The following is a 50,306-nucleotide window of genomic DNA, read 5'->3' as shown; positions in this document are numbered from 1 at the left end:
GAGCACGCTGCCTACGGACAACCCACTGGGTTGTCCGCTTTACGGCAGCGTCCAATTGACGGGCTCGGCGCCCATGGAGGTGAGGGCTTGGTTGGCGCGGGAGAACGGCTTGGAGCCGAAGAAGCCGCGAGATGCCGAGAGCGGGCTTGGGTGCGGGGATTTGATGATGAATGCATTGGTAAGCAAAGGCTCGAGACTCTGCGCGTTACGCCCCCAGAGAATCGCCACAAGCGGCCTGGGCCTTCCTTCGGCATCCGTGCGGGCGTTGAGCGCCCTGATCGCCGCCTCGGTGACCTCCTCCCATCCCTTGCCCTGATGGGAGTTCGGACGTCCGACACCCACGGTCAGGCATCTGTTGAGCAGCATGACCCCGCGTTCCGTCCACGGCGTCAGGTCGCCGTTGGACGGCATCGGCACACCCAGATCGTCGACCAGTTCCTTATAGATGTTGATCAGGCTTTTCGGCAATGGGTGGACGTCCGGCGCCACGCAGAAGCTCAGTCCCACCGGGTGTCCGGGCGTGGGGTACGGGTCCTGTCCCACGATAAGCACCTTGATCGAGTCGAAAGGGATGGTGAAGGCGCGCAGGACGTTATGACTCGCTGGCAGCCATGGACGTCCTGCGGCGTTCTCCGCCCTGAGGAAATCGCCCATGTGATGGATGGTCGGCTCCACGTCGGTCAGCGCCTCGGCCCAACCCGGCTCGACCAGTTCTCGTAACGGTTTGATCATGGCTCACCACTGTAGCCAGACGTGCATATCCATCCGCCCATCGCGGCACGCCCTGTCGCTTCTCCCGATTGGCGGTTAGACTCGTGGGTAGTTTGTCTCATACAGGAGGGCGGCCATGGCACGCGACAAGATGACCTACGACTCGTATGAACGGGATATCTTCGACAATCCGCCGAAGGGGCCGGTGGGCGTCCACCGCGGTCCGCGCCCGGTGATGGCCCGCATTGCCCCGTTCCTCATCGTCATTCTGGTGGCGGCCCTGTGCGGTGTGGGTGCCTGGCTGGTCGTCTCCGGCGAATACAAGGTCATTCTGGGCCAGGAGAACACGTCCCAGGTCGCTTCCGGCGACTCCTCGTCCAAGTCCGATGCGGCCGATGCGTCGTCGGACGGCACAGACGGCTCGACCGCGAACAAGGACTCCTCGTCCTCGGGTACCTCCACGGACGGCACGGGTTCGTCGGATGCGAACCAATTGGACCAGTCCGACTCCACCGACTCGACCAATGCCGATGCGAATGCGGACCAGAACACACAGCAGAGCCAGCCGGCCTCCACGGTGAATAAGGCCACGCAGGTGCTGGTGATCAACGCCACCGGCATCCAGGGATATGCCGGCCAGAAGAGCGACGTGCTGCAGACCTCCGGCTACACGAGCGTCTCGGCGTCCAACCCCAGCGGCGGCACGCTGCCCGGATACACCGTGGTGTGGTACCAGAACGAGACCGACAAGGCGACCGCCGAGGATGTGGCGTCCACGCTCGGCATCAGCGCCGTGGAGCAGGTTCAGGGGTTGTCCACGCCGATTACGGTGGTATTGTTGAACTAGTGGCCAAAGGGGCGAAAACACAGGGAAAACAACGCTTCCTACGTGTGAACGTTCTCATATTTATGGACGTTTTCCTATCGTCCCGGTTGGTAATGTTCCCTCGTCACTGTACAATCAATCTCTAGTCGCGAGGTAGGGGGAGCGCGATGCGGTTCTTTCTACGTTCCCTATAAGTGTTTGTCGCGACACCTCAGGGAACAAAGGAAAGATCAGATATGGCACAAGGTACCGTGAAGTTCTTCCTTGCCAAGAAAGGGTTCGGGTTCATCCAGCCGGACGGCGGCGGCGAGGACGTTTTCGTGCATTACGCGGAAATCAAGGACGACGGCAGCACCAACAAGTTCAAAATGCTGTACGAGGGCGATCGCGTGGAATATACGCCCGTCCCATCGGGCAAGGGCACGCAGGCGAAGGACGTAGTGAAGCTGTCCTCCGGTGAAGACCGCGCCTGATAGCAGCGCACGCAAGGATGCGCAGAAGCCTCGACCGCACAAGCGGCCGGGGTTTCTTTGTTTGTAAGCGGCGCTTGTTTGTAAGCACTGTGTTGTGGCACCCGCTCTCGTATCGGTGCTCTCGTACCAGTTGCCCGTGCGTCCCCGTCCATCCGGTTGATTTCATGCCCACAGCACAATCGCCGAGGCCGATGTTGGCACTCGGCAGCCTCGAGTGCTAATGTCTGGGTTAGCACTCGGAGGTCGAGAGTGATAACCGGCAGCTGACGGTCGGGATTCACGGCTCGGCTCCCTACGAGTGGACACTGTCCATATGCAGCCATTTGGAGGAACACACAACCATGGCAAAGATCATTGCTTATGATGAGGAAGCCCGTCAGGGTATGCTGGAGGGCCTTGACAAGCTCGCCAACACCGTCAAGGTCACGCTGGGCCCGAAGGGTCGCAACGTCGTGCTCGACAAGACCTACGGCGCTCCGACCATCACCAACGATGGTGTGTCCATCGCCAAGGAAATCGATCTTGAGGATCCGTACGAGCGCATCGGCGCCGAGCTGGTCAAGGAAGTCGCCAAGAAGACCGACGACGTCGCCGGCGATGGCACCACCACCGCAACCGTGCTGGCCCAGTCCCTGGTCCACGAGGGTCTGAAGAACGTGGTCGCCGGCTCCAACCCGATCGCGCTGCGTCGCGGCATCGAGAAGGCCACCGACGTCATCGTCAAGGAGCTCGTCGCCGCAGCCAAGGACGTCGAGACCAAGGACCAGATCGCCGCGACCGCCACCATCTCCGCCGCCGATCCCGAGGTCGGCGAGAAGATCGCCGAGGCTCTGGACAAGGTCGGCCAGGACGGCGTCGTGACCGTCGAGGACAACAACCGCTTCGGCCTGGACCTCGAGTTCACCGAGGGCATGCGCTTCGACAAGGGCTACATCGCCCCGTACTTCGTGACCAACCAGGACGACCAGACCGCCGTCCTCGAGGACCCGTACATTCTGCTCACCTCCGGCAAGGTCTCCTCCCAGCAGGACATCGTGCACGTGGCCGAGCTGGTCATGAAGACCGGCAAGCCGCTGCTGATCATCGCCGAGGACGTTGACGGCGAGGCTCTGCCGACCCTGATCCTGAACAACATCCGTGGCACCTTCAAGTCCTGCGCCGTCAAGGCTCCGGGCTTCGGCGACCGCCGCAAGGCCATGCTGCAGGATATGGCCATCCTGACCGGTGCTCAGGTCGTCTCCGACGAGCTGGGCCTCAAGCTCGACTCCGTGGACGTGTCCGTGCTCGGCCACGCCAAGAAGGTCATCGTCTCCAAGGACGAAACCACCATCGTTCAGGGTGCCGGCGCCAAGGAGGACATCGACGCTCGCGTGGCCCAGATCCGCGCCGAGATTGAGAACACCGACTCCGATTACGATCGTGAGAAGCTGCAGGAGCGCCTGGCCAAGCTGGCTGGTGGCGTGGCTGTCATCAAGGTCGGCGCCGCCACCGAGGTCGAGGCCAAGGAGCGCAAGCACCGCATCGAGGATGCCGTGCGCAACGCCAAGGCCGCCATCGAGGAAGGCCTGCTGCCCGGCGGTGGCGTGGCCCTCGTTCAGGCCGCTGCCAAGGCCGAGAAGGATGAGGCCGTGACCTCCCTGACCGGCGAAGAGGCCACCGGTGCCGCCATCGTGTTCCGCGCCATTGAGGCCCCGATCAAGCAGATTGCTGAGAACTCTGGTGTGTCCGGCGACGTGGTGATCAACAAGGTTCGTTCCCTGCCGGAGGGTGAGGGCTTCAACGCCGCCACCGACACCTACGAGGACCTGCTGGCCGCCGGTGTGACCGACCCGGTCAAGGTGACTCGCTCCGCCCTGCAGAACGCCGCCTCCATCGCCGGCCTGTTCCTGACCACCGAGGCCGTCGTGGCCAACAAGCCGGAACCGAAGGCCGCCGCCCCGGCCGCCGGCGCCGACATGGGCTACTGATCCGTCTCCAAGGATCAACGACTGACTGATTCAGGCTGAACGGCACTGAATGAAGAGGGGACTCCTTCGGGAGTCCCCTCTTGCTGTATGCTGCGGGCTTCTTCCGTTTGCCGTCGGCGTCACCATCGGTTCCGCCGTTGCGCTGACCCCGTTGCCGCATGATTGGTCAGGAAAGGCGATGAAGGGGAGTTGGATAGGATAAACCCTCCCTGAGTCTCTTGCGGCGATGATGCCATAAGAAGAAGCCTGCAGCGGTCGGCGTTACGGAGTCGCAACGCCGGGGTGCGGCGATGCCGCAGAGTCGCCTTCTCCTAGCCTGCGAACAGGCGAGAGGCCTGGGATTCGGCGTCGGCGTAAACGGTGGAGGCCTGCGTCAGCGAACGTTGGATGGATTCAAGCGAAGCCTCCATCTGCTGCTGTGCCGAACGCCACTGGGCGGCCACCGAAGTGAACTGGGTGGCCGCCGAGCCGCGCCATGCCTCCTGCAGGCTGTTGAGATTGGTGTACATGCCGGCAACGGCCTGCCTGATCTGTGCGACCGAATTGGCCACCGCGGCCGAAGATGACTGAATCCGTTCGGAATCCACTTGGTATTGGGGCATCGTCGCTCCTTTCACGGCATTGGATGAATCATGATGATGCGACCGCCAATGCCAATACCGGCCGCTATGGTGGAGCCTATGGCAGAAACGAATTGGGCACAGGGAACATCGACCGATGTGGTTCCAGCTTCGGCTCCTACCGTGATTGCGGTGGCGGTGAACGCTCGAAAATGGTTTGTTCGCTGCGTTTGTGTGGTCGTGGCGGTGCTGATGACGATGATGTGGATAACCGCTCCGGCGTATGGGGATAACTCGGATGGCGGGTCCACCGATACGAACAGCAGTTCGAATGACGGTTCGTCCAGTGATTCGTCGGGCAATTCGGACAGCGGCGTGACCATCACCGAGAACATCACGGACACGCAGAACCTGCTGGGCTCGCACGTTTCCGAAGTCTCGGATGCTGTCGCCAACACGGAGCGGGAGACGGGCGTTCACGTCCATCTGCTCTACCTGCCCACCTTCGGCACCAAGCTCGCCCCGCAGAAGTGGGCCAAGAACGTACTCGAATCGATGGAACCGAAGCCCAACACCGTACTGCTGGCGGTCGCCTCGAACGACGGCAATCTGGTGGTGGCGGTCTCCTCGAACTCCGACGAATGGCTCAAGAGCCAGGACACCGTGGATAAGCTTTCGGAGGCGGCTCAGCAGCCATTGATGGAGAGCACACCGAACTGGGCCGGGTCGGCCACCGCCATGATGGATCAGATCGTCAAGTCACAGAAGACCTCGACGTCGTCATCCTCGGTGAGGATCGGCATCATCGTCATGGCGGCGGTTCTCGTGGTGCTGGTGATCGTGGTGGTGCTGATGGTCGTGATCCGGGTGCGCAGCGGTGGCAAGAAACCGCGCCGTGCCAGCAAGGAGCCGTTGAGTCGGCGGGAGCGGAAAGCCCGCAAGCAGGCCCGTGAACAAGCCAGGAAGGAACTTCAAGGCGACATTCAGGAAACACCCAGACGAACGCGACACTCTAGGAAGCATGAGTAAGCCTATTGAAGCATCGATCGTAGTTGTAGATGACGAGCCGTCCATCCGCGAACTGCTCGTCGCATCCCTTCATTTCGCCGGATTCGAGGTGAACACCGCCGCATCCGGTTCCGAAGCCATCGAAGTCATCGAGAAGGTGCAGCCGGATCTCATCGTTCTGGACGTCATGCTCCCTGACATCGATGGCTTCACCGTGACCCGCCGTATCCGTCAGGAGGGCATCGACGCCCCGGTGCTGTTCCTGACCGCGCGCGATGACACCCAGGACAAGATCATGGGCCTGACCGTGGGCGGTGACGATTACGTGACCAAGCCGTTCAGCCTGGAAGAGGTCGTGGCCCGCATCCGCGCCATCCTGCGCCGCACCCGCGAGCAGGTGGAGGACGACCCGATCATTCGCGTGGCCGATCTGGAGATCAACGAGGACTCCCACGACGTGACCCGCGCCGGTCAACCGGTGGACCTGAGCCCCACCGAATACAAGCTGCTGCGCTATCTCATGGACAACGAGGGGCGAGTGCTGTCCAAGGCCCAGATTCTGGACCATGTTTGGCAGTACGACTGGGGCGGGGACGCCGCCATCGTCGAATCGTACATTTCCTACCTGCGCAAGAAGGTGGATGGCGTGACCTACACCGACGACAATGGCGAAACCCATAAGGTGACCCCGCTCATTGAAACGAAGCGCGGCATCGGCTACATGATTCGCGAACCCAAGAACTGAGCGGCGGTCGCCCATGACCAGTCCCCGTCAGTCCCCGAATCCGAATCCGTCCGCCCCCGGCCCCGATTCGCGCCCGACGCCGGCGGCTCCCATACCCGCCCCGGCCACCGCTCCCGGTGTGGCTCCCGGCCCGGATGCGGTACGGTATGCCAAAGAACGTCATGAGCGCAAGCGTAACCTGTTCCTGCGCCACCTGGATCGAGTCTCCCTGAGCAGCAAGTTGGTGGTCTGCACCATCGTCGTGCTGCTCGTGGGCGTGACCGTGATTTCCTTCTCCATCCGCACGCTGGTGGGCAACTACATGCTGGAGAAGACCGATACCCAGTTGCGCGTCCAGAGCCAGCTCGTGTTCAACAACATCGACCTGCTTACCAAGAACGACAACTCCAGCGGTCTGAACAGCCCCAATTCATACTTCCTCCAGCTGCAGTACACCGACGGCACTAAGGATGCGGATGGCAATCCGCTCACGGTGACGCCGCTTCTGCCGCAGCTGCGCGACAATATCGTCTCCATGCCGGTGCTGCCCACCGACGGAGACACGTCCGGCATCGCGCTCGGACAGGTCTTCACCGCGCCCGCCGTGGCCAAGCAGATCATCCAGGTGCAGAGCGAAACCACCCAGTCGCCGGCTCCGGATGGCGCGACGCCGGGTGATTCGGGGACGGGCGACAACGGCTCATCATCCGGACAGAGCGGCTCGAACGGCACAGACGGTGGGGAATCGTCGCAGTCGTCGAGCAGCGTGACCAAAGTGCTGGCGAACCCGCGCGGCAACGTGAGCCACGCCACGTTGGCGTCGGCCAGCGCGCCGTGGCGCATCCTGCCTTTGCAATGGACGGCGAAGGATGCGAACGGCAATGAGAAGGTGCGCGGCGTGCTGTACATCGGACTGTCTTTGTCCGACCAGATGGACACGCTCAACACGCTGACCCGATACTGCGTGGTGGTGGGCATCGCCGTGCTGCTGCTCGGCGGGTCGCTCTCCACGCTCATCATCCAGCAGACGCTGGCCCCCCTGAAGCGCATGGAGAAGACCGCGGCCAAGATCGCCGCCGGCGACCTGAGCCAGCGCATCCCCTCCGCACCGGAGAACACCGAAGTGGGGTCCCTCGCCGCATCGCTGAACACCATGCTTTCTCGAATCGAATCCAGCTTCCATGAGCAGGAGGAGACGACCAATAAGATGAAGCGGTTCGTCTCCGACGCGAGCCACGAGCTGCGCACCCCTCTGGCTGCCATCCACGGCTATGCCGAGCTGTATAAGATGCAACGGGACATGCCCGGCGCGTTGGAGCGTGCGGACGAATCCATCGAGCATATCGAAAAGTCCAGCCAGCGCATGACTGTGCTCGTCGAGGATCTCTTGTCGCTGGCCCGCCTCGATGAGGGACGTGGCATCGATGTGACCGGCACGGTCCATCTCTCCTCGCTGGTCACCGATGCCGTGGACGATTTGCATGCGCTCGACCCGGAGCGCGTCATCACACGCAAGATTATCCAGCTGGAACCGGCCCGAGACCTGAATCACCCGGCATCGCTCAAAGCCGTGGACGGCGACTGGACCAAGGTCGTTCTTCCGGGCGACGCCTCGCGCCTGCGCCAGGTGGTGACGAACATCGTGGGCAACATCCATCGGTACACGCCGACCGATTCCCCGGCCGAATCGGCGATAGGCGTGATTCCGGCGGCCATCGATCCGCGTCAGCTGGGCAGGATGCCCTCCACTGACGCCTCGTTGCGGCGGTTCATCGACGCGGCCGAGGTGGGCGCATCCATGCAGACCGGCTACCGGTATGCGGTGTTGCAGTTCATCGACCATGGCCCTGGCGTGCCGGATGCCTCACGATCGCAGATCTTCGAGCGCTTCTACACGGCCGACCCCTCCCGCGCCCGTCAGAAGGGCGGCACCGGACTCGGCATGGCCATCGCCCAGTCCGTGGTGCGGGCGCATCATGGGTTCATCTGCGCCACCGCCACTGATGGGGGCGGTCTGACCCTCACCGTGGTGCTGCCTGTCGAGCCGGTGCAGCCGGCCGCAGTTCAGCAGGGCACGGCGGGCGGCTCCAAGGAGTCCAAGGGCGGCAAGACCGGTCGGACTGGGAAGGGCGCGAAGCAGAAGGGATCGTGGTTCTCCGGCCCCAGTGAGGCGAAACCGCATGAGGAGGCCCCGGCCCAGTCCGTACAACCGGTTGATACCGCAGGACGGGACGGGCTTGCGACGCAGCCGACTCCGCCGAAAGCGTGAGGTCAAGACCTGTGGGGTAAACTGTTCCTTTGGTTTATTACTGTAAGTATTTAAGGAAGGTTTGCAATGCCCACCGGTCGAGTTCGTTGGTTTGACGCAGCCAAGGGATATGGCTTCATCACCAGTGATGAAGGCAAGGACGTGTTCCTGCCTGCTCAGGCCCTGCCCGCAGGTGTGAACACGCTGCGCAAGGGCGCCAAGGTGGAGTATTCCGTGGTGGACGGGCGTCGCGGGCCGCAGGCCATGGACGTCCACACCATCGCCTCCGCGCCCAGCCTGGTCAAGGCCACTCGCCCGAAGGCGGACGACATGGCCGCCATCTGCGAGGATCTGATTAAGATGCTCGACGCCGCCGGCAACACGCTGCGCCGCCACCGCTACCCCTCCGCCGCCGAGAGCAAGAAGCTGGCCACGCTGCTACGTGCCGTGGCGGATCAATTCGACGTACAGGACTGAGATCGCTTTATGACCGACAACACTGAAACCGCCGTCTCCCCGGACCCGCGCGCCATCGCACAGGCCGTGCTGCTCGAGGTGGCCGACGAGCCCGAGCAGGTGGGTCAGTTCGTCGAGGCGATTGAACTCGAGGACCATGTCACCGACTTCCGTTTCCAGTCCGATGTACGAGGATACGAGGGCTGGCAATGGTCGGTGACCCTGTTCCACGACATCGAGTTGGATTCCTGGACCGTCAATGAATCGTCGCTGGTTCCGACGGACAGCGCGCTCATGCCTCCCAAATGGGTTCCGTGGAAGGATCGTCTGGAGCCGACCGATTTGTCGCCCACCGATTCGATCGGCACTGATCCCGACGACGAGCGCATCGAGCCGGGGGAGGCGGAGCCGTCGTCGCTTGAGGATGTGAACGACGCCGTCCAGACCTTTCGACTCACGCGCAGACATGTGCTGAGCCCGCTGGGGCGCGCCCAGGCGGCCAAGCGGTGGTATGAGGGTCCGCGCGGCCCCAAGGCGTTGAGCACCAAGACCGCAGAGGGCAACCTGTGCTCCACCTGCGGCTTCTTCGTGCCGCTGACCGGTGAGCTCGACCGCATGTTCGGCGTATGCGCCAACAAGTGGAGCCCGGATGACGGCCGTGTGGTTTCGTTGGATCACGGCTGCGGCGAGCATTCCGAAATCGAGCCTCCAGAGCCGAGCCACCTGTGGATTCAGTCCAAGCCCGCGTTCGACGACTTGCATGTGGATATCGTGGCCGCGCCGAAGAAGCCCAGAACCGATTCGGACCAGGAGCAGTCCGACGATCGGGAGGAGACCCGTGAGGAGGCCCTCGCCGGCGTCGTGGCCGATGCGGTCGATCTTGACGATTCGACCTCGACCGTCGTTGAAGACTCCGAGGAAGATGCGGCTGATGTTACGGGAGTCGGGACCGCCGTGGACTCGAATGGTTCTAGTCGTACCGATGACGCGGATGACACGGATGATTTCATCACCGGTGACGAGGACGAATCCGATGACGACGAGTCCGACGAGGCCACCGAGCAGGACATTCTCGAGAACACCGAACCGGATGACGGCGACGACCTTGACGAGGATGAATCCGATGAGGATGCCGATGGCGTGGTGTCCGTGGACGACACGGTGGCTCCGGGCCTTGAGGCCGTGGTCGATCTCATCGAGCAGCTGCGTCAGGCCCGGGCCGACGCCGAGGCGAAGCGCGCCATCGAAGAGGACGCCGACGATGATTCCTATGATTCCGATGATTCGGACGAGTCAGGTGATGGGCTTGATGAGTCTGATGATTCGGACGAGGATTTGGATGATTCCGGCAGTTCCGATGATTTCGATGATGGGGATGAGTCGGACGGTGAGTCTGGTGAGTCCGACGAGTCGAATGACGGTTCTGATGAGTCGGACGGTGACGCAGCGAACAACGGGGATGCCTCTGACGAAGATGAGACCGAGGGAATCTCCGATGAGTCGTACGACGAGCTGAATGGCAAGTCGGACGGGACATCGGATGACGAGTCCGACGAGTCGGCCGATGGTTCCGGTGATTTGGACGAGTTGGGTGATGGGCTCGATGAGTCTGATGATTCGGACGAGGATTTGGTTTATTCCGACGGTTCCGGTGATTCCGGTGATGGGGATGAGTCGGACGGTGAGCCGGTAGTCGATGCCGATATCGACGATGATGCTGATGATGCGGACACGGATTCCGATGCCATTGACGCAGTCGACGAGGGCAATGACGGTGACGTTTCTGAATCCGGTGACGATGTCGAAGACTCCGACCCCGACGGGGCAACGTCGACTAATCGTTGACGGTAGTCAAGAAGCACTGGATGTACGCGGCAATCACTTGCCTATCTCATACATCCACTTGTCTATCTGATACGGGACGAAACGTAAGTCAGGAACGAGGTCATGTTACGTTTCGTCCCATTTCTGGGTATCAAAACGGGACGAAACGTAAGTCGATGCCGTCTGAAACTTGCGTTTCGTCCCGTTTATGCTGCTGAGTCTGTCTGAAGTGGCCTGGTTTTGTTCCGTCTCACAGTAGAGACGGAACAAAACCAGGCCACTTCAGACCGTGGGACTTGGGCCTTGAATCTTGGACCGTGAGTTACGGATTTCTTGGATCATGGAACCGTGGGAATTGAGTTCCACGGTTCCAAAAACCAGGGGAGACCGTAATGGACTCCCCTGGATCGGTTCAGTGCACCACGGTGACGGTGCACTCGGCGAAGTTGACGATTTGGCGGGACACTGAACCGAGGAAGTGCGCGTCAAGACCGGACAGGCCGCGTGAACCGACGATGAGATGGCTTGCATACCGGGATGCGGCAATCAGACCCTTGGACGCGGGGATATGGAAGGCATGGGTATCCACGGTGACGCCCTCGGGAATGGTCACCCGATTCATCAGATCCGACAGTATCTCCTCGGCGCGGCGCTGACCGATCTCCACGGGTGCCACGGCGTTCTCGTATCCGGGCACCGTGCCCAGATCCTTGAGTTGCCAGCAGAACAGCACGCTGAGCGGCCGGTCGTGTAACCGGGCCTCGTGCAGGGCGAAGTCGAATGCGCGGCGTGAGGCTTCGGACCCATCGACACCCACCACGACCGGTCTTCCGGACTCCTCCAACGCCGGGCGCGGCTGCACATAGTGAACCGTCTTGTTGCCCGGCGTCAATGCGTTGGCAATGGCATCGGTCACGGATTCGTCTTCGCTGCCGGCGATACGCACCACCGTCACCGGCACCTGAGCCTCCTCGGCCAGCGAGGCGGAGAGCGATCCCATGAACCAGCGGGCCACGCGGCCGAGCGAGCGACGGCCCACGACGATCTGCTGTGAATCCTTGCCGATCTGCAGCAACGCGGCCGTTCCGGAAGCCTTCACCGAGGTGAGCTTGAGCTTGCCCGGATCGAAATCGATGCCCTGGGAGGCGTGATCCGCCCAGTCGCGCAGTTCGTTGGCGATGTCGTGACGGACCTTGGCCCACGCCTCATCGCTGTCCGGCTCGGACCCCATGTCCCATGAATTCGTCCACCCGAATACGGCATTGACGCTCTGCCCGGTCAGCGACGCCTCTGTGAGCGCCCATTTCAGTGCGGCAAAGGACTCATCGGAGCCATCCACGCCGACGACGATGTCAGCATCAACGTCAAACTCGTTCATCACATCCTCCTTGGAATCAACGATGGAGATGCATCCAGAACCAGCATATCGTTTTCTTTCCCTCTTACAGCGCAATTCATGGAATCAGGCGAATAAACGTCACCGCGAATCGGTAGAGTAAAACGGAATGTCTATTGAGGAAGGACAAGCATGTTCGAACGGTTTACCGACCGTGCACGGCGCGTGATCGTGTTGGCGCAGGAAGAGGCAAGGTCCCTGCAGCACAACTACATCGGCACCGAACACCTGCTGCTGGGCCTGATCCGCGAGGGTGAGGGCGTGGCCGCCAAGGCGCTCGCCTCGAAGGGCGTGACGCTGGACGCCACCCGCAAGCAGGTTGAGGAAATGATCGGCAAGGGCAACGCGGCTCCGAACGGGCACATCCCCTTCACTCCGCACGCCAAGCAGGTGCTGGAGTTCTCGTTGCGCGAGGCGTTGCAGCTCGGTCACAGCTACATCGGCACCGAGCACATCCTGCTGGGCCTGATCCGCGAGGGTGAGGGCGTGGGCACGCAGGTGCTCATCAAGATGGACGTGGATCTGGGCGAGCTCAGGAGCGCCACCATCGATATGATCCGTGGCAACTCCGGCACCGGTTCGGCCGACGGCAAGGGCGATCTGGCCAACGCCGGCGGCGTGGCGGACAAGCAGAACAAGTCCGGTTCCGCCATCCTCGACCAGTTCGGCCGCAATCTGACCGCCGAGGCCGCCGAGGGCAAACTCGACCCGGTCATCGGCCGCACGAACGAGATCGAACGTGTGATGGTCGTGCTCTCCCGCCGTACCAAGAACAACCCGGTGCTGATCGGCGAGCCGGGCGTGGGCAAGACCGCAGTCGTGGAGGGTCTGGCCCAGAAGATCAACGCGGGCGACGTGCCGGAGACGCTGAAGGGCAAGCAGGTCTACTCGCTGGATCTTGGCTCCATGGTGGCCGGCTCCCGTTACCGTGGCGATTTCGAGGAGCGCCTGAAGAAGGTGCTCAAGGAAATCAAGACCCGCGGTGACATCGTGCTGTTCATCGACGAGATCCACACCATCGTCGGCGCAGGTTCGGCTGATGGCGCGCTGGGTGCCTCCGACATGTTGAAGCCGATGCTGGCCCGCGGTGAACTGCAGACCATCGGCGCAACCACCACGGACGAGTACCGCAAGTACATCGAGAAGGATGCAGCACTTGAGCGTCGTTTCCAGCCGATTCAGGTGCACGAGCCGACGATCGCCGAGACCATCGAGATTCTGAAGGGTCTGCGTTCCCGTTACGAGAACCACCATCATGTGACCATCACGGACGGTGCTCTGCAGTCCGCCGCCGAGCTTTCGGCCCGCTACATTCAGGACCGTCATCTGCCGGACAAGGCCATCGACCTGATCGACGAGGCCGGCGCGCGTCTGCGCATCAAGCGCCTGACCGCCCCGCCCGAGCTCAAGGAGCTGGACGCGAAGATCGCCAAGGTGGCCGCCGACAAGGACGAGGCCATCAAGGGGCAGGACTTCGAGAAGGCCGCCGAACTGCGCGACAAGCAGGAGAAGCTGGAGGCCGACCGCAAGGCCAAGGAGGATTCCTGGCGCGAGGGCGAGTCCGATGTCAAGATGGTCGTGGATGAGGACGTGATCGCCGAGGTGATCAGCTCGACCACCGGCATCCCGGTATTCAAGCTCACGCAGGCTGAATCCAAGAAGCTGCTGAACATGGAGGCCGAGCTGCACAAGCGCATCATCGGTCAGGATGAGGCGGTGTCCGCGCTGTCCCGTTCCATCCGCCGCACGCGCGTGGGCCTCAAGGACCCGAAGCGCCCGGCTGGTTCGTTCATCTTCGCCGGCCCGACCGGCGTGGGCAAGACCGAGTTGGCCAAGGCCCTCGCCGAGTTCCTGTTCGACGACGAGGATGCGCTGATTCGCGTGGACATGTCCGAGTTCTCCGAGAAGTACGCGGCCTCGCGTCTGTTCGGTGCGCCTCCGGGATACGTTGGGTACGAGGAGGGCGGCGAGCTCACCGAGAAGGTGCGCCGCAAGCCGTTCTCCGTGGTGCTGTTCGACGAGATTGAGAAGGCCCATCCGGACATCTTCAACACGTTGTTGCAGGTGCTGGATGACGGCCATCTGACCGATGGGCAGGGTCGTAAGGTGGACTTCAAGAACACCATCATCATCCTGACCACGAACCTCGGCACGCGCGACATCGCGAAGATGGCGAACACCGGCTTCAACCTCGGGTCCAACACCGAGTCGAGCTACCAGCGCATGAAGGAGCAGGTGAGCGCCGAACTCAAGCAGCAGTTCCGCCCCGAGTTCCTCAACCGTCTGGACGACATCATCGTCTTCAAGCAGCTCACCGAGCCGCAGGTGCGTCAGATCGTGGATCTCGATGTCAAGCAGCTCAACGACCGCCTGTTCGATCGTCATATGTCGCTCGAGCTCACCGACGCAGCCAAGGACCTGCTCGCGCAGAAGGGCTTCGACCCGCTGCTCGGCGCCCGTCCGCTGCGTCGTGTGATTCAGCGCGACATCGAGGATGCCATCTCCGAGAAGATCCTCATGGGCGATCTGCAGGACGGCCAGCGTGTGGTGGTCGACGCCGAAGGCGAAGGCATCTTGGGCGAGTTCACCTTCAAGGGCGAGAAGTTCGAGGAGCCCGCCGTCGCTACGGATGCCGCGGATGGTACTGACTCTGCCGCCTCGTCTGACGAGGGTACCGGCGATTCCGGCGACAAGCCCGCACTGGTGGATGCCGCCGGTTCCGGCGACGACTCCGGACAGCAGTCCGCTGAGTAATAGTCAGGAACAGTCTGACAGCGCATAAGTCAACGAAGAGCCCCGATTCCGATATGGAACCGGGGCTCTTCGTTGACTTTGGAGATTGGCGTCGTATCTGTCTACAACTGTGTGTTTGCACAAGGCCGCAGTATCCGTCTGGTAAACGCAACTCGTAGGTGGTTGGTTGGGGGTGCCATGCCCCGACCGTAAGCTTGGCCGAACGGCCTTGAGTGTGTCGGGGCATGGCACCCCCAACCAACCAGCGTCCGCCCCATCGACAGGGTCAGACTTGTAATAGTGTTGGCCGAACGGCCGCGCTGGACGCCCGCCGGACGCCCGCCGGACGTCATACCCAACTGTCGATAGTCATGGGACGCCCGCCGGACCGCCCATCCGATGTTGTCGTCAGCCGCCGAAATCCACCTCGCCGAGCTTGTCGATGAGCTTCATGTTCTCGGAGTAATCGACCGGACATGCGATGATGTCGATGCCCGAGCCCGAGCGCAAGGCCGCACGCAGCGTGGGGTAGAGTTCGTCGGCCGATTCGATGAGATGGCCTTTGGCGCCGAAGCTCATGCCGAGCGCCACCACGTCCGGATTGTTGAAGTCCACGTACTCGTGCGCGCCGTCGTGCAGGTCCATTTTCCATTTGATCAGGCCGTATGCCTCGTCCACCCATACCAGAATCACGATGCGGGCGCCCACGCGCACGGCGGTTTCGATTTCCTGCACGTTCATCATGAACGAGCCGTCACCCATGATGGCGAGCACCGGACGCCCCGGATGCTCGAGCGAGGCCGCCACCGCGCCAGGCAGCGTCCAGGCCATCGTGGACAGGGAGTTGTCGATAACGCAGGTGTTCGAGTAGTAGGTGGGGTAGAGGCGGGCCATCCACATCTTCAGGGCGCCAGTATCCACCAACGCAATGTCCGTGTCCGTCTCCATGGCGCGGCGCGTGTCCGCGACGATGCGCTGCGGCTTCAGCGGGAATGAGTCGTCGTGCGTGTACGCCTCGTATTCATGGGTCAGTAGTTCGTGGATCTTCGGATGGGAGACACCGAAGGTGATCCGCTCAGCCTTGAGCCGCGCGATGAGCGATTGTAGCGTGGCGCTGATGTCACCCATGATGTTGAGCGCGGTCGAGTAATGCGCGTCCGTATCCTCGCTGAACGTGTTGATGTGGATGATGGTCTTGTCATCGTTCGGATTGATCTTCTTCGGATCGAACTGCTGGATCGAGAAGCCCACCGCGATGATGAGATCCGACTCGTCGAACGCGAAGTTCTCGTAGTCATGCCGCATGAAGCCCACCACGCCGAGCGCCAGCGGGATGCGGTCGGAGATCACGCCCTTGCCTTCGAACGTGGTGGCCACCGGCACGTTGAGCTGTTCGGCCAGCGCCAGCAGTTCGTTCTCCGCGTCGCCGCGTGCCACGCCGTTACCGGCCAGAATGATGGGATGCCGCGCATTGCGGATGATGTTCACCGCGCGTTCGATGGTATCCGCGGTCGGCGCGAACCGCATGCGCTCCGGCAACGGCAACGGATGGGCGTCGGCCGGCGCCGGCATCTCCGCCACATCCTCCGGCAGAATCAGGCAGGTGGCGCCCGGACGGTTGCGCTGGGTGATGGAGAACGCCTTACGCACCATCTCCGGCACCGAGGCGGGCTCGACGATCATCGACGTCCATTGAGTCAGCGGGCGGAACACGGAGACCAGATCGATGATCTGATGCGATTCCTTGTATAGGCGGGTCACGTTGCCCTGCGCGCAGATGGCGACCAGTGGCGTATTGGCGCTGTTCGCCTGCGCGACCGGCAACGTGAGGTTCAGCGCGCCCGGGCCAAGCGTGGCCAGACACACGCCCGGCTTGCCGGTCAGTCGTCCCTGCGTGGCGGCCATGAAGCCGGCGCCCTGCTCGTGACGGGTCAGGATGAACCGGATGCGGCCGTCACGGGCGATGGCCTCCATCAGTGGGATGTTCTCCTCGCCGGGGATGCCGTACATCGTCTCGACGCCCTCGTTGACCAGGCACTCGACGAACAGGTCGGCCACGGTGCGGATATGATTATCGTTCGTAATCGCTGCGTTCACGCTTGGGAAGTGTAACAGGCGGGCTGTTTCTTGCCGATTTCGATTGACAGCTGGCGTGGGATTCGGCGGCTGCGCAGGGATATGGACGCCTCGGTGGCATATGCGCGTGGCCACCGATTTGCCTGAAAGGACAATCAGAGTTCACCTGCGCGTCGTGTTGGGGCGTATGCCCGTTCAATCGGCAACCTTACATTGTGAGGCGTGAAGGAAGGTATGAAGCGTCGGCGCAGGTGGACCGGCGGACTGAGGCGGCCGGGGGTCGCCCTTATTGTCGTTATCGTGAGCATCCTGACGGCTCTCGTGGCACCCAACGCAATGGCGGGAGCCTCGGGAGCCGTCCCTTTTTCCGGTGATGATCCAGCCACCGGCACGCGCATGGTGACCATTGCGGACATCACCGATTTTCACGGCCATATCGAACGCGGCGCGGATGTGGCGACCGCCTTCTCGCTGGCGGAAGGGCATAATTCCGGCAATATGGTCGCGGTGTCCGCAGGCGATCTCGTGGGCGGCTCTCCCTACGAATCAGCCGTGCAGAAGGATAGGCCCACGCTTGATATGGCCCGCGAGTGGGGGTTGACGATTTCCGCAGTGGGCAATCATGAATTCGACAGGTCCGTAGCCGATTTCAACAATCGCATCGCCGACCCGGCCAACGGCATCGACTGGCTGTGCGCCAATGCCTCCGCCGACGTCAAGCGGCCCGGCGGCAGGCTGAGCAACGTCAAGGATTACACGATTCGTACCGTCAATGGCAAGCGGGTGGGGTTCGTGGGCGCGCTGACCGATGCGCTCGGTTCGGTGGCCACTCCGCAAATCACCCGGGACGCGGATCTGAGCGAGCATGACGTGGACGCCATCAACCGGGTGGCGGGCGAACTGAAGCGCTCCGGCAAAGTAGACGCCGTCGTGGCGCTCCTGCATGCAGATGCCTCCGCCGCGGAAGAACTCGGGCGTGACGTGGATGTGGCATACACCGGACATACCCACGCGATTAAGCGGCTGGTCACCAAAGGTGGGGCGCCGATTTACGAGGCCGGCAGCTACGGTCGTGAGATGGCGGTGCAGGACCTCATCATCACCGGTCACGGCAGGCACGCCAAGGTGAGCGTGGCCGATGTGGACCTCGGCAATGGCGTCACCCATACCCATGCGGATGGAGTCGTGAGCGTCGAGGGACTGAACGAGCGCCCGGTGCGTCAGGCGGCGTGGATGTCCGCAGGGGCGGACGCGAACGGCATGGTCGTGCGCGCGCAGCGGCTGTACGCCAGCGCACAGAGCCATGCGGATGCCGTCGGTGGCAAGGTGGTCGGCTCCCTCGCCAAAGGCGCGAATTTCGACAAGCGGACGTCGCCGGGGCATGAAGGGTCCGTGGGAATGCTCGTGGCGGACGCCAATCGGTCGGCCATCATGCGGCATGTGTATGCCGGTGACCGGCTGCCGGTGGCGGGCTTCTCGAACGACGGCAGCTTGCGAACCGGTCAGCTCGATCTGAATGGTGACGGCATCGTCACCGTGCGGGAAGTGGACAGTCTGCTGGCACTGCAATTCAAGGCGGCTCACGAAACGCTGACGGGTCGTATGCTCAAGGCGGCGCTCGCCCAACAGTTCCACCGCAGCGACGATGGCCGGATCGAGCGTCGGTGGCTCGGCATCTCCTCGAATGTGGCGTATCGGTACGTCGAATGCGGGGGAGTGGACGACCCCTGCGACGCCGTGGACGCGCAGACCGGTCGGGATAACGGGGACGGCTCCGGTGATTCCGATTCCGGTGCTGACAAGACTGATGGCGCTGGTTCCGATGGTTCCACCGATTCCGATAAGGCTGCCGGCGATTCAGCCGAGAACAACAGCGGACAGGATCGTCAGTCGCTCACCAAGGCGCAATCCAAGGCGGACGAGGATTATCGCAAGGCCCCGGTGCGCATCGTGGACCTCACCATCGATGGCAAGCCGATTGCCGACGACGATCTGGTGATCATCGCCTCCAACTCCTACCTGCTGCAGGGTGGCGACCAGTACACGGCCTTCCGCGCAGGCAGCAACTACGGTGAGCTTGCGATGGGCTACAGTCAGCCGTTGATCGAATATCTCAACACCCATCCGATGTTGAAGCCCGAGGTTCCGGAGACCGGTACGCAGGCATAGGGCGACTAACCGAGCTGTTTTCCGGTGTGGTTTCCAGTCTGGTTTCCAGCCTGGAAACCGGTTCCAATCGGCCGTCTGCTGCCTATCTCTTGTGACTGTCGGACTTGTCGGACGGTCTCTCGTGTCTGACTGACTGTCTGACCATCTGACTGACTGTTTGACCGTCTGACTGTCGGATTTCGACACTTGACTGTCGGATATCGACGGTTCACTGTCGGTTTTGCACGGTTGACTGTCGGATTTGGACGGTTGACTGTCGGATTTGGACGGTTGACTGTCGGATTTGGACGGTTGACTGTCGGATTTGGACGGTTGACTGTCGGATTTCGTACCGTATATGTACGAAATCCGACAGTCAACCGTTGAGTACCGACAGTAATGCGTCGATATCCGACACTGAACCGTCGATATCCGGCAGTCTTTCGGTGGCTTGAGGCTGGGATGTCGTGCCGCGCATGACATCTGCGGCGCTTGAGGACACGGCTAGCCATGATGTCGGCATGGTGGCGGCGGTTATGGACCGAATGTATCCGGCATGTACGGTTACGGGCGATTGGATTCCGTGTGCTGTGACATGCGAAAGGCTCCTCCCCACACAAGGGAAGGAGCCTTTTGAGAGTCAGCTGCAAGCGGTCAGTTCATCAAGCCGTAGCCGGATTCACTTGATGGCGTTGAGCCACTGTTCCTTAGTGGCCTTTTCGGCCTCGAGCTTGGCCTTCTTCTTGGGGTCGGACTCGGCGGCGATCTTCTCGTCAAGCTCGGCGAGCTGCGCGTTGAGCTGCTCCTCGAAGCTGGAACGACGGGCGTCGGCCTCCGGGTCGGACTGCTTCCAAGCGGCGTCCTCGACGGCCTTGATCTGCTTATCCACAGCGTCCAGACGGTTCTCGATGCGACGCATGTCATCACGCGGCACGTAACCGATCTGATCCCACTCCTCCTGGATCTTGGCGAGCTCCTGGCGGGCCTTCTTGGCCTCGGCGTCGGTCTTGACCGGCACCAGAGCCTCGGCCTTGACCAGCAGCTCCTCCTTCTTGGCCAGATTCACCTTCTCGTCGGCATTGATCTGATCACGATCGGCCTGACGGGCGTTGAAGAAGGCGTCGGCAGCCTCGCGGAACTTCGCCCACAGCTCGTCGTCCTCGTTGCGGCCGGCGCGGCCCGCCTTCTTCCAGCGGTCCATGAGGTCGTTGAACTTGCGGGAGGTCTCGCCCCAAGCGGTGGAGTCCTTGAGCTCGTTGGCCTCGGCGATAATCGCCTCCTTGACCTCCTTGGCGTGGTTGCGCTCGGTGTCGCGCGCCTGAGCCCACTTGCGGCGGGCCTGGTTGAAGGTGGTGCGAGCGGCGGAGAAGCGCTTCCACAGGGCCTCGGCCTCCGGCTTGTCGATGCGCACGGTGGTGCGCTGGTGGTTCTGCCACTCCTCGAAGAGGTTGCGGAACTTGTCGGCGGTGGAACGCCAGTTGGTGTTGTCGCCCAGAGAAGCGGCCAGGGCCTCGGCCTTCTCGACGATGGCGGTGCGCTCGGCCACGGCCTTGGCCACAGCGGCCTTGCGTGCCTCGGACAGCTGGGTCTTGCGCGCCTCGCCGGCGGCCTTCAGCTCCTCGAGCTGGGCCTTGAGGGCGGCGATATCGCCCACGACGGCCGGCTCGGCGGTCTCCTCGCTCAGTAGCTTCAGGGAATCGTCGATCTCACGGGCCTTGACGTTCGGGGAAGCCAGACGGCCGGCCAGCAGGTCGAGCTTGGCCTTGAGGTCCAGGAAGCGACGGGCGTACAGGGCCAGAGCCTCCTCCTTGGAGACATCCGGGAACTGGCCGACCTCGCGCTCCGATTCGCCTTCCTTGACGAACACGGTGCCGTTGTCGTCCACGCGGCCGAATGCCTCGGCGGCCTTGACGTCCTCTTCGGAGTAGCTGGCCGGTGCGGCGGGGGCCGGGGTGGCATGCTTCACGGCAGGGGCCTTCTTGGCGAACGCGGCGGGGGAGGGGGCGTGCGGCTTCGGGATGGAAACCGGGCTCGGCTTGACCGCCGGGCTGGCCGCGGGTGCTGCGGGCGCGGGCGTCGATGCCTGTGCCTCGGGTGCGGTGGTGTGTTCGGTTTCGGTGACAGTTTCGTCGGCCATGGCCAGCTCCTTAACAAGCGTAGAGTAAGTGGGTGGGTCGCCTCCGCATCCCGGATGAACGGGAGGCTTTGACGCAGCCCTCACTTATTATATTGATTTCGTGGCTAAAGGTGCATCAATATCAGGATTTCCGGAGTGGCTCCCCTCCGAGCGTGTTGTGGAGCAGCGTGTCATCGATACGCTTCGTAAGGTTTTTGAGCTCAATGGCTTCATCGGCATCGAGACGAGAGCGGTGGAAACCGGCGCTTCTCTGCTGAAAAAAGGCGAGACCAGCAAGGAGATCTACCTGCTGAGCCGTCTGCAGGAGGTCGGTCACGAATCGGACACGCCGATTGAGGATCGTCTGGGCCTGCACTTCGACCTGACCGTGCCGCTGAGCCGGTACGTGGTGGAGCACTCCGGTGATCTGGCCTTCCCGTTCAAGCGCTGGCAGATTCAGAAGGTGTGGCGCGGCGAGCGTCCGCAGGAGGGCCGCTTCCGCGAGTTCGTCCAGGCCGATATCGACGTGATCGGCGCCGGTGAGCTGCCCGACCACTACGAGGTGGAGCTGCCGCTGGTCATGGTCTCTGCGCTCGAGGAACTGCGCGCGTTCGGCCTGCCCAAGGCCACCGTGCACGCCAACAACCGCAAGCTGTCCGAGGGCTTCTACCGTGGGCTGGGACTGACGGACATCGAGGGCGTGCTGCGCGAGATCGACAAACTGGACAAGATCGGCGCCGATGAGGTGGCCAAGCTGCTGGTCGAAACCTGCGGTGCCACCGAGGGCCAGGCCCGCGCGTGTCTCGAGCTCGCAGGCCTGACCGCCGCCGATGGCAGCGAACTGGCCGCCAAGTTCGACGCTCTGTGCGAGGCGCACGGCATCGCCAAGGATTCCGAGGCCTATGAGCTGGCCCGTCAGGGACTCGACACCCTCGCCATGATCGTGGATGAGGCCGCCGCCATCCGTCCGGGCTCCGTCATCGCGGACCTCAAGATCGCCCGCGGACTCGACTACTACACCGGTTCCGTCTACGAGACCTTCCTCGACGGCGCCGCATCGCTTGGCTCGATCTGCTCCGGCGGACGGTACGACAACCTCGCCTCGCAGGGCAACCGCAAGTACCCGGGCGTGGGTCTGTCCATCGGCCTGAGCCGTCTGGTGAGCTACATGCTCCACACCGCCGGCGCGCACGCCAGCCGCGTCTCGCCGGCCGCCGTGCTCGTGGCCGTGTGGAACGAGGACGACCGTCCCGCGGCCAACCGCATCGCGGCCCAGCTGCGCGCCCGTGGCATCGCCACCGACGTGGCCCCCACCGCAGCCAAGCTCGGCAAGCAGATCAAGTATGCGGACAAGCTCGGCATCCCGTACGTGTGGTTCCCGGCCGGTGCCGCCGAGGGCGAGGAATCCGCCGGCGACGAGGTCAAGAACATCGTCACCGGCGAGCAGGTGCCCGCCGATTGCACGTCGTGGGAGCCGGATACTGTGGTTGCCCAGCAAACCGTCGAAATCTGACGTATTCGAATCCATTCGAGTCAGAGTCAAATCGAGGAGAAGCAAGATAATGAGCCAGACGGCTTACAGAACACATCATGCCACCGACGTGACCGAGGCCCTGGTCGGCCAGAAGGTCACCCTCGCCGGTTGGGTCGATCGTCGCCGTGACCACGGTGGCGTGGCCTTCATCGATCTGCGCGACAACACCGGTCTGGTGCAGGTCGTCATCTATGACGAGGAAGTGGCCCGCCCGCTGCGCAGCGAGTTCGTGATCCAGGTGACCGGCGAGGTGCGCCTGCGCCCGGACGGTAACGAGAACACGCATCTGGCCACCGGCAAGATCGAGGTCGTGGCCGAGAACATCGAGATTCTCGCCAAGGCCGACGCCCTGCCGTTCCAGGTGTCCACCGCGCTCGAGAACGAGTCCGAGAACAAGCTGCCGGGCGAGGACGTGCGTCTGAAGTACCGCTACCTCGACCTGCGTCGCCCGTCCATGCAGTACAACCTGAAGCTGCGTTCCGACATGGCCAAGGCCGCCCGCCATGCCCTCGAGGACATGGACTTCACCGAGGTGGAGACGCCGACGTTCATCAAATCCACGCCGGAAGGCGCACGCGACTTCCTGGTGCCGGCCCGTCTGGTGCCCGGCTCCTGGTACGCCCTGCCGCAGTCCCCGCAGCTGCTCAAGCAGCTTCTCATGGTCTCCGGCGTCGAGCGTTACTACCAGCTTGCCCGCTGCTACCGCGATGAGGACTTCCGCGCCGATCGTCAGCCCGAGTTCACCCAGCTCGACATGGAGATGAGCTTCGTGGACCAGGAGGATGTGATGGCCATGGCCGAGAAGGTCATCGCCGCCATCTGGAAGGTCGCCGGCTACGACGTCCAGCTGCCGCTGCCGCGCATCTCCTGGCAGGAGGCCATGGACAAGTACGGTTCCGACAAGCCGGATCTGCGCTTCGGCAACCCGCTCGTCGAGCTCACCGACTACTTCAAGAACACGCCGTTCCGTGTGTTCCAGGCCCCGTACGTGGGCGCCGTCGTGTTCAAGGGTGGCGCCGCCACGCCGCGTCGTCAGTTCGACGCATGGCAGGAGTGGGCCAAGCAGCGTGGCGCCAAGGGCCTTGCGTACGTGGTCTTCGCCGAGGACGGCGAGCTCAAGGGACCTGTCGCCAAGAACCTGTCCGATGAGGAGCGCAACGGCCTGCGCGAGGCCGTCGGTGCCGAGCCGGGCGATGCCGTGTTCTTCGCCGCCGGTTCCCGTGAGTCCTCGCAGTTGCTGCTCGGCGCCGTGCGTGTGGAGCTCGCCCGCCGCGAAGGCCTGCTCGACCCGAAGAAGTTCGCCTTCACTTGGGTTGTGGACTTCCCGCTGTTCAAGCCCACCGACGATCCGGACGATGACGATGTGGCCGTGGGCCACTCCAAGTGGACCTCCATGCACCACCCGTTCACCATGCCGAGCAAGGACTGGATCGACAAGTTCGATCAGGACCCCGAGCACGCCATGTCCGATTCCTACGACATCGTCTGCAATGGTGAGGAGATGGGCGGCGGTTCCGTGCGTATCCACCGCGACGACATCCAGGACCGTGTACTCAACGTGCTGGGCATTGGCAAGGAGGAGGCCGAGGAGAAGTTCGGCTTCCTGCTCGAGGCTTTCAAGTACGGCGCCCCGCCTCACGCGGGCATCGCCCTCGGTTGGGACCGTACCGTCTCCATCCTCGCTGGCACCGACACCATCCGCGACGTCATCGCCTTCCCGAAGGCTGGCGGTGGCCGCGATCCGCTGACCGGTGCCCCGGCCCCGATTTCGGACGAGCAGCGCGCAGAGACTGGCGTCGACTACGACCCCGACGAAGACGAAAACTGATTTGCGGAGCGTATACCGCCTTTCCTCAGCCTCGACGCACCGTGTGTGCGCCTTCGGCTTCGGACGGCGGTCTCCGCACGCGCAAATCAGTTTTCTACGAAAATTAAGTGACGGAGTGTCTTCGTCGTTGCTTTGTGGTTGCAGCGCTGCGGTGTTGCGACCGTAACGTGGTGAGGGACGCACAAGTCGCCTGAACATATACAGTGCCCGTATGGCTTTCGGCTGTATGGGCACTTCGCGTATATGCCGGGCGTCTCGTGCCGGCGCCCACCGTGTAGGGATTGCCCCACCGTGTAGGGAACTTCCCACCATGTAGGGAACTTCCCACCGTGTAGGGATGCAAAACGGCTTGTTTCCGCCATTGTTCAAAAACGCATCCCTACATCATGGGGTAATCCCTACACCGTGGGGCTGCTGCGGCTGCGAACGGGCGTCATTTTGCCTGCATGCGCGCCGCTGGTGTTCGCCTTGACGTGCGTTGACCGCAATCGTCGGGTCGGCCAGCGCTCGGAATGGGCGTTCCGGCCGGCCGGTGAACGGAACATGCAACGCGTTGGCGACATGCTGCGCGAATTCGCGCTGATTCGGCTCGTTCCACAGATCATCGGCGAACACCTCGATAACCGTCCATCCCATGGCCCGCAATTCGCGGCGTTTGCGCTGGTCCCGCACGTATTGGCTGCGGAAGCGACGGTGATGGTCGCCATCGTATTCGATGCATACTTTGCTGGCCGGATACGCCATATCAACGGTGTATCCAACATTGCCGTTCGCCCCGGTGATGACGTGATGCATGCCCGGCGAGGGAAGTCCGAACCGCAGCAGTGCGAGCCGGGCGCGTGTCTCCTGGACGGAATCGGAGGTTCGGAGCAATTCCAGCGCCTTCTCGCAGCGCAGACGTCCCACGATGCGCTGGAACGCCGCAAGCCGGTTCCGGAACTGATCGACGGAATACCGGAACCGTCGGGCGATTGCCTCGCCGAGCACCACCAGCTCGTCAAGGTCAAGATATTGCGCGTACTGGATCCACGTATCCAGCGGATGCACGCATGTCAGGCCGTTCGTCAACGTGCATATTGCGAACGGCTGGTTCCAGGTTCGATACAAGACGTTGTTCATCGTGGAGCGGTGTCTGTGGTCCCGGGTGGTGATGTAGAAATCGCTCGCCGGCAGCGTGCAGCGTCGTGGGCGTTCGATGGCATAGAGCTCCAGCGCCGTATGCAGCGAGAAGCAGATGGTTCGGTCGGTGCGCATGTGCGAAAGCAGTGTCTGACAGTCCGCCGATTTCGCGGCGGACTGGGCGGAGAGGTCCTGACGCACGTAGTTCTGGATTTCCCCGGACTGCGTCGTCTCACGATAGTTGTATGCGGTACTCATGCCGGGCATGATAACCGATTCGCGAGCGGCATCGGCATGAAAACGGGCAATGTGGATAACTCAACGTGCATGGTTCGCTTCTGCGATGCGAATGACGAACATGCGTACGAAGAGCCGCGATGCAGTTGCCGCTCGTGACTTTGCTCATGTCACAAGTCGGTTATATCGTGAGCGTGCATTGTTGGAGGTCTTCCCCATATGCCAAGGAGACCGGCGAAAGGAATCGATCGACGTTGCGTCTGTGAATGATGACGGTAAGAAGCGGAACCCACGCGTTGAAGCGTGCCGCCGCGTGTCATCATTCGAGGGATTGAGTCACTGGGTCGTATCGGCTGCATTATGGGTCAACATCGATGCATGAGTCAGCATCGATGAACCGCAAACAGACAGCGGGCCTGTCGTCGTTCCCCATCGGTTCCATACCGTCATCACCGGGCGCGAGCCCAGCCTGACCATCGCGGCACGCCATGAGCGAAAGGCGTGACTATGCAACCAACCATGCTTACTGTGAACGATGTCACCTTCACCTATCCCCACGCGCCGGAACCCCTGTTCCAACACGTCGGCACAACGTTCCCGCTGGGTTGGACGGCCGTGCTCGGCGACAACGGCATCGGTAAATCCACACTGATGTCGATCGTGCGCGGCGAACTATGCCCGGATTCGGGAACCGTGACGCCCAATCCCCGGCGGTTGGTTATCGGGTATTGTCCGCAGGATATCGCTGTCCGGCCGGCGAACCTCGAGGATTTCGCGGCCGACTGGTCGCCCGAGGCCATCGCCGTGCGTGACGATCTGCAATTGGATGATGACTGGCCGTATGCGTTCGTGAGACTGTCCGGCGGGGAACGCAAACGTGTGCAGATCGCCTGTGCGTTGACGTTGCGACCCGATGTGCTGATCCTCGACGAACCGACGAACCATGTCGACGCCGACACGCGAGACCGCATCATCGCTGCAATGCGCCGGTATCGCGGCATAGGCATCGTGGTCTCGCATGATGTGGACCTGATTGACGCCGTATGCGGCCGTTGCGTGATGTTCGAACGTCGGCATGTCGGTTCCCGTAACGTGACGGTGTTGAGCACGTTCCGCGGCGGATATTCCGAGGCCGTGGCGCAGATTGGCATGCGCGACGCGGCAAATGCGGCCAACGCTGACGCGCTCCGGCGCGAAATCGCCCGTCTGGCCGCCGCGAAGGCACAGCGATACGCCAAGGTGCAGCAGGTGGAGTCGCGCAAAAGCCACGGCGAGCTGATCGACCGGCATGATCATGACGCGTTGAACCGTCGGAAACTGGCGAAAATGACTGGACTCGACCGTGGCGTGACTTGCGCCTACGGTCAGATCGACGGACGATTGGCCGAGGCCCGGCGGCGTGCGGAGAACATATCGACACCGGCGAAACGATATGATGGTGAGCTGTGGTTGGACGTCGTGCCGTCGCATTGCCGCGAGGTGATTCGGCTTGGTCCGGGCGTGATTCCGTTCGGCGCGAATTCTACGGATGCCGTCGTGGACGTCGCTGAGGACGTTCCGAAGGCAACGGGTGGTACGGCCGCGGATGCAGTGGCCTCGGCGGATGGTATGGTGGGCACGGTTTGTGCGAACGCAGCGGATATTGCGGGCAAAGGTGCGAAGGCCCCGGTAAGTGTCGTGGATCCGATGGCTACAGTGGCCTCGTCGGGTGAGTGGTCTCCGGGCCCGTTACCGTTGGCGGACGGTATGATTGCTGCGACGGCTGCCGGCGAGATTGCCGCAGACTCGGCTATCGCCGGCATGTTTGCCACTGACACGGTCAGTGCTGAAATCAGTGCCGGATTATCAAGGGTCATGTATTCCGGTGATCGCATTCGGGTGATGCCGCCGCAGGGAGGATCGTCGGCTGTTGGATTGCGGATTCCGTTGATTTCGATTGGACCGCGGGACCATATCGCAGTGACGGGTCCGAACGGGGCCGGCAAGTCGGCGCTGATTCGAGCGATGCTGGCGCATACCGTCGATGTGCCGCGTCTGGTCATCGCACAGAACACCACGGATACGGATCGCGAGGATGCCATGCGGCGATTGGATGCGTTGCCGGCCGATGTTCGGGCGCAGGTGCTTGGCACGTATGCGAGGCTCGACGCGGACCCGGACAGGCTGCGTGCGACAGGTCGCCCGTCGCCCGGCGAATTGCGCAAGCTGCTGTTGTGTCTGGCGTTGCCGGCCCGTCCGCAGCTCATCGTGTTGGACGAGCCGACGAATCATCTCGATTTGTCGTCCAAGAAGGCGTTGGCCAGCATGCTGACGGGGTATCCCGGTGCGCTGATTGTGGTGTCCCACGACAAATGGTTCCTGCGCCTCGCCGGTTTTGGGGTGTCGGAGGAGGGGGCTGCGGTGTAGGGGCGGTTCCTGAGGATTGCCACATGGTGTAGGGCCATGGCGTAGGGATTGCTTCACCGTGTGGGGAATTTCCCACCATGTAGGGAATTTCCCATGATGTAGGGAACTTCCCACCGTGTAGGGATGCAAAACGGCTTATTTCCGCCATTTTGTAAAAACGCATCCCTACATCATGGGGAAATCCCTACACGGTGGGCCAATCCCTACACCGTGGAGCGAAGTGCGGGTGGCATGCAGGCGACGTCACGATGTAGAGGGTGCGATTGCCGTCGCGGCACGGATGGCGTGGGACATCACGTTGCGGGCGGCGCGTGGGTGGCATCATGGTGTGGCCGGTGTGTCGCATACGGGCGTACCGGCATGTGCGCGATGGGAACAGTCGGACACATTGCGGATATGCATGCCGCAGCAGACACATCGGTATGTACGCGACGGGAACGACCGGACTCCTGCGTATGGGCGCGCCGCAGTGGACACATCAGCATGTGATGTGTAATGGCACGTGACAATCCGTGGCACCATCGGTGCGGCGGTACAGCAGTGCGGAACGGGTCATAGACAAAACGTATAGCCGCGCCGCCACCGTCCGCGTCCGATGACGCTATGCTGGGCGGGCAAGGCGGCAGGCGCTCGCCGACGGACGACCGTGTGAACGGTCACGTTCACGCCGATGTCCGCGAACGACGCCGCAGGCATCGGGCCCATATGAAGAACGGCCTGATGATGACGACGCGCGCCCGCCGCGCGAATGACGGACAGCACATGACTGACGGCGCATGACGGACGATACAGGGGGATGATGCACATGACGTTGGAGATTCTGGACTGGCATGACGGCGATTTGCTGGCCAAGCCGGTGTTCGACAAGCTCAACGAGCTGGTGGCGGCCGGTGTGCCGGAGAGCAAGATTCTTGGCGTGACCATCAATTCGGACGAGGAGTCGGACACCGATCTGTGGTGCCCGAAGTACGGTATCCCGTTCGAGATCACGGGCAACGTGGTCGTGGTCCACACGCACAAGACCCGCAAGGCGCCGCCGGAGTTCGCCGCGGCGTTCGTCACGGCGGATACCCGCGCCGACCTGAACGGCGTGGTCAAGCACACGCTCGAGGTCTCCAAAGTGAGCTTCGCGCCCATCGACGCCGCTGTGGAGGCAACCGGCATGGAATCGGGCGGCATGTCGCCGATTGGTCTGCCGGACGGCTGGCCGCTGCTGGTGGACCAGCACATCCTCTCGATTCCGAAGCTGTATCTGGGCTCGGGCATCCGCCCGTCCAAGCTGGTGGTTGACGGCTCCATCTTCGCCGACATCCCCGGCGTGCGGTTCGTGCCCGCCCTCGGCAAGCCGCGCGGGTAGCCGAAGCGATATCAAGGATCCGTTGTAGGCGGGTAGCCGTCAGCGCAAGCAAACAACGGAGCCCCGGTATAGGTTCGGTGGCCCTGTACCGGGGCTCCGCGAATCATGCACGTCAGTTCGGCTGGTTGTGCCACATCCGTCAAAAAAGTACCGGTGCCTGTGCTCTTCTTGACTTGCCATTTGCGGTGAAAAAAGTGGCGTGGAAAGCCATGGAACCGCGCAAACGCACCGCATCTCCGCCGTGGAGTCACGCGGCCCGTTGCTCTTATCATGCCTTCGGCTTATTGATCAAGAGAGAAAACGGACCACTTCCATGAGTGAATCATCCATCGCATGCACCCGGCGACGCCCTCGTTTCTTCACGTTGCCGGTGGTGACGCTGATTTCCCTGAGCTTCATGTTGGGCACCAGCGAATTCATCGTCGTCGGCATTCTGCCGGATATCGCCGCCGATCTCAAGGTGTCATCCACCACCGTGGGCAATCTGGTGGCGCTGTTCGCCTTCGTCTACGCGCCGTGCACGCCGATCGGCTCCTCATTGGTGTCCAAGTTCTCGCGGTACAAGGCGCATATCGCTCTGACCGTGGTGTTTCTGGTCGGCAATCTGATGTGCGCCTTCGCGCCGAGCTACCCGGTGTTGTTCGTCTCGCGCGTGGTGATCGCATCCGTCGCCGGCACGTTGGCCGCCATGGATATGACGTACGCCGGGGATCTGGTGGTGCCTGAATACCGCACCCGGTTCATCTCATGGATCTTCTCCGGGTTCTCCATCGCCGCGGTGGCCGGTGTCCCGTTGGGGACATGGATTGCCAACGCCTTCGGCTGGCGTTGGGCGTTTCACATCATCAACATCCTGACGGTCATGCTGCTGGTGATGATGATTGTGCTGCTGCCCCGCACATCCAGGCCCAACAAGGTGAGGGTGCTTTCGCAGTTCATCCTGTTCCTCGACCGTCGTATCCAGATCGGACTCCTGACCGTGATCTGCGGTGCGGCCGCCACCTACGCGTTCTACACATATCTTGCGGTGATTCTTCGTGACCAGATCGGTCTGCCCGCCCGGTATGTCAGCGCCGGCATGATCGTATTCGGCATCGGCAGCCTATGGGGCAACCTGCATAGCGCCAAATTCGCCAGCCGCGGCACCGGAGTGGAGCCGATGGCCCGTATGACGCCGGTCTTCCTGGCTTGGTCGGTCGCCCTGTGCCTGCTGGCCGGCGCCCAATGGGTGCCGGTGTTGGGCGCGGTGCTGATTCTGGTGCTGGGCATGTTCATGTATCTGCAGAACTCGCCTGCGCAGATCATGTACATGGATGTGGCTGCGGCAAGCCATCCGGGGACGATGAACCTCGCCTCGTCGCTCAATGCCATGTCGTACAACATCGGCATCGCACTGGGGTCCGCCGTCTCCGGGCTGGCCATGGAGTGTCTTGGCCTGATTTGGCTGGGACCGGTGGGTGCCCTGTTCGCGCTCGCCGCCGCAGGGCTGAGCCTGCTGTTGCGACGTCATATCGACGATTGAGCGGCATAGGCGACGTGCGTCCTATCGGGGCGCACCCGAGGCAACAACATTCAAGACAACGACAAGGTTATAGGATTTTCATATGAGGAAACCAAACAGCGACGCCACTGCGTATGAGGACGAGGAACGCGGGAAGCGTCGGTCCGGTGCGGTTCCCCGCGAGTATTACGGTGTACTGCCGGACGCCGACGCCTTCCGGGGCAGGAAGGATCTGGGCGAGGTCGAATTCGTGATGCCTCCCGCCGATTCGGTGATTCATTGGAACCAGCACGGCTACCCCGATCCCAGCATCCGATGGCATCACCATGAGGACATCGAATTCCATCTCATCCGCGAGGGGCCAGGCACCATGCTCATCGGTGATGCGATGGTGCCGTTCGCCGCAGGTCAGGTGACGATGATTGGCAGCAATGTGCCGCATATGTGGCTCTCCAACCTCAACACCGCCCGCGAATTCCCGCACCGTGACGTGTACTGTCAGGTGCGTCCGCGCGTGTTCGAACAGCTCATCCGCATGATTCCGGACACCGCCGCGCTCGCCGCGCTGATGGAACGGTCGAAACGGGTGATCAGTCTGACCGGCGCGTCCGCCGCCGAGGGGTGGCGGTTGCTGGAGCGCATGGGGGAGCACAGCGGGTTGAGCCAGTTCATCGATCTGCTGGAACTCGTGCAGGTGTTCGCCGCAGCCCCGCGGGACGAATGGCATACGATTCTGCTGCACGACTATGTGCCGGACGGCTCCCGGTTGGCTGAGGGCGATGACCGCGTGAATGTGGCGCTTGATTATGTGGCCATCCATCTGACCGACGGTACGCTGAGTCTGGAATCCACCGCGGCGAGCGTGGGAATGAGCCCGTCGATGTTCTCCCGCGCCTTCCATCGGATAAGCGGCCGCACGTTCTCGGATTTCGTGCGGCGACTGCGCATCGCGCTCGCCTGTCGGTTGCTGGTGTCCGGCAACGATTCGGTTTCCGAGATACCTGCGCAGTGCGGGTATGCGAACCTGTCGAACTTCAACCGTCGGTTCCGGCAGGAGACCGGCATGACTCCGTCCGAATACCGGCGGGCCCACCGCTTGGGATGAGATGATAAGTCCCATGAGGTGACATTACAAGTCAAAAAAGTATCGGTGACGGTTGCGCTGAAATCAGTTGGTTTCGTTGCTATATCAACGAAACCAACATGTCGGACGTGTTCATACACTCCGCAAAGCGTCGCGGTGCATACGACTGCTTCCCGCGTATCATCGCAATCGTACGAACTTCATGGGGAACACCTCTTCCGAATATCATCGTTCCCTGGTCCACTGTGCTCGTACCGCCCGGCCGCACCCCTCTTTCTGCGGCCGGGTTCTTTTTGTCGTTGTCGTTTTCTCGGAGTTGTGCGGTGACGGGAGAGCCGGGGCGGAGACCGTCTATTGTGACCAACGCCCGGTTGAAGACGGAATACGCATTCGGCGGGTCCGTCAGCCGTTTCGCAACGGCCCTCGGACTCGCCGAACTATATGGGAATGTGATGATCGGATTGTTGGCGGTGGACGCTTGGGCAATGGGGTGACTGAATCGTTTCGGTGCGTCAGCCGTCGAGCAGGTCTCCGGCTGCGATGGCGCGCAGGGCGGCGAGATGCGCGGTCATCGCGGTCCTGCCTTCGGGGGTGATGCTCGCCCAGACGACCATGTGCCGGTTCGATTCGCCTCGGCGCTTGGTCAGGATTACGTAGCCGCAGTCGGCGAGGGTTTTGAGGTGCCGTGAGCACATCGCGTCGCTCAGTCCGAGCGTTTCGCGGATTGTGGCGAACGGCACCTCCTTCATGCCGGAGAGCAGTCCGCAGATACGCAGTCGCATCGGTTCGTGGATGATCTCGTCGAAGCGGGGCTCGACGCTGCTGTGTGTGTGATCAGATGACATAGTCACCCCGCTTCACGAGTCGGGCGCAGTAGCGGTCGTAGCCGTATTCGCCGAACCAGCCGAGCGCACCCATTGCCAGGGTGATGACCGACGTCTGGTCGGGAAGCCACTGCAGCCCCAGGCCGCCCAAGAGGATGAGGACCAATCCGAGGAGGCTGAGTGCATACAGCGCCACCGCCATCGCCCACATCGCTGCATTACGCGGGGCAATCAGCCCTCCGAACGTGTCGAAGTCTGAGCCGATCTGACGTGCGCGCCAGGCGTTCACCTGGAGTCCGACGTACGAGGCCACTAGAAGGAGGATGATTTCCATTATGTCGGCGGAGGGAAGCGACGCGCCGATCCACCATCCGCTGGCGTCGGAGTGGAAGCCCATCTCGGATACGAAGTCGCTGAATGTGAGGCATACGATCATCGCGATCAGGCCGCTGATAGCGTAGTACCATTTCGGTGCCATGATGCGGTCGGCGTTGACCTCGCGGTCCTGCTGCAACTGGGCCAGAAGATTCGTGGCCGCGGTGCGGTCGATGGCGGTCGGGTCGGTTGTGTCGTTCGAAGTTGGGATGTGGGGCTTGTTGGTGGTCATGGTGGTCTCCGTCCGTGAGCTGGTTTGTTGGGATGGTTCAAACGGGTCGTTTGATGGCGTTGCGTATGTGCCGCGTTGCCTCGACGGTGTTGTATTGGCTGGTTGCGTTCCGGTGTGATTATCACTTTTACTTGCATGCAAGTAAAGCATAACTCTTTACTTCGAGTAAAGCAAATTCGTTGCAGCGACGACGCGCCGCATGAACGGCTGATGCAGTCAACGTGGTCCACGTCCCGGTCAATATGTGGACATGATGTGAACACGCAGGAAACAGAGCTGTGTTATCCTCCCCTTCATGTCTGAAACGAACATGGAAGCAGTGCGTTCGCGCACGACAGCCACAACTCAAGCCAAGTCGGATGCAGCCAACGCCAAGCCTCTTGCCCCGCTTGTGCCCGGCGCTGAGGACCCGAACCGCGCGTTGGTGGAGCTCACCCACGTCGAGAAGCACTTCGGTGATTTGCATGTCCTCAAGGACATCAACCTCAGGGTCACCAAGGGCGAGGTGCTCGTGGTGGTCGGCCCCTCGGGTTCCGGCAAATCCACGATGTGCCGCACCATCAACCGACTCGAGACCATCGACTCCGGCGACATCCGCATCGACGGCAAGCCCCTGCCCCAGGAGGGCAAGGAACTGGCCAACCTGCGCGCCGAGGTGGGCATGGTGTTCCAGTCGTTCAACCTCTTCGCCAACAAGACCATCCTCGACAACGTGACGCTCGCCCCCATCAAGGTACGCCACATGGCCAAGAAGGACGCCGAGGATCTGGCGATGGACCTGCTCGCCCGCGTGGGCGTGGACTCGCAGGCCAATAAGATGCCCTCCCAGCTCTCCGGCGGCCAGCAGCAGCGCGTGGCCATCGCCCGCGCGCTCGCCATGCGCCCGAAGGTGATGCTGTTCGACGAGCCCACCTCCGCGCTCGACCCGGAAATGGTCAACGAGGTACTCGACGTGATGGTCGAACTCGCGCACGAGGGCATGACCATGATCTGCGTGACCCACGAAATGGGCTTCGCGCGCAAGGCCGCCGATCGCATCGTGTTCATGGCCGAGGGCCGGATTCTCGAGGAGAACACGCCCGACGAGTTCTTCGAACACCCCCGGACCGAGCGCGCCAAGGACTTCCTCTCGAAGATCCTCACCCACTGACGCCGGGATTCGCCGGAACGGTCCACCAAGCCGGCGGAATCGTTCGGATATGAGGCGAACCACGGAACACGCTCGGTGCGGTCGCATCGGCAGCCGCAAGATGGTCGATACGGATGCCCAGTACCGGCAGGGGTTCGTCCATCGGCGACGGGCGAAGGACGCGAGAGCTCAAGGAACACGAAGAGGAAGAACGCAAGGGAAGCAAATACGCATATGACTTTCACCAGAACCATGAAACGGATGGCCGTGCGGACGATAGCCGCGCTCGCCGCCGTGGCCTGCACGATGTCGCTGGCCGCATGCGGCGCGGACGAGACCGGCAAGATTCGCATCGGCATCAAATTCGACCAGCCCGGACTCGGCTTCAAGAAGTCCGGCACCTATGTCGGCTTCGACGTGGACGTGGCCAAGTACATCGCCAAGAAGCTCGGCTACTCCGAGGATGAGATCGTCTGGAAGGAGGCCCCGTCCAAACAGCGTGAGGCCATGCTCCAGAACGGTGACGTGGACATGATCCTCGCCACCTATTCGATCACCGACGAACGCAAGAAGGCCGTGTCCTTCGCCGGCCCGTACTTCGTGGCCGGCCAGGACCTGCTGGTGCGCAAGGACGACCAGTCCATCAACGGCCCGCAGGATCTCAACGGCAAGAGGCTCTGCTCCGTCACCGGCTCGACCTCGGCCGCCACGGTCAAGGAGAAGTTCGCCTCCGAGGTGCAGCTCATGGAGCAGCCCGGATACGCCGAATGCGCCACCGCACTGTTCTCCGGCATCGTGGATGCGGTGACCACCGACGACATCATCCTGGCCGGCCTGGCCTCCGCGTCGCGCGGCAAGCTCCGGGTGGTGGGCAAGCCGTTCACGCAGGAATACTACGGCGTGGGCATCAAGAAGGGCGATACGAAGCTCGCCACCAAGATCAACAACGCCATCGTGGACATGATTCAGGACGGTTCGTGGGAGAAGGCCGTCAGCGACAACACGTCGGGCACCAACTACACGCCTGACGTGCGCTACAACCCGCCCACGCCGAATGAGGGGGAGGATGCCTGATGAACGGATTCCTCAGTCTGCTCGGCCAATACGACGTGCCGGGCGCCTTCCTGGTCAACATCGAACTGACCCTGTGGAGCGCGCTGTTCTCGCTGATCCTCGGCGTGATCCTCGTGGTCATGCGCATCTCGCCGATCTCTTCGCTGCGCGCGGTCGCCGCCGCATACGTGGAGCTGTTCAAGAACCTGCCGCTCACCATCATCATGGTGTTCATGGTGCTGGGCGCCTACGCGCAGTTGAAGCTCACCTTCTCCGATACCTTCGCCACGAACTTCTTCTGGCTGGCGGTGACCGGCCTGAGCCTGTACACGGCGGCGTTCGTGTGCGAATCGCTGCGTTCGGGCATCAACACCGTGCCGCTCGGACAGGCCGAGGCCGCACGCGCGCTCGGATTGGGCTTCATGCAGTCCGCCACCGAGATCATCCTGCCGCAGGCCTTCCGTGGTTCGGTGGCGCCGCTGGGCAACACGCTCATCGCGCTGCTCAAGAACTCCACCGTGGCCGCCGCGGCGTCCGTCTCCACGGAGACGTCCTCGCTGATGAGCCAGATGATTGAGTTCCGCCCCGACGTGATCGTCCAGATCTTCCTGATCTTCGCGTTCGGCTACGTGATTCTGATCATCCCGATCGGCATGCTCACCACGTACCTGTCCAACAAGCTCGCCGTGAGGAGGTGACGTCATGGCCGATACTTCGAATTCCGTGCTGTTCGACGCGCCCGGTCCCAAGGGCCGGCGCACCATCCGCATCGCCAACTGGATCGCCGGTCTGGTGTTCGCGGTTGTTCTCGTGCTCATCCTCATGCGTCTGCACAATCCGCCGGACGGTGAGAACCAGCTCAGCTGGGAGCTGTGGAAGCCTGCGTTGGAGCGTGAGGCGTGGACCGACTTCTACCTGCCGGGCCTGTGGATGACCGTCAAGGCCACGGTGGTGGCCGTGATCGGCGCCGTGGCGTTCGGTCTGGTCTTCGGCGTCGGACGACTGCTGCCGAACCCGCTGGTGCGCGGCGTGTCCGCAGTCATCGTCGAGTTCTGCCGCGCCGTGCCCGTGCTGCTGCTCATGATCTTCTTCTGGCGCTGGTTCGCCTTCGCCGGTCTGCCGAGTCCATCCTATTGGGCTGTGGTGCTGGCGCTCGTGCTCTACAACGGCTCCGTTGTGGCCGAGCTGGTGCGCTCCGGCGTCGGCAATCTGCCGAACGGCCAGCGCGAGGCCTCGCTTGCCTTGGGATTGACCGAATCGCAGTCGCTGATGTCCATCGAGGTGCCGCAGGCCGTGTACGCCATGCTGCCGGCGGCCGTGACCCAGCTGGTCGTGGTGCTGAAGGACACCGCGCTCGGCTCGATCATCATGTACACCGACCTGCTGCAGGAATCGCGCCGTCTAGGCTCGATGTACTTCAACATCCTGCAGACGCTGGTCATGGCGGCCGTAATCTACTTCATCGCCTGTTGGCTGCTGTCGCGACTGGCCGAATGGCTGCCCGCTCGTATGCAGCAGCGCACCGCCGCACCTGCCGAACCCGAACCGGTGGCGCCCATCGCGGCCGGCGACGCCTCCAACGTGAACCAGATCGCAGTGGCCAAGGAGGTCGAGGAACTGCCGCTCGGCGGCACGCCGCGCAAGTACCATGTGCATCACCGTGGCACCAATGCCTCGATTCGCAACTGGCGTCGCACCCGGTACGAGCAGGGATACGATGCCACGCAGCCTGAGTCGCAGATCGATCCGCCCACCGGCGAGTTCCCGGCGTTCCTCATGCCCGAGCCGAAGCGCAAGCCGAAGGGGTCGCAAGGTCATGCGCATGGCGATGGCGGGGCGTCCGAAGCCGAGCAGCATAAGACCGGTCATGTCGACCCCATGCCGAAGATCGAGCGCAACTTCAAGCGCGGCAACGACATCGGCAAGGGGCACACTGACCTCGGAGGGCGTCCGAAGATCTGATTTTTCGGATAGTGATGACCGCCGGCGGCTCAGCAGAATGAGGAGTAGCTCCGTGAGATATGTCGATTGTGCTTCATCTTCATGGCGCTGACCGCCGGCTCCGTTCCGTTGTGGATTCTCTCTGATGCGGAGCGACGGGCCACTAGCCGTGCGCTAGGGCGGCACGAAGAGTTCACCGAGTATTCGACTGGTTTCCGCACTACGTAGCGGCACGGCGGATAGGTTGGAACACATGAAGCTGTTCCGAAACCTATCCGCCGTGTTCGTTTCCGGGCTTGGTTCCGTGCGCGTCCCGGCCGCCGTCCGTACCGTTGCCCATGCTTGCTCCCGCGCCTGCGCCCCTGCCGGTGCTCGTTCCCGATCCCGCGCCCGCATCCCGCTGGCAGCGCTGATGACGACGGCATTGCTCATCCCGCTCGCCCTGTCGGCCGCGACCCCTGCCGTCGCCCAAGCCGACCAACTGCCGAACCCGGACTGGGTCGCCCTGCTCTCCGATTACGAGAAGGACTACTGGCAGGCGCCGAAAAGCAAGCAGCAGGGCGGCAAGGTGCTGGATGCCACGACCATGAAGCTCGACGAGGACATCACCCTCGACATCAACCATCGCGCGGCCGAAGGGGCTGATCAAAACGGACTCACCGACCAGCGCAAACGCGCCCTCATCGACTCCGACCTGTACGGCGAGGAGACCATGCCCGATGCGCTCGGACCGGTGCTCGGCAAGTACATGAGCGAGGGCTTCAAGCAGGGCAGACTCAACCGCATCTCCGACCTGTTCAAGTTCAACGTGGCCTCCACCTACCAATCCAAGAGGGCGGCCATGCATCCCCGACCGTACCTCGACCGCAGCGTGAGCACCTTCGACGGCACCAACGACCTTGCCGGATTGCCCGCCACACTCGATATCAAGTTGTCGCCCTCGTGGCTCGAGCACATCCCCGGGTACTCCAACCTGCAGAAGAACAGCTCGTACCCCTCCGGGCACACCACCGCAGCCTATTCGTGGGGCATTGCGCTGGCCGGCATCCTGCCCGAGCTGGCCCCGCAGATCCTCGCCCGTGCCTCCGAGGCAGGCAACAACCGCATTGTGCTGGGCGTCCATTACCCGCTCGACATCATGGGCGGGCGCATCGGCGCCTCCGCGCAGAACGGGCAGTACTGGCACAACGAATACTCCTCGGCTATCGTGCCCGCCGCCCGACAACTGCGCGACTACCTGACCGAACGGTGCAAGGCCGATGGCCATGGCTCTACGCTCGCCGGGTGCATCGCCGATCTCAAGGCCAACGGTTCGGGCGGATATTCCAACGACTTCCTCGATCCGGTGGCCACCGAACCGGTCAAGGACCAGGCCTCCGCCGTGCGTGTCTACACCGCGCGCATGACCTACACCTTCCCGCAGGTCAAGTCCGAGGCGGGTGCCGAATTCAAGGCGCCGCGCGGAGCGGCCGATGTGCTGCGGCTCGCCTACCCGCAGCTGCACGCCGACCAGCGCGAGGCCATCCTCAAGGCCACCGCGCTTGATTCCGGCTATCCATTGTGGAAGTCGAGCGACGGCTGGCAGCGCATCAATTGGGCCAAGGCCCTGTTCGCCCGCGTGACTCTCGATGAGAACGGCGATGTGACCAAAGTGGAAACCGCCGATCAGGTCGCGCTTACCGGCCCTACCGTGGTCAATGCGCAGTACGCCGACAAGGGCGGTCACCCCGCCTCCGACGCGGCCGCCGGTGAGAACAGCGCGGCAGCCGCCGGGCCGGACCTCGCCACGATGCATACCGCTCAGCGCTCCGCGGTTATCGCCGTGGGCGTCGCGCTGGCCGTGGCCGTGATCGCCGGCGTGGCAGTCACCGTTGTCAGGCGGCGGAAGGCGTAGGCGAGTTCAGATCACTCGGTGAATGTGAGTGTGGGCGGGATGGTCTCGGTCAGCGAGTCGTACATGGAACGGTGGGCCTTCGGATACCGCAGCTGCACGCCGATGATGCCTTCGTCCGAGACGATCTCGCGGATGTAATAGATGTCGCCGTCTCGCTCGTAGCTGACATAGACGGACGGGTCTGCGTCGAGCTCATAGGCGACGTCCACTTTCGCACTGGCTTTGAGTTGGGCGAGCTCTTCGGCGGATGATACGCCGTTGTTGGCCACGCGCCAAGCGGTGATCTCCATGCCTGAACCGGTGAAGGTGTAGCCGGGGCTCTCGTTCGTGCTGGTGCCGTATTCCTTGAAATTGTCCGGCACGCTCACCGTGAACCCGTTCTTGGAATAGGACTTGAGCGTGGAGGACGGCGGCTCGCTCGTGGAGCCGTACTGGCTGTCGGACTTATCGGAGTCGCCGTTCTGATCCTCGGATGTGCCGGAGTTCTTTGATGTACCGGATGAGGAAGAGGAACCGTTCGACGCATCGCCGTCCGAAGTGCCGTTCGAATCCTTCGAGGAACCGTTCGCATTGCCGGACGCCCCGGATTCGCTGGACTGCGAAGTCGTGGAGGGGTCGGCGTCGGGTGCACCGGACGAGCCGGACATCGACATCCATAGCATCACGCACAGCACAATCAACAGCACCACCAGCATGCCGCCCAAGGCGACGATGATTTTCTGTCCGCGCGTCAGCCCGGTCGCCGTGGCCGTGGTGGTCGCGAAGCCGGGAGCCGCCGAGGCGGGCGGGCGCACACCGGAGGATGTGGCGTAACTGGCGTACGCTGGGGGATTGCCTGCCGCGCCCGCCGCCGAGGCATTGGCGTCCGCGCTGTTGGATGGGCCCTTGGATAGGCCATTGGATAGGGAGGCGCCAAGCCCGGGTATGACCGGCAGCGGTTGGGTGGGGATGCCCGACTGCTGCACAGGCTGGGGGATTGGTGCCGCCTGTGCCGCCGATGCCGGATACGTTGATGGTGTCGGCCACAGTGATGGTGCCGCCTGTGCCGCCTGCATCGCCTGTGCCGCCTCCGCATCGGACAGATGATAGCCGCATTCGGAACAGAACAAGCTGTCGGGCTCGAGCGGCGTGCCGCATTGAGGACAGTTCATGGCCGATTTTCCCCTCTCCGGCCCGCTGCCGGACCTGTGCCTCCCCATTGTACGGCGCGGGGCGCTCCCGTTCCCCGAACGCTAGTAAGCTGGGGAAGCATGACTGACGAGAAGGAATACGACGACGTGGACGTGCGTGGCGAGGACAACGGCAATGGCCGTGGCGGCGAGGACGACGACAGGGCCTACGGTTCGCTGGGCCGGCTCGCCCCCGAATGGGACGGTGACGAACGGGAGCGCAACCTCACGGCCGATGACATCTACGAACGGTTCTTCGGCTGGGTGGCGGACGTCAAGGGCATCGAGCCGTGGCCGCATCAGGAGGAGGCCATCATGGACATCCTCGCCGGCGACCATGTGATCCTCAACACGCCCACCGGCTCGGGCAAGTCACTGGTGGCGCTTGGCATGCACTTCGCCGCGCTGTGCACAGGCCGCCGCTCCTATTACACTGCGCCCATCAAGGCGCTCGTCTCCGAGAAGTTCTTCGACCTCGTCGAAGTGTTCGGCCGTGACAACGTGGGCATGATCACTGGCGACAGCCACATCAACGCGGACGCGCCGATTATCTGCTGCACCGCGGAGATTCTCGCCAATCAGGCCCTGCGCGAGGGCGAACATGCGGATGTGGGCCTTGTGGCGATGGACGAGTTCCACTACTACGGCGATCCGGAGCGTGGCTGGGCATGGCAGGTGCCGCTGCTCACCCTGCCGCAGACCCAGTTCCTGCTCATGAGCGCCACGCTCGGCAACGTGGACGCCATCGCGGACAAGCTCGCCGACCTCAACGACACCCCGGACGTGGACGTGATCGCCGATGCGCCGCGCCCGGTGCCGCTGAGTTACGAATACACGACCGACCCGCTCGAGAAGACCGTGGAGCTTGCTTTCCGCAACGGCGAGACGCCGATCTACGTGGTCCATTTCTCGCAGGATGCCGCTCTTGAGACCGCACAGGCGCTCGCCTCCACCGGGGTGTCGAGCAAGGAGCAGCGCGCGGCCATCGCCGAGGCCATCAAAGGCGTGAAGTTCACCACCGCGTTCGGCAAGATTTTGCAGCGACTGCTGCGCACGGGCGTCGGCATCCATCATGCCGGCATGCTGCCGCGCTACCGTCGTCTGGTCGAACAGCTCGCCCAGCAGGGCCTGCTGCCGGTGATCTGCGGCACGGATACGCTCGGCGTGGGCATCAACGTGCCGATTCATTCGGTGGTGCTGACCGCCCTGACCAAGTTCGACGGCACCAAGATGCGTCGCCTCCGGGCTCGTGAGTTCCACCAGATCGCCGGACGTGCGGGGCGCATGGGCTTCGACACCGAAGGACTGGTGATCGCCGAGGCGCCCGAATACGAGATCGAGAACCAGAAGGCGCTCGCCAAGGCAGGCAACGACCCGAAGAAGCTCAAGAAGGTCAAGCGCAAGAAGGCGCCCGAAGGCTTCGTGACGTGGAACGAGAACACGTTCGACAAGCTCATCGACGCCGCGCCAGAAACGCTGGTCCCGCACCTGAAGATCACGCACTCGATGGTGCTCAACGAGGTGGAGCAGGGCGGCGACGCCCGCCAGCGCATCGACGACCTCATCGACGACTCCGCGCAGACCCCCGATCAGAAGGAGCATCTGCATCAGCGCGCCGACGAAATCTTCCAGACCCTGTTCGACACCGAGGTGATCGAGACCGAACCCCGCTCCGACGGCGGCAAGAACTACTACATGACGCTCGACATGCCGGACGACTTCGCCCTCGACCAGCCGCTTTCTCCGTTCCTGCTGGCCGCGCTGGAGCTGCTCGACCCCGAGTCGCCCACCTACGCGCTGGACGTGATCTCGATGGCCGAGGCCACGCTCGAGGACCCGAAGCAGGTATTGCGCGCGCAGGAACGCGCTGCACGCGACAAGGCCCTGGCGGACATGAAGGCCGATGGCCTCGACTACGACGAGCGCATGGACAAGCTGCAGGAGATCACCTACCCGAAGCCGTTGGAGGACATGCTTGAGGCCGCCTTCGACCAGTACCGCCACGATGTGCCGTGGGCCAACGATTACTTCCTGAGCCCTAAATCCGTGGTGCGCGACATGGTGGAGACCGCCTCCGATTTCACCGGCTACATCGCCCGGTACAACATCGCCCGTTCCGAGGGCACGCTACTGCGCTACCTGTCGGACGCCTACCGCACGCTGGCCCGTACCGTGCCGCCGGAGAAGCGCGACGAGCAGCTCAAGGACATCATCGCCTGGCTGCGCGTGCTCGTGCGTTCCATCGACTCCTCGCTGGTGGACGAGTGGGAAAGCGCCGGCGCCGATTCGTCCGACGCCTCCGAGGCGGCCGCCTCGCTCGCGGCGCCCGGCAAGCGCGACGAGGTGGTGGAGGACCGTCGCGGTCTCACCGTGCTGGTGCGCAACGCCCTGTTCCGCCGCGTGCAGCTCATGGACCTCGACGATCCGGAGGCGCTCGGCGCCCTCGACAAGGACTGGGGCTACGGCGTGCACGAATGGGAGGATGCGCTCGACGACTACTACGACGAGCATGAATACGTGGGCATCGACGCGGCCGCGCGCTCGCCCAAGCTATTCATGCTGGATGATTCGCACGAACGCGACGAGCATACGTGGAAGGTCCGCCAGATCATCGACGACTCCGATGGCGACCACGACTGGGCCATCGAAGGCGTCGTGGACCTCGACGCCACCCAGGAGAGCGGCGAAGTGGTCTTCTACGACTACAGCGTCGGCAACTAGGGGCTCTGTGCAGGCGTTCTCGGGGACTTCGGGGGCTGTATGTATGCGGCGCGACGAAGCGGCCGCGTACATACAGTCGCTCAGAGGCCCGAAACCGACGGTAAGTATGCGGGACCTTCGACGGGACGCGTACATACAGTCCCCACGTACCGTCCCTCGTCCCTTCAGGGCGTCGGCACCGTCATCGAACGGATGTTCGAGCAGTGCGGTAGGGTGGGACCATGAACGAGAACGATCTGTTTGGGGTGATGGATGCGCCTGAGTCGGTCACGAGGCCGTTGGCGGTGCGCATGAGGCCGCGCACGTTGGATGAGGTCATCGGGCAGCGGCATGTGCTGGGGGAGGGCAGCCCCCTGCGCCGCCTCGCCAATCCGGCCAGCAAGGGAAGCCTCACGGCCCCGAGCTCGGTGATTCTCTTCGGACCTCCCGGGGTCGGCAAGACCACACTCGCCACCATCGTGGCCGGGCAATCCGGCCGCGTGTTCGAGGAGCTGTCGGCCGTCACCTCCGGCGTCAAGGATGTGCGCGACGTGCTCGCCCGCGCCCACGAACGGCTCGTTTCGCGCGGTCAGGAGACCGTGCTGTTCATAGACGAGGTGCATCGGTTCTCCAAATCCCAGCAGGACGCATTGCTGCCGGCCGTCGAGAACCGGGACGTCACCTTCATCGGAGCCACCACCGAAAACCCCAGCTTCTCGGTCATCAAACCGCTGCTGTCCCGCTCGGTGGTCGTCAAGCTCGAATCGTTGGAGCCGGACGAGCTTACCGAACTGGTCACTCGCGCCCTCGCCAGCGACCGTGGACTCAAAGGCGAGGTCAAGGCCACGGACGCGGCCATCGCCGACATCGTGCGCATGTCCGGGGGAGACGCGCGTAAGAGCCTGACCATCCTCGAGGCGGCCGCCGGGGCTGTCACCGGCGACGAGGCGCGCAAGAAGGGCGCCCGCCGTCCCATCATCACACCGGACGTCGTGGCCAACGTGATGGACACCGCCACTGTGCGCTACGACAAGGACGGCGACGACCACTACGACGTGATCTCCGCGTTCATCAAATCGATGCGCGGCAGCGACCCGGACGCAGCCATCCACTATCTGGCCCGCATGCTCAAGGCCGGCGAGGACCCGAGGTTCATCGCCCGGCGCATCATGATCGCAGCCGCCGAGGAGGTCGGGCTTGCGGCCCCGCAGATTCTGCAGGTCACCGTGGCCGCCGCGCAGGCCGTGGCGATGATCGGCATGCCCGAGGCGCGCATCATTCTGGCCGAGGCGACGATCGCCGTGGCCACCGCGCCCAAGTCGAACGCCAGCTACAACGCCATCAATGCGGCGCTCGCCGACGTGGACGCCGGCAAGATCGGCGCGGTGCCGCTCTACCTGCGTAACGCCCCCACCAAGCTCATGAAGGAGTGGGGCAACCACGAGGGCTACAAGTACGCGCACGACTGGCCCGGCGCGGTGGCTCCGCAGGAGTACATGCCCGAGGTGCTGCGCGGCACGGAGTACTACCACCCCAACGACCGCGGCTACGAGCACGAGGTGAGCCAGCGCCTGGCCAAGATCCGTCCCATCCTTCACGGGGAGGGATGAGGGGAGTACAGTGTAACGAAGCGGTAACGATGCCGGTGGCGAGGCCGTCGGCGGAATGACGGAGAACCATCGGAGATGATGGCATGACTAGAGGAGCGTGAGAGGGCAATGACGACCATCTTCATCGTGGATGACGATCAGGCCATCGGCGAAATGCTGAGTCTGGTGCTGGAAAACGAGGGGTTCCGGACCGTGACCTGCATGGATGGCATGCGGGCCGTGGAGATGTTCCCGACCGTCAAACCCGATTTGATTCTGCTCGACGTCATGCTGCCGGGACTGGACGGCACCGAGGTGGCGCGACGCATCCGCGCCGTTTCCGATGTGCCGATCATCATGCTCACCGCGAAATCGGACACCCTCGACGTGGTGGCCGGACTCGAGGCAGGTGCGGACGACTACGTGCCCAAGCCCTTCAAGGTGGCCGAACTGCTGGCCCGCATCCGCGCGCGTTTCCGCATCGCACGGCCCGCAGGCGAAGCGGGTGCGGCCGGTTCGGCGTCGGGTTCGTCCGCCGCGCAGAAGAACCATCTCGAACGCGGTTCGATCGTCATCGACCGGCTCGAGCACACCGCCACCAAGGACGGCAAGGACTTGGGCCTGACGCCGATGGAGTTCGAGCTGCTGTTCGTGCTTGCGGCTGCGCCGGGCGAGGCCATCAGCCGTTCCACGTTGCTCAAGAACGTCTGGGGATATGAGAATTCGGGCGATACGCGCCTGGTCAACGTGCACGTCCAGCGTCTGCGCGCCAAGGTGGAGGATGATCCGGAGAATCCGCAGATCATCCAGACCGTGCGCGGCATCGGCTACAAGTTCGTCACCCCCGAGGGCTGATGAACGTGCCGAAACTGCGTCGCAGCTTCAGCTTCACACGGCTGTTGCGCCACGGGCGCTCCGAGGTGCGCCGTTCGCTGCAGGCGCGTACGGTGGCGTTGACGGTGATACTGACGTTGGCCGTCGCCATCGTCCTGTCGATGGTCTCGATGGTCTCCGTGCGCGTCTCGCTGCTCACGCAGATCACCTCGCAGTCTCGGGCGGATTACTCCAGTATGATCCAGCAGGCGCAGACCAGCCTTGACGCGGCGGACGTGTCCGCAACGGTGCAGATTCAGCAGCTGGCCAATGATCTGGCCTCCACGTTGCAGTCCGACGGCGCCTCGAACCTCGTCGGGGTCTATCTGTGGAGCCGGGACACCTCCTCGCCGCGGTCCATCATCCCCGTCTCCACCGAGCCAAGCTACGAACCGCTGATCTCCGACGACATGCGGTCCGCGGTGGCCTCCGATGTGAACGAGAACGTGTTCTATCAGCCGGTGGACCTGACCCTCGAATCGGGGATGGCGGGCATCCCCGGCATGCCCGGAGGGGGCACGCCGGGCGCGGTCCTGGGAACCACGCTCGAATTCGGCGTGGCGGGCAACCTTGAGTTCTTCGCCATCTATTCGTACACGCTGCAACAGCAGTCGCTCACCCAGATCCAGATCAATCTGGTGGCCATCTGCGTGCTGCTGTCCATCATGGTGGGCGTGGTGATGTGGTTGGTGATCCGCGGCATCGTGCGACCGATCGAGCGCGTGGCATCCGCCGCCGAGGTGCTGGCCTCAGGCGAGCTGGACACGCGCGTGACGGTGGACCGCAAGGACGAAATCGGCGTGCTGCAGCATTCGTTCAACACCATGGCCGATTCGCTCAACCAGAAAATCGACGAGCTTGAGGAGGCCAGCGCCTCCCAGAAACGCTTCGTCTCGGATGTGAGCCACGAGCTGCGCACGCCGGTGACCACCATGCGCATGGCATCCGATCTGCTCGAGATGAAGAAGGACGACTTCGACCCGTCCGCCAAGCGCACGGTGGAACTGCTGGCCGGGCAGATCAACCGGTTCCAGGACATGCTCGCCGATCTGCTTGAGATCTCCCGCTACGACGCCGGATACGCCGCACTGGACTTGGTCGAGACCGACCTGCGCGAGCCGGTGTCCACCGCCGCCGATCAGGTGGCGGGCATCGCACAGGCCAAACAGGTGCCGATCCACCTGTATCTGCCGAACGTTCAGGTGCTTACGCGCATCGATTCACGCCGCGTGATCCGCATCGTGCGCAATCTGCTCGCCAACGCCGTCGACTTCGCCGAAGACCGTCCGGTGGAGGTGCGCATCGCCGCCAACCGCAAAGCCGTGGCGATCAGCGTACGCGACTATGGTGTCGGCATCGCCGAAGACAAGGTTTCCCATGTCTTCGACCGGTTCTGGCGAGGCGATCCCTCCCGCTCGAGGGTCACCGGCGGCACCGGTCTGGGTCTGTCCATCGCGATGACCGATGCGCTGCTGCACCATGGCATCATCCGTGTGCGCTCCAAACTGGGGGAGGGCACATGGTTTCTGGTGCTGCTGCCGCGCGACCCCGATCAGGGTGAGGTGGCGGACGCCGACCTGCCCGTGGACTTCGCCTCCGAAAAGCCGGACGATCTGCGTATCGCCGGAGGGTTCGGGGTGGCGGAGAGCCATGTCGCCGTAGCACAGGAGAGTCGCCGGGACACCGTCGACAGCATGATGGGAAGGCCGCTATGAGCAAGAGGAACGGAAGCGTCATGCGTGTGATTGCCGCTGCGGGCACGGCGCTGGCTTGCTGTCTGGCGCTGTCGGCGTGCTCCAGCCCGCTCGGTCTGCCCACCAAAGGCGCCGTGCAGACATTCGCCCCCGCGCAACAGCAGACGCGGCGCGTATACACCAATCCGGAGGTTCCCTCCGACGACGCCCAGCCCGAAACCATCGTCAAGGGGTTCTACGACGCCATGCCAGCCGGCGTGCAGTCGGACGGCTACCATGTGGCCCGTCAGTTCCTCACGCCGTCCGCATCCTCGGATTGGGACGGCGACACGGCGGCCGTGGTGTACGAGGGGACGCCCGATTTCCGGCGTCGCGCGAACACCATGGGCGCGCCGCAGGGCGCGGAGAGCTCGCTGATCGTGGAGGTGGAGCTGCAGGTGGTCGGCTCGCTCGACGAGCACGGTCTGTACCGACCCGAGGATGGTACCAAGACCCGCAAGCTTGCCTATACGCTCATCAAGACGAAGGGGGCAATGGCGTATCTCCTCGCTTGACGGCGGTGTGGTGATCTCCTCCGCGGATTTCGAGCAGGTGTTCCGTCAGGTATCCGTCTACCAGGTCGCCGCATCTGGCAGGCAGCTGGTGCCGGACGTGCGCTGGCTCAGTTGGCGCAATTGGCGCACCCAGGCGGTCAAGGAAGTGCTGGACGATGTGCCCGAATGGCTGTCCGGCGCGGTGCGAGAGTCCGTCACCGGCGGCACCACGCTCGCCGTGGATTCGGTGCCGCTCAAGGACAGCACGATCACGGTCCAGCTCACCCAAGGCATCGGTACGCTCACCGCCGAGGACCGGGCCATCCTCGTGCATCGCATCCGTCTGACGCTGGGTGACGGCAATACCGAATACGCCCTGAAGGTCACGGGCGACGGCGTGGACTATTCCGATGCCGATGCGGAGGTGAAGCTCAGTACCGAGCAGCCCAGCGTGAGCGTCTACACGCTGACCGGCGGGCATGTGGTCTCCCTGGCCAGCTCAAGTCCGCTGCGCGTGGGCGAGGTGCCGGGCTACGACGACGCCAAGGGATTCGCGTTCCACTCTGCGGGAGGCGCGGTATTGCGCGCGGACGGCATCGTGGAATGCCTGGAGAAGGACGGTTCCGCTTGCGGCCGGATGTTCGACGGCGATGCGATGAGCGCCGTCGCCGCAGGGCTGGACGGCGAGATATGGGCGGTTGCCGACAACGGACGTGCGCTCTACGTATCCCGAAACCGCAAGGAGAGCGAGATCCAGTTGCCTTGGCTCGCGGCCGGTGACGTCGTCACCGCGCTCGCCGTCTCGCCGGAAGGCGAGCGTCTGGCGCTGGCCGTGTCGGGGGAAGAGCGCAACGGTGTGCTGATGATCGGCGTGGCGCGCGACGGGAACGACACGGTGACCGGACTGTCCAAGACGCCCATCACCGTGAGCGTCGCGAGGAACGTCGGCATGCTCACCTTCTATAACGATCTCAATCTGGTGTACGCGACGGCCCCCAACGATGAGGATAGACATCAGGAGGCGTGGAGGCAGGTGGTGCCCGGGCCCGCGCAGGTGCAGCGTCTTCCCGATGCCGCCGTGGTGTCCATGGCTTCGGGGCAGATCAGTCTGTACCGCCGTCTTGCCGTGTTGGACGATGCCGGCATCGTGCGTTCGGTCTCCGGGTCGCTCGACGGCTCCTGGTCCATCGCCGACAGTCAGGTCACCGCGCTGGGGGTGCAGTAACCCTGTGCAGTGACTGTGTGCGGTGATCCTGTGCAGTGGCCGGTTTCCGGACGACATCCATACGGAAAAGCCTCCCGGCGTGCATTCCACGCGGGGAGGCTTTTCCGCTGATACTGGGCGAGTGATACTGGGCGAGGTCGGCAAAGCAAGCGATGCGGCCCGTCCGAATGGGCGGATCAGATACCGCCGTACTCCTTCTTGAACAGCTCGGCGGGCACCGCGGAGTTCATCGGCACCTCGTAGATGAGGTACTGCATGTTGAACGGGATGTTGAACAGGTGGCGGGTCACGCCATACTCCTCCTTGGTGCCGAGGAAGTTGAAGTTGTCCGGGCACTCCGGCTCCCACTTGGCCAGCAGGTCAGCCGCGTCGCCGATGGTGGCGGCCACGCCGGCCAGGTGCTTGACGCCATCAATCTGCTTGATGATGAGAAAAACGGTGTTCATAATAACCTTTCCTTTACTTGAGTCGGCGGCTCTGTCGCTCGGTTGACGAGCGGCATTGCCACTACGCAACCACGGTCTATTATGGCCTTTTTCCATGCCTGAAACGGCGTATTCTCGCGGTTCGGCCGCACTGTTATCGATTTGTTATAAACCTGTTATCAAACTGTTACCGCTCACGATTGAACAACCGCGCTGTTCGTTCCATACTTGAGATTGTCGATGACAAGACGTCATCAATGTGAATGAAAGATCATTCAGAGTAACTGCTCGAGGAGGAGTTTTCATGAAGAATTGGGG

At 63.0% G+C, this 50,306-nt stretch carries 36 protein-coding genes and 2 pseudogenes; 28 read left to right on the top strand and 10 right to left on the bottom strand.

Annotated features, from left to right (window positions below; all coding sequences use genetic code 11):
- Positions 1-39 precede the first annotated feature (39 nt).
- A complete protein-coding gene (locus BG22_RS07045) occupies positions 40-732 on the bottom strand; it encodes a uracil-DNA glycosylase (RefSeq protein WP_140494395.1) in 693 nt (230 codons plus the stop codon).
- Positions 733-847: 115 nt separating this feature from the next.
- On the opposite strand from BG22_RS07045, the gene BG22_RS07040 reads away from it, so the two are divergent.
- From BG22_RS07040 to groL, 3 genes are all read left to right on the top strand, one after another.
- A complete protein-coding gene (locus tag BG22_RS07040) occupies positions 848-1,558 on the top strand; it encodes a LytR C-terminal domain-containing protein (RefSeq protein ID WP_094667230.1) in 711 nt (236 codons plus the stop codon).
- A gap of 215 nt (positions 1,559-1,773) precedes the next feature.
- The gene (locus tag BG22_RS07035; protein WP_094667229.1) at positions 1,774-2,010 is read left to right on the top strand and encodes a cold-shock protein; all 237 of its coding nucleotides are present in this window, start codon (positions 1,774-1,776) and stop codon (positions 2,008-2,010) included.
- Between the two features lie 341 nt (positions 2,011-2,351).
- Positions 2,352-3,977 carry a chaperonin GroEL gene (gene groL, locus BG22_RS07025; RefSeq protein ID WP_094667228.1) on the top strand — a complete coding sequence of 542 codons (1,626 nt, stop codon included), beginning with the start codon at positions 2,352-2,354 and terminating at the stop codon, positions 3,975-3,977.
- 311 nt (positions 3,978-4,288) lie between these two features.
- On the opposite strand, the gene BG22_RS07020 is transcribed toward groL, so the two are convergent.
- Positions 4,289-4,579, bottom strand: coding sequence for a WXG100 family type VII secretion target (locus BG22_RS07020; RefSeq protein WP_094667227.1), 291 nt, complete (start codon positions 4,577-4,579; stop codon positions 4,289-4,291).
- Positions 4,580-4,602: 23 nt separating this feature from the next.
- Here BG22_RS07020 and BG22_RS10860 point away from each other — a divergent pair, with 23 nt between their 5' ends.
- The 6 genes and pseudogenes from BG22_RS10860 to BG22_RS10855 all read left to right on the top strand — a co-directional run.
- Entirely contained in the window at positions 4,603-4,830 is a 228-nt protein-coding gene (locus BG22_RS10860; protein ID WP_181163432.1) for a hypothetical protein, read from the top strand.
- Positions 4,805-5,566, top strand: a complete 762-nt coding sequence (locus tag BG22_RS07015; protein ID WP_258186262.1) for a TPM domain-containing protein — start codon at positions 4,805-4,807, stop codon at positions 5,564-5,566. The genes BG22_RS10860 and BG22_RS07015 overlap by 26 nt, the downstream gene beginning before the upstream one ends.
- Positions 5,559-6,290, top strand: coding sequence for a response regulator transcription factor (locus BG22_RS07010; RefSeq protein WP_094667226.1), 732 nt, complete (start codon positions 5,559-5,561; stop codon positions 6,288-6,290). Before BG22_RS07015 ends, BG22_RS07010 begins: the two co-directional genes overlap by 8 nt.
- Positions 6,291-6,303: 13 nt before the next feature.
- Positions 6,304-8,463, top strand: a pseudogene (locus BG22_RS07005) (histidine kinase dimerization/phospho-acceptor domain-containing protein); the annotation flags it as partial.
- A 141-nt stretch (positions 8,464-8,604) separates the two neighbouring features.
- Complete coding sequence (locus tag BG22_RS07000; protein ID WP_094667225.1) at positions 8,605-8,994, top strand: cold-shock protein; 390 nt, start codon at positions 8,605-8,607, stop codon at positions 8,992-8,994.
- Between the two features lie 9 nt (positions 8,995-9,003).
- Positions 9,004-10,065: pseudogene (locus BG22_RS10855) on the top strand (DUF3027 domain-containing protein); the annotation flags it as partial.
- A 1,144-nt stretch (positions 10,066-11,209) separates the two neighbouring features.
- Here BG22_RS10855 and BG22_RS06990 read toward each other — a convergent pair.
- Positions 11,210-12,175 carry a universal stress protein gene (locus BG22_RS06990; protein ID WP_094667222.1) on the bottom strand — a complete coding sequence of 322 codons (966 nt, stop codon included), beginning with the start codon at positions 12,173-12,175 and terminating at the stop codon, positions 11,210-11,212.
- Between the two features lie 150 nt (positions 12,176-12,325).
- On the opposite strand from BG22_RS06990, the gene BG22_RS06985 reads away from it, so the two are divergent.
- Positions 12,326-14,947 (top strand): ATP-dependent Clp protease ATP-binding subunit, encoded by a 2,622-nt coding sequence (locus BG22_RS06985; protein ID WP_258186261.1) that lies wholly within the window; start codon positions 12,326-12,328, stop codon positions 14,945-14,947.
- A 387-nt stretch (positions 14,948-15,334) separates the two neighbouring features.
- On the opposite strand, the gene BG22_RS06980 is transcribed toward BG22_RS06985, so the two are convergent.
- Complete coding sequence (locus BG22_RS06980) at positions 15,335-17,023, bottom strand: acetolactate synthase large subunit (RefSeq protein WP_181163430.1); 1,689 nt, start codon at positions 17,021-17,023, stop codon at positions 15,335-15,337.
- A 213-nt stretch (positions 17,024-17,236) separates the two neighbouring features.
- Here BG22_RS06980 and BG22_RS06975 point away from each other — a divergent pair, with 213 nt between their 5' ends.
- A complete protein-coding gene (locus tag BG22_RS06975) occupies positions 17,237-19,171 on the top strand; it encodes a bifunctional UDP-sugar hydrolase/5'-nucleotidase (RefSeq protein ID WP_140494401.1) in 1,935 nt (644 codons plus the stop codon).
- 658 nt (positions 19,172-19,829) lie between these two features.
- Here BG22_RS06975 and BG22_RS06970 read toward each other — a convergent pair.
- The gene (locus BG22_RS06970; RefSeq protein WP_140494389.1) at positions 19,830-21,287 is read right to left on the bottom strand and encodes a DUF349 domain-containing protein; all 1,458 of its coding nucleotides are present in this window, start codon (positions 21,285-21,287) and stop codon (positions 19,830-19,832) included.
- A 100-nt stretch (positions 21,288-21,387) separates the two neighbouring features.
- On the opposite strand from BG22_RS06970, the gene hisS reads away from it, so the two are divergent.
- A complete protein-coding gene (gene hisS / locus BG22_RS06965) occupies positions 21,388-22,779 on the top strand; it encodes a histidine--tRNA ligase (RefSeq protein ID WP_094667218.1) in 1,392 nt (463 codons plus the stop codon).
- 49 nt (positions 22,780-22,828) lie between these two features.
- On the top strand, positions 22,829-24,628 hold the full coding sequence (aspS, locus tag BG22_RS06960; RefSeq protein ID WP_094667217.1) for an aspartate--tRNA ligase: 1,800 nt from the start codon (positions 22,829-22,831) through the stop codon (positions 24,626-24,628).
- A gap of 384 nt (positions 24,629-25,012) precedes the next feature.
- Here aspS and BG22_RS06955 read toward each other — a convergent pair whose 3' ends face one another.
- Positions 25,013-26,005 carry an endonuclease domain-containing protein gene (locus BG22_RS06955; protein WP_140494387.1) on the bottom strand — a complete coding sequence of 331 codons (993 nt, stop codon included), beginning with the start codon at positions 26,003-26,005 and terminating at the stop codon, positions 25,013-25,015.
- 498 nt (positions 26,006-26,503) lie between these two features.
- On the opposite strand from BG22_RS06955, the gene BG22_RS11195 reads away from it, so the two are divergent.
- The 4 genes from BG22_RS11195 (at position 26,504) to BG22_RS06935 (ending at position 32,353) form a co-directional block, all read left to right on the top strand.
- Positions 26,504-28,390 (top strand): ATP-binding cassette domain-containing protein, encoded by a 1,887-nt coding sequence (locus BG22_RS11195; RefSeq protein ID WP_181163429.1) that lies wholly within the window; start codon positions 26,504-26,506, stop codon positions 28,388-28,390.
- Between the two features lie 805 nt (positions 28,391-29,195).
- Positions 29,196-29,747, top strand: coding sequence for a YbaK/EbsC family protein (locus BG22_RS06945; RefSeq protein WP_140494384.1), 552 nt, complete (start codon positions 29,196-29,198; stop codon positions 29,745-29,747).
- Between the two features lie 313 nt (positions 29,748-30,060).
- The gene (locus BG22_RS06940; RefSeq protein WP_140494382.1) at positions 30,061-31,269 is read left to right on the top strand and encodes an MFS transporter; all 1,209 of its coding nucleotides are present in this window, start codon (positions 30,061-30,063) and stop codon (positions 31,267-31,269) included.
- An 82-nt stretch (positions 31,270-31,351) separates the two neighbouring features.
- Positions 31,352-32,353: an AraC family transcriptional regulator gene (locus BG22_RS06935; RefSeq protein WP_140494380.1), complete on the top strand. Its 1,002-nt coding sequence runs from the start codon at positions 31,352-31,354 to the stop codon at positions 32,351-32,353.
- Positions 32,354-32,844: 491 nt separating this feature from the next.
- Here the strand turns inward: BG22_RS06935 and BG22_RS06930 are convergent, their stop codons facing one another.
- Positions 32,845-33,177 (bottom strand): transcriptional regulator, encoded by a 333-nt coding sequence (locus tag BG22_RS06930; protein WP_094667214.1) that lies wholly within the window; start codon positions 33,175-33,177, stop codon positions 32,845-32,847.
- A complete protein-coding gene (locus BG22_RS06925) occupies positions 33,167-33,763 on the bottom strand; it encodes a hypothetical protein (RefSeq protein WP_140494378.1) in 597 nt (198 codons plus the stop codon). Before BG22_RS06925 ends, BG22_RS06930 begins: the two co-directional genes overlap by 11 nt.
- Before the next feature lie 295 nt (positions 33,764-34,058).
- Between BG22_RS06925 and BG22_RS06920 the strand changes: the two genes are divergently transcribed.
- From BG22_RS06920 to BG22_RS06900, 5 genes are all read left to right on the top strand, one after another.
- A complete protein-coding gene (locus BG22_RS06920; protein ID WP_375137708.1) occupies positions 34,059-34,913 on the top strand; it encodes an amino acid ABC transporter ATP-binding protein in 855 nt (284 codons plus the stop codon).
- A 213-nt stretch (positions 34,914-35,126) separates the two neighbouring features.
- Positions 35,127-35,966 (top strand): glutamate ABC transporter substrate-binding protein, encoded by an 840-nt coding sequence (locus BG22_RS06915; RefSeq protein WP_140494377.1) that lies wholly within the window; start codon positions 35,127-35,129, stop codon positions 35,964-35,966.
- The gene (locus BG22_RS06910) at positions 35,966-36,643 is read left to right on the top strand and encodes an amino acid ABC transporter permease (RefSeq protein ID WP_094667211.1); all 678 of its coding nucleotides are present in this window, start codon (positions 35,966-35,968) and stop codon (positions 36,641-36,643) included. Before BG22_RS06915 ends, BG22_RS06910 begins: the two co-directional genes overlap by 1 nt.
- A 4-nt stretch (positions 36,644-36,647) precedes the next feature.
- Complete coding sequence (locus BG22_RS06905) at positions 36,648-37,907, top strand: amino acid ABC transporter permease (RefSeq protein WP_258186260.1); 1,260 nt, start codon at positions 36,648-36,650, stop codon at positions 37,905-37,907.
- A 391-nt stretch (positions 37,908-38,298) separates the two neighbouring features.
- Positions 38,299-39,780, top strand: coding sequence for a phosphatase PAP2 family protein (locus tag BG22_RS06900; protein ID WP_140494398.1), 1,482 nt, complete (start codon positions 38,299-38,301; stop codon positions 39,778-39,780).
- Positions 39,781-39,791: 11 nt separating this feature from the next.
- Here the strand turns inward: BG22_RS06900 and BG22_RS06895 are convergent, their stop codons facing one another.
- Positions 39,792-40,931 (bottom strand): zinc ribbon domain-containing protein, encoded by a 1,140-nt coding sequence (locus BG22_RS06895; protein ID WP_181163428.1) that lies wholly within the window; start codon positions 40,929-40,931, stop codon positions 39,792-39,794.
- A gap of 99 nt (positions 40,932-41,030) precedes the next feature.
- Between BG22_RS06895 and BG22_RS06890 the strand changes: the two genes are divergently transcribed.
- From BG22_RS06890 to BG22_RS06870, 6 genes are all read left to right on the top strand, one after another.
- Positions 41,031-43,670: an RNA helicase gene (locus BG22_RS06890; RefSeq protein ID WP_258186259.1), complete on the top strand. Its 2,640-nt coding sequence runs from the start codon at positions 41,031-41,033 to the stop codon at positions 43,668-43,670.
- 221 nt (positions 43,671-43,891) lie between these two features.
- A complete protein-coding gene (locus BG22_RS06885) occupies positions 43,892-45,259 on the top strand; it encodes a replication-associated recombination protein A (protein WP_140494373.1) in 1,368 nt (455 codons plus the stop codon).
- A gap of 108 nt (positions 45,260-45,367) precedes the next feature.
- Positions 45,368-46,093, top strand: a complete 726-nt coding sequence (mtrA, locus tag BG22_RS06880) for an MtrAB system response regulator MtrA (protein WP_140494371.1) — start codon at positions 45,368-45,370, stop codon at positions 46,091-46,093.
- A complete protein-coding gene (mtrB, locus tag BG22_RS06875; RefSeq protein WP_140494368.1) occupies positions 46,093-47,826 on the top strand; it encodes an MtrAB system histidine kinase MtrB in 1,734 nt (577 codons plus the stop codon). Before mtrA ends, mtrB begins: the two co-directional genes overlap by 1 nt.
- Positions 47,823-48,359: a hypothetical protein gene (locus BG22_RS11190; RefSeq protein ID WP_258186258.1), complete on the top strand. Its 537-nt coding sequence runs from the start codon at positions 47,823-47,825 to the stop codon at positions 48,357-48,359. The genes mtrB and BG22_RS11190 overlap by 4 nt, the downstream gene beginning before the upstream one ends.
- A 10-nt stretch (positions 48,360-48,369) precedes the next feature.
- Positions 48,370-49,563, top strand: coding sequence for an LpqB family beta-propeller domain-containing protein (locus tag BG22_RS06870; protein WP_258186257.1), 1,194 nt, complete (start codon positions 48,370-48,372; stop codon positions 49,561-49,563).
- A gap of 176 nt (positions 49,564-49,739) precedes the next feature.
- On the opposite strand, the gene BG22_RS06865 is transcribed toward BG22_RS06870, so the two are convergent.
- Complete coding sequence (locus tag BG22_RS06865; protein ID WP_140494366.1) at positions 49,740-50,009, bottom strand: hypothetical protein; 270 nt, start codon at positions 50,007-50,009, stop codon at positions 49,740-49,742.
- Positions 50,010-50,306 lie beyond the last annotated feature (297 nt).

It is taken from the genome of Bifidobacterium sp. UTBIF-78 (assembly GCF_006408945.1).
Taxonomy (GTDB): domain Bacteria; phylum Actinomycetota; class Actinomycetes; order Actinomycetales; family Bifidobacteriaceae; genus Bifidobacterium; species Bifidobacterium myosotis.
The sequence above is the reverse complement of the archived record's forward strand: the minus strand, read 5'-3'. Positions and strand labels throughout refer to the sequence as shown.

What these genes read in the sequence shown, in the direction of transcription:
- BG22_RS07045 (WP_140494395.1), bottom strand. Translation starts at nt 732, where the DNA reads ATGATCAAACCGTTACGAGAACTGGTCGAGCCGGGTTGGGCCGAGGCG.
- BG22_RS07040 (WP_094667230.1), top strand. Translation starts at nt 848, where the DNA reads ATGGCACGCGACAAGATGACCTACGACTCGTATGAACGGGATATCTTC.
- BG22_RS07035 (WP_094667229.1), top strand. Translation starts at nt 1,774, where the DNA reads ATGGCACAAGGTACCGTGAAGTTCTTCCTTGCCAAGAAAGGGTTCGGG.
- groL (WP_094667228.1), top strand. Translation starts at nt 2,352, where the DNA reads ATGGCAAAGATCATTGCTTATGATGAGGAAGCCCGTCAGGGTATGCTG.
- BG22_RS07020 (WP_094667227.1), bottom strand. Translation starts at nt 4,579, where the DNA reads ATGCCCCAATACCAAGTGGATTCCGAACGGATTCAGTCATCTTCGGCC.
- BG22_RS10860 (WP_181163432.1), top strand. Translation starts at nt 4,603, where the DNA reads ATGAATCATGATGATGCGACCGCCAATGCCAATACCGGCCGCTATGGT.
- BG22_RS07010 (WP_094667226.1), top strand. Translation starts at nt 5,559, where the DNA reads ATGAGTAAGCCTATTGAAGCATCGATCGTAGTTGTAGATGACGAGCCG.
- BG22_RS07000 (WP_094667225.1), top strand. Translation starts at nt 8,605, where the DNA reads ATGCCCACCGGTCGAGTTCGTTGGTTTGACGCAGCCAAGGGATATGGC.
- BG22_RS06990 (WP_094667222.1), bottom strand. Translation starts at nt 12,175, where the DNA reads ATGAACGAGTTTGACGTTGATGCTGACATCGTCGTCGGCGTGGATGGC.
- BG22_RS06985 (WP_258186261.1), top strand. Translation starts at nt 12,326, where the DNA reads ATGTTCGAACGGTTTACCGACCGTGCACGGCGCGTGATCGTGTTGGCG.
- BG22_RS06975 (WP_140494401.1), top strand. Translation starts at nt 17,237, where the DNA reads ATGAAGCGTCGGCGCAGGTGGACCGGCGGACTGAGGCGGCCGGGGGTC.
- BG22_RS06970 (WP_140494389.1), bottom strand. Translation starts at nt 21,287, where the DNA reads ATGGCCGACGAAACTGTCACCGAAACCGAACACACCACCGCACCCGAG.
- aspS (WP_094667217.1), top strand. Translation starts at nt 22,829, where the DNA reads ATGAGCCAGACGGCTTACAGAACACATCATGCCACCGACGTGACCGAG.
- BG22_RS06955 (WP_140494387.1), bottom strand. Translation starts at nt 26,005, where the DNA reads ATGAGTACCGCATACAACTATCGTGAGACGACGCAGTCCGGGGAAATC.
- BG22_RS11195 (WP_181163429.1), top strand. Translation starts at nt 26,504, where the DNA reads ATGCTTACTGTGAACGATGTCACCTTCACCTATCCCCACGCGCCGGAA.
- BG22_RS06945 (WP_140494384.1), top strand. Translation starts at nt 29,196, where the DNA reads ATGACGTTGGAGATTCTGGACTGGCATGACGGCGATTTGCTGGCCAAG.
- BG22_RS06940 (WP_140494382.1), top strand. Translation starts at nt 30,061, where the DNA reads ATGAGTGAATCATCCATCGCATGCACCCGGCGACGCCCTCGTTTCTTC.
- BG22_RS06935 (WP_140494380.1), top strand. Translation starts at nt 31,352, where the DNA reads ATGAGGAAACCAAACAGCGACGCCACTGCGTATGAGGACGAGGAACGC.
- BG22_RS06930 (WP_094667214.1), bottom strand. Translation starts at nt 33,177, where the DNA reads ATGTCATCTGATCACACACACAGCAGCGTCGAGCCCCGCTTCGACGAG.
- BG22_RS06925 (WP_140494378.1), bottom strand. Translation starts at nt 33,763, where the DNA reads ATGACCACCAACAAGCCCCACATCCCAACTTCGAACGACACAACCGAC.
- BG22_RS06920 (WP_375137708.1), top strand. Translation starts at nt 34,059, where the DNA reads ATGTCTGAAACGAACATGGAAGCAGTGCGTTCGCGCACGACAGCCACA.
- BG22_RS06915 (WP_140494377.1), top strand. Translation starts at nt 35,127, where the DNA reads ATGACTTTCACCAGAACCATGAAACGGATGGCCGTGCGGACGATAGCC.
- BG22_RS06910 (WP_094667211.1), top strand. Translation starts at nt 35,966, where the DNA reads ATGAACGGATTCCTCAGTCTGCTCGGCCAATACGACGTGCCGGGCGCC.
- BG22_RS06905 (WP_258186260.1), top strand. Translation starts at nt 36,648, where the DNA reads ATGGCCGATACTTCGAATTCCGTGCTGTTCGACGCGCCCGGTCCCAAG.
- BG22_RS06900 (WP_140494398.1), top strand. Translation starts at nt 38,299, where the DNA reads ATGACGACGGCATTGCTCATCCCGCTCGCCCTGTCGGCCGCGACCCCT.
- BG22_RS06895 (WP_181163428.1), bottom strand. Translation starts at nt 40,931, where the DNA reads ATGAACTGTCCTCAATGCGGCACGCCGCTCGAGCCCGACAGCTTGTTC.
- BG22_RS06890 (WP_258186259.1), top strand. Translation starts at nt 41,031, where the DNA reads ATGACTGACGAGAAGGAATACGACGACGTGGACGTGCGTGGCGAGGAC.
- BG22_RS06885 (WP_140494373.1), top strand. Translation starts at nt 43,892, where the DNA reads ATGAACGAGAACGATCTGTTTGGGGTGATGGATGCGCCTGAGTCGGTC.
- mtrA (WP_140494371.1), top strand. Translation starts at nt 45,368, where the DNA reads ATGACGACCATCTTCATCGTGGATGACGATCAGGCCATCGGCGAAATG.
- mtrB (WP_140494368.1), top strand. Translation starts at nt 46,093, where the DNA reads ATGAACGTGCCGAAACTGCGTCGCAGCTTCAGCTTCACACGGCTGTTG.
- BG22_RS11190 (WP_258186258.1), top strand. Translation starts at nt 47,823, where the DNA reads ATGAGCAAGAGGAACGGAAGCGTCATGCGTGTGATTGCCGCTGCGGGC.
- BG22_RS06865 (WP_140494366.1), bottom strand. Translation starts at nt 50,009, where the DNA reads ATGAACACCGTTTTTCTCATCATCAAGCAGATTGATGGCGTCAAGCAC.